This is a genomic window from Nocardia sp. NPDC004582 (genome assembly GCF_053602115.1).
Genome location: NZ_JBSGCY010000030.1, coordinates 1 through 56,382, shown reverse-complemented (window position 1 = coordinate 56,382; position 56,382 = coordinate 1). Strand labels below are relative to the sequence as shown.

The window sequence follows — 56,382 nt, the reverse complement described above, 5'->3', positions numbered from 1 at the left end:
TGGGCCGGGAACATCCAGGCCGCCGCGCCCTCGGTGGTGAGCGCCGCGAGCGCCTGCTCGAGATTGTCGATGCCCTGGGGGAACTTGCCCTGCGCCACATCCACGGTGCCCTGCAGGATCTTGGCCAGGCCCCAGGCCAGGTATTGCCCGGCGGAGGAGAACGGGTAGGGCCGGTTGGCGCATCCCCGTGCGGCTTCGAGTTCGCCGGTGAAGGTGAGTGCCAGGACTTCCGCGTGCGTGAACATGAACCGGTTCAAGCCGTCGATGTGCGGTTCCACGGCGTGCCCGCGCGCGGCGTACTGCCGGGCCGCCTCGCCGCGCCCCATGAGCGCCAGCGCGAGCCCGCCGCCGAACGCGGCCCAGTACACCGCCCAGGGCGGCGCCTCGGGCGTGGACATGACCGATTCGGCGAGGGTGAACGCCTCCTCGATCCGGTTCTCGTTGACCGCGCACGCGGAGGCCAGGCCGTCCAGTGCCGCAATGATTTTCGGGTGGCTGACCCGTTTGCGCACCGAGGCCAGCACCTCGTCGGCGCGGTCGGCGTCGCCCATGGACCACAGCAGATTCGCGACCCGGGTGCTGCCCCAGCGTGCCAGCTGGACCTCGGTGAGCTGGTCGGGGTCGAAGCCGGCGAGGGTGCGTTCGGCTTCGATGCGATGGCCCTGCCAGAGCAGGGCGCGGGCGAGCAGATCGGCGGCTTCGACGCCGCCCTGTCGTTCCACCGCGGCACGCGCGAACCGTTCTCCCAGTGGCAGATTCGCCAGGCTGATGGCGTCGGCGGCCGCGGCCTGGAACAGTTCCAGGTCGGCTGATTTGTCGCTGTCCAAGGCCAATTCGGCGAGCCGTATGCGTTCGGAGGCCGAGTTGACGGGCCGGTCCTTGAGCGAGGAGTACAGCCGTCCGCGCAGCCGCCGCGCCGACGCGATGCCCAGTCGCCGCCGGATCACCTCGCCGAACAGCGGATGGTTGTAGCGCACCAGCAGCTGGTGCCCGTTCTCGACAATCCTGATGAGCCCACGGGTTTCGGCCGATTCGACGGCCTCCTCGCCCGCGATCTCCGATAACACGTCCAGGTCGATGGGCTCGCAGAAGGTGAGCAGTTCCAGCACCCGCAGCACCGATTCGGGCAGCTGTTCCACCCGATCCTCCAGCAGCGCGGCCAGTTCCGAGGTGACGGCGGCCCGCCCGCGCAGCTGCCACACCCCGTTGACCTGCCGCAGCGTGCCCGCCTCCAGCGCGCCGTCGACGAGGTGGCGCAGGAAAAGCGCGTTGCCGCCGGAGGATTCCCACATCAGGTTGGCGGTGAAGCCCTCGAGCTGCCCGCCCAGCATGGATTCCACGAGTTCGACGCTCTGCCGCTGGGTGAACGGTTTGAGGTCCAGGCGCAGCAGGTGCCCGTCCTTCCACAGCGAGGTGATCGCGTCGGGCACCTGCACTCCGCTGCGCACGGTGGCGACGATGTGTGCGGCCTTGTCGATGGCCAGTTGCAGCAGCAGGGTGGCGGAGAGCTGGTCGAGCAGATGGGCGTCGTCGACGCCGATGATGGTGTGCCCGTCGGCGAGCAGCGCTTCGCGGGCGGCGGCCATGAAGGTCACCGGGTCGTGGGCGGTGTACACCCCCACCATGTGCGCGAAGACCCCGAGCGGAATGCTGCGGGCGGATTCGGTGCCGGCCACCCAGCGGACGTTTCCCGCGGCGGCGGTGGCCATCCGCGCCAGCGTGGTTTTCCCGACCCCCGCGTCACCCGTGAGCACCACACCGACGAAGTCGCCGCCGGTGAGCGCCGACCTGATCGATTCGAGCTCGTTCTCCCGTTCGACCATCGGCCAATTCCGAGCCATGGATCAACTGTAGTTCGCCGGGTCCGCCCCGGCAGCCGGAACGCGGGCCTGCGAGCTGCGGTTTTTATTCGTTGACCAGCCGCAATCCAGGGGTTCGGGCGTGTCGCCGGTCGACCAGCCAGATCATGACAGTCTGGTCCGCCGCCGGATCCAGGGTCTCCACCTCGACCTCCACCTCGCCGCGCAGCGGGTGTCGCAGGCGCACCACGACGGAACGGAAGTCGGTGAGCCGGTGCTCACGCCAGCGCCGCTCGAATTCGGGATTGCGGCTCAGGTTCTCGATGGTCCGGGCGACCGAGGGGTCGTCGGGGAACCGGGTGACGGCGGCGCGCAGTGCGGAGGTGACCATGTCGGCGACGTCGGCCCAGTTCAGGAAGGTTTTCTGGGCGGCCGGGTGGTCGAAGACGTAGATGGCGAAGTTGTTGTGCGCCTCGGTGTCGAACATGCCGAGCGGTTCGGTGAAGTCGCGGAAGGACGGGTTCCAGGACAGCAGGTTCAGCCAGCGGCCGAGCACGAAGGCCGGGGTGGGCTGCAGGGCGTCGATGACGGCCTGGATGGTGTCGGAGACCTGTTCGCGGGCCTGTCCGGCGGCCGGGCAGGTGGTCTTCTGTTCCAGGCTCAGGGCCAGCTTGCCGAAGTGGTGTTTCTCGACTTCGTTGAGCCGCAGGGCATCCGCGAGCGCGGCGAGCACGGCGGTGGAGGGGTTGGTGTCGCGGCCCTGTTCGAGCCGGGCCAGGTAGTCTGCGCTGACTCCGGCGAGCGCGGCCACCTCCTCGCGGCGCAGGCCGGGTGTGCGCCGGCGGCGGCCGCTGGGCAGGCCGACGTCCTCGGGCTGCAGCTGGGCGCGTCGGGCGATCAGGAACTCGGCGAATTCGGAACGGGACACCCTTCCATACTGCCTGGTCCGTGTTCCGTTATCCCAGCCCTGCCAGTCCCCGGATAACCACGGTGTGGATAAACGGACCGGAGTCCACTTACGGTAGGTGACATGACGACTTCCGAGCAGACCACCCTCGCCGCCGGCTCCTGGACCCTGGACGCCGCCCACTCCTCGGTGAACTTCACCGTCAAGCACCTGGGCATCTCCAAGGTCCGCGGCCGCTTCAACCGCTTCGAGACCGGTTTCGTGGTCAACGAGGCCGGCGAGGCCGCCATCGAGGCCACCATCTACTTCGACTCCTTCGACACCGGCAACGAGATGCGCGACGGCCACGTCCGCAGCGCCGACATCCTCGATGTCGCCAACCGCCCGCACCTGACCTTCCGCGTGCCGGAGCCCGTCGCCCTGGCCGAGGAGTTCGAGGTCACCGGCGAGGCCACCATCGGCGGCATCACCAAGCCGGTCACCCTCGCGGTCGAGTGGGGCGGCGTGCAGGTCTTCCCGCAGGACAACAAGCAGCACGCCGGCTTCAACGCCACCGGCACCATCAAGCGCAGCGAATTCGAGGTCGCCCCGGGCATGCCGAACGCCATGCTGAGCGACAAGATCGCCATCGAGCTCGATATCCAGCTCGTCGCGCCGTAATTCCAGCACCACCAACCGCCGCATCGGAAAAGTCAACGCCCCCTGGGTAATTCCACAGGGGGCGTTCGGCTGTCCGGGAAAGGCTAGTCGGCCCAGACGGTTTCGATCGGGGTGCCCGCGGTCGGCGGCGGTGTCGGCACGCCGCCCGGGGTGCGCGAGAAGCGCGGGGCCGGGGCGTGCTGCACGACGCCGTCGATCTCGATGAGACCGGTGCGGGCCTGGATGTGCGGGTTCCGCTCGGCCTCGGTGAAGGTCAGCACCGGGGTGGTGCAGGCGTCGGTGTGCTCGAAGATCGCCCACCACTCGTCGCGGGTCTTGGTCTTGAACTTCTCGGTGAACAGCTTGCGCAGCTGGTCCTGGCCGTTGGGGTCGAGCTGGTTGGGCAGGCCCTCGGGCGAGATCTCCAGGCCGGCGAGCAGTTCGGCGTAGAACTGCGGCTCGATGCAGCCGACGGCCATGTACTTGCCGTCGGAGGTCTCGTAGGTGTCGTAGAACGCCATGCCGGTGTCGAGCAGGTTGGTGCCGCGCTCATCGGACCACAGGCCCACGCCCTTCATGCCCCAGATCATGTGCGAGAGCGCGAGCGCGCCGTCGATCATGGCGGCGTCGATGACCTGGCCCTGGCCGGAGTTCTGGCGTTCCACCAGCGCGGCCAGGATGCCGAAGACCAGGAACATGGAACCGCCGCCGAAGTCGCCGACCATGTTCAGCGGCGGGACCGGCCGTTCGCCCTTGCGGCCGATGGCGTTCAGCACACCGGTGAGCGAGATGTAGTTGATGTCGTGGCCGGCGCGGTCGGCCATCGGGCCGTACTGGCCCCAGCCGGTCATGCGGCCGTAGACCAGACGCGGGTTGCGTTCCAGGGCCGCGTCGGGGCCCAGGCCCATGCGCTCGGTGACGCCGGGGCGGAAGCCCTCGAGCAGCACGTCGGCCTTGTCGATGAGGCCGAGCACCTTCTCGATGTCGGCCGGATCCTTGAGGTTGGCCTCGACGATGGTGCGGCCGCGCCACTGCGGGCGTTCCATGAAGCCGGGCAGCATGCCGGGCCGCTGCACCCGGACCACGTCGGCGCCGAGGTCGGCGAGCAGCAGTGCCGCGTGCGGACCGGGGCCGATGCCGGCCAGTTCAACAACCCGGATGCCCGCGAGCGGGCCCTGCTTGGCGGTGGATGGAGTGCTCACGCCCTACCTCGGTTCGTCGTCGAATGCTGCGCACCGGCTCACCCGCCGGTGTTGACGCTATGACAATAACGCGAAGGTCTCCGGGCGCGGAGGGCGCGGCCTATCGATCGATACGCGGCAGCGGCAGCGTGTCCGGATGCTGGGGAGCGGGCAGTTCCGAGCGCGGCAACCGCAGTGTCGGCGGTTCCCCGGTCGAGCGGTGCGCGGCCGGGTCCTCGAAATCGCGGACCTTGGCGGGCAGGCCGTAGAAGGCGCGGGCATTGTCTTCCAGGACCTTGTGCAGATCCGAGCCCACCGAGTCGGCGATCAGGGAGATGTCGGCGTCGCGGAAGGGCCGCCCGGCCCGGGTGCCCGGCAGATCGGTGCCGAACATGAGGGCTTCGGGGTTGACGGTGTGGATCTTGCGCAGCGCCGAGCCGACATTCATGGCCACCCGCCCGAAGCCGGAGGCCTTCACCTTGGCTCCCCGGTCGACCAGGTTGAGCAGGTACGGCAGGCAGTCGTCGGACATGCCGAGGTGGTCGATGGACAGCTTGGGCAGTTTGGTGATGACCGGTTCCAGCGAGCCCAGCATGGATCCGTCGATGTAGAGCTCGACGTGCCAGCCGGCCAGCTCGTAGGCGCGCAGCGCCAGCATGGTCAGCCCCACGATGTCGCCGCCGGCGCGCTTGAGGTTGAACCGGATCGCGCGGACCCCGGCCCTGCTCAGTTCGAGGATCTCGGCGTCGGTGGCGTCGACGTGCAGATTGGTGACGCCGACCCAGCCCTCGCCGAGTTCGGCGAGGGCGGCCAGCAGATAGCTCTGATCGGTGCCCTGGAAGGACCCGCTGACCACCGCGCCACCGTCGATATCGAAGCGGGACATGCGCTTGCGATAGTCGGCGATGGTGTACGGGTCGGGCAGGTAGCCCTCGTTCTCGACCAGCGGGAACCGCGGATCGAAGATGTGGAGATGGGCATCGAACACGTGATCAGCATGCCTCAGAACGGTGACAAGTGTGGACAACCTTGTCCGGCAGGCGGATTCACGCTGGTCACGACGTTGGGCCGGTGACCGCTCAGGAGGCCTTGTCGGGCTCGGAGGCGGCCAGCATCTCGTCGCGCTCGACGACCTTGACCCGCTCGCGGCCCTGCGGCTCGCCGAGGGCGCGCTCGTGCGCGTCCAGGCGGTACCAGCCGGCCCAGGTGGTGAACGGGATGCCCTTGCCCTCGAGGAACGCGGTGACCGCCTCCGGCTCCGGCTTGTCGGCCGGGACGAAGCCGGCGGCGTCGTCGAGCAGGCAGGCGATGGTCTCGTTGGCGTCGCCCTTGGTGTGGCCGATGAGGCCGACCGGGCCGCGCTTGATCCAGCCGGTCACGTAGGTAGCGGGCATGTAGCGAGCCGCGTCGTCGGCGTCCTCGTCGACGAGCACGCGCCCGGCCTCGTTGGGCACGGTGCCGGCCTGGTCGTCGAAGGGCAGGGCCGGGATGTTCTGCGACAGGTAGCCGACCGCGCGGTACACGGCCTGGATGTCCCAGTCCTTGAATTCGCCGGTGCCCTTGCAGTTTCCGGTGCCGTCGAGCTGGGTGCGCTCGGTGCGCAGGCCCACGACCTTGCCGTCCTCGCCGAGGATCTCCGAGGGGTTCTCGAAGAAGTGCAGGAACAGCTTGTGCGGGCGGTCGCCGACGTCGCGGATGGCCCACTGCTCGAGGGTGTTGCAGATCATGTCGACCTGCTTCGAATGACGGCGTGCCGCTTCCGAACCCTCGTCGTAGTCGATGTCCTCCGGATCGACGATGACCTCGATGGTCGGCGAGTGGTCGAGCTCGCGCAGCTCGAGCGGGGTGAACTTGGCCTGGGCGGGACCGCGGCGGCCGAACACGTGCACCTCGAGCGCCTTGTTGGCCTTGAGGCCCTCGTAGACGTTCGGCGGGATCTCGGTCGGCAGCAGCTCGTCGCCGGTCTTGGCGAGCACGCGGGCCACGTCCAGGGCGACGTTGCCGACGCCGAGGACCGCGACCTTCTCGGCCTCCAGCGGCCAGGTGCGGGCGACGTCGGGGTGGCCGTCGTACCAGGACACGAAGTCCGCGGCGCCGTAGGAGCCGTCCAGGTCGATGCCCGGCACGCCCAGCGCGCGGTCGGCGTTGGCGCCGGTGGAGAAGATGACCGCGTCGTAGAACTGGCGCAGGTCCTCGAGGGTGATGTCGACGCCGTAGTCGATATTGCCCAGCAGGCGGACCTGCGGCTTGTCGAGCACCTTGTGCAGCGCGGTGATGATGCCCTTGATGCGCGGGTGGTCGGGCGCGACGCCGTAGCGGATCAGGCCGAAGGGCGCGGGCATGCGCTCGTAGAGATCGATGCTCACGTCCGCGTCGGACTTCATCAACGCGTCGGCGGCGTAGATGCCGGCCGGTCCTGCGCCCACGATCGCAATGCGTAGCGGGCGGGTCGCTGCACTCTGTTCGGTCATTCTTCCGCGCACCCTTTGGGTCGAAACTAAATTGCCGTCAAAAACTCAGCCGTCGCTCTTAGCTTAGGCTAAGTTGACGCTCTGGCCTCGGCGACCTCCGTTGGCCCCCGACGCTGCAGCGTTGCTGCGTAGTCTTGCTATTCCCGCGCTGGGGCGGGAAATTCTGCTGATTCTATCGATGGCACGCGCCGGCCCTCACAAGGGGACCAGGCATGATCTACCCATGAGCGACGCCGAGGAGACCCCGGTCCGGATCGACCAGAACGAGACCCGCAGCATGTGGCCGTTCCTGGTGGCGGCGGGAATCATCGCGGTCGTGATCCTCGGGATCGTGGTCGCGTCGGTGGTGTCGCCGGTTGAGAAGAATGTCACAGATTCCGATCGGCTCTCGGCGGCTGCGGACGCGTTCATCCGGTCCCGGCAGGACACCGGGAAATACGATCCGCGCCTGCAGTGTCAGGCCTTCGACGACAAGCTCTCGCCCTTGCGAATCGCGGTCGAGACCGGCGGAACCATCGCCTACAGCAAGCTGACCGACGCGACTGTGCAGGGCGACGCGGCGACCGCGCAGGTCTCCTTCACCGTCGCGGGCGCGCCGACCACCGCGCCCTGGCACTTCGCCAAGGAGAATTCCCGCTGGTTGGTCTGTAATTCGTGACATCGGCCGAAAGCGCCGCCGGGGTTTGACAGTGGGGACGGTTCTTCGGCAATCTCAATCCCAGGTCATGAGTACCAGCGCCAAGCCCCGGCTGGCTGGTCGGCAACCCTCCTCCGCGGTGGGGTGCTCCGGGTGACGACCTGGCCTCGCATCGGACAGCGATGCGGCAAGTGCGGATTCTCAGGAGGTTCGAGTGAGCGCGGCGCATATGAAATACGAGGGTGACATCACGCCGAAGCAGGCGTGGGAGTTGTTGCGCGACAACCCCGATGCGGTTCTGGTGGACGTGCGCACCGAGGCCGAGTGGCGGTTCGTCGGCGTGCCCGACACCAGCGGCATCGGCCGCCCGACCGCGCTGATCGAGTGGGTCGACGTCACCGGCACCCCGAATGCCCGGTTCGCGGATCTGCTGAAGCAGTCGCTGGCCCACCGGACTTCGGATTCGGAGGCGCCGGTCATCTTCATCTGTCGCTCCGGCCAGCGTTCGATCGGCGCGGCCACCGCCGCCACCACGCTCGGCATCACCCCTTCGTTCAATGTGGTCGACGGCTTCGAGGGTGCGCTCGACGGCCAGGGCCACCGCGGCAGCACCGGCTGGCGCGCCGACGGACTTCCGTGGAGGCAGTCATGATCACCGGCGGCTCTTTCGAGAAACCGCTTCCCGAGGGCGTCGGCCCCGCCACCCAGGCGGTACGCGGCGGCACCCGGCGTTCCGGCTTCGACGAGACCTCCGAGGCGTTGTTCCTCAATTCGGGTTTCGTCTACGAGAGCGCCGAGGCGGCCGAGGCCTCCTTCACCGGCGATATCGAGCACTTCGTGTACTCGCGCTACGGCAACCCGACGGTCGCCATGTTCGAGGAGCGGCTGCGCCTGATCGACGGCGCGGAAGCCTGTTTCGCGACCGCGTCGGGCATGTCGGCGGTGTTCACCGCGCTGGGTGCGCTGTTGTCCGCCGGTGACCGGCTGGTCGCGGCGCGCAGCCTGTTCGGCTCCTGCTTCGTGGTGGCCAACGAGATCCTGCCGCGCTGGGGCGTGGAGACGGTGTTCGTCGACGGCGAGGACCTGAACCAGTGGGAGCAGGCGCTGTCCGTTCCCACCCAGGCCGTCTTCTTCGAGACCCCCTCGAACCCGATGCAGACCCTCACCGATGTGCGCGCGGTCTCGGATCTGGCGCATGCCGCGGGCGCGAAGGTGGTGCTGGACAACGTCTTCGCCACTCCGCTGCTGCAGCGCGGCTTCGACCTGGGCGCGGATATCACCGTCTACTCGGGCACCAAGCACATCGACGGCCAGGGCCGGGTGCTCGGCGGCGCGATCCTGGGCCCGCAGGACTACATCGACGGCCCGGTGAAGAACCTGATGCGCCACACCGGTCCGGCGCTGAGCCCGTTCAACGCCTGGACCCTGCTCAAGGGCCTGGAGACGATGCCGCTGCGGCTGCGCCAGTCGGTGGACTCGGCGCTGAGGATCGCCCAGTTCCTGGAGTCGCATCCGGCGGTGGCGTGGGTGAAGTACCCGTTCCTGTCCTCGCATCCGCAGTACGAGCTGGCCAAGCGCCAGATGTCGGGCGGCGGCACGGTGATCACCTTCGAGCTGAAGGCCGCCGACAACGAGGCCAAGAAGCGCGCCTTCGAGGTCTTGAACCGCCTGCGGATCGTCGACATCTCCAACAACCTCGGCGACGCCAAGACCCTGATCACTCACCCCGCCACCACCACCCACCGTGCCATGGGCCCGGAAGGCCGTGCGGCCGTGGGCATTACCGACGGCGTCCTGCGCATCTCCATCGGCCTGGAGGACGTGGAGGATCTCCTCAACGACCTGGACCACGCGCTGAGCTGATCCGACGATCTTTCCGAAGGGCCGGAACCCACTGGGTTCCGGCCCTTTTCGATGGGCCGATCGGGCGCTGCCGGCCCGGTGGATCAGTGCGCGGATCCGGATTCGAAGGTCACCGCGTTGCCGAGGTCCATGCGTAGGAATTCGGTGATGCGGAACAGCTTCGGCGGGCGGGCGGCATCCGCCGGCAGCGACTGGAAGGCCTCGGCTTCCCCGACGATGCGCGGGGCGGCGAGTTCCACGTCCCGGCCGCCGATCCGCAGGGATGCGCCGCCGGCCGCCAGGACATTGCGCACCCAGTCCGCGCGCGAGCCGTAGACCAGCACGAACACATACCCTCCCGGGACGGGATGGGCGTCGAGCGGGGTGCGGTAGATCGTGCCCGAGGTGCGGCCGATATGCGTCAGCACCGGCCATGTCCCGTTCGCGATCGCGCGCGGGTTGAACAGCCTCTTGTTGACGTGCCCCCACCATCTCGGCATCGGCATCGGAGTCTCCTTCTCTTACGAGTGTAAGGCTGGCTTACGACTGTAAGGTAGGCTTACGGGCGTAAGCCTGTCAATACCTTCGAACCGGGAGCCGCCGTGCCGCGCCGATCGCAACCACTCAGCAGGGAACGTGTGCTGGATGCCGCCATCCGGGTGGCGGATCGCGGTGGCGCGGAATCGATCTCGATGCGGCGGGTGGCCCAGGAACTCGGCGTGGAGGCGATGTCCCTGTATCACCACGTGCCCAACAAGGAGGCCATCCTCGACGGGGTGGTGGATGCGGTGTTCGCGGCGATCGACCTGCCGGATCCCGGCCGCGCGGACTGGCGGGACGCGATTCGGGTGCGCGCCCATTCCGCCCGGCGGGTGCTGTCGCGGCACCACTGGGCGCTGGGGCTGATGGACTCCCGCCGCGATCCCGGCCCCGCCACGCTCGGGCACCACGACGCGGTGCTCGGAGTCCTGAAAGCGGCCGGGTTCACGCTGGCCGACGCCGCGCACGCCATCTCGCTCATCGACAGCTATATCGGCGGTTACGTTCTGCAGGAAGCGAATCTGCCCGTCGCGACCCCCGCCGATGTCGAGGAAGTGGCGAGCGACATCCTCGAGCGCCTGCCCGCCGATCGGTACCCGCACCTGCGCGAGCTGATCACCGATCACGCCCTGCGGCCGGGCTACGACCACACGGGCGAGTTCACCTACGGCCTGGATCTGATCCTGGACGCGCTCGAGGCCCGCCGCGATCCGCTAGTCCCAATCGAACCAATCGAAGAAGTCGAACGGCAGTAGATGCTTGAGCCATCCCGGCGGGATGCCCCAGCCCGGAGGGAACAGGAAGTGCTTGGCGTCCCAGCCTTGGTTCACGTGCTGATCGACAGGGGTGGGGTTGTAGTTGGTGACCACATCGGCCTGGGTCGGGACGGTCACCGCGGTGACCGGAGCCACCGCAATAGCACCGGCGAGGATGGCCCGAGCCACCGTGTGCCTGGTCATTGCGAACATTGCTGAACCTTTCTGATGATCGAACGGTCGCGAGCCGGTCACCGCGTGGGGTTGCTGCCATGGCGCACCTCCGAATCTCCGGTCCGGCGCCGGTCGCACCGGGCGGGTTGGATTCGCGACTCGCGGCGGCGGTGTACGCCGAGGTCGACCGCGCGCGAGGGATGCCACGAAGGCCCAGGGGCAGTGCCGAGGGTTTGCGCCATCGCAGAGGGGGTCGACGTGCGCCATGGTAGGCACTCGAGGTCAACGGCGGGCCACGGTCGAGTCGATTCTTGGGACCTACCCGCATCCATTGACAGCATGCTGTCAAAAATGACAGCATGCTGTCATGATGAAAACAGTTCATATGGCCGTCTACGACACCTTTTCGGACTGGGAGGTCGGCCATGCGACCGCGCACATCAATCGAGAACTCTGGCACCGGGAGCCGGGAACATGGCAGGTCAGGACGGTTGGGAGTAGCGCCGAGCCGGTCACTTCGATGGGCGGCATGCGGGTTCTGCCCGATCTCGTGCTCGACGATCTGAAGCCCGCCGACAGCGCCATGCTGATCCTGCCTGGTCTGGATACCGAGCGGAATCCGGAGGCCTTGGCGGTCTTCGCGCGCAAGGCCCGGGAGTTCCTGACGGCCGGGGTGCCGGTCGCGGCGATCTGCGGCGCCACCTTCGGGCTCGCCCGGGAAGGGCTGCTCGACGATCGGCGGCACACCAGCAATGCCGCGGAATACCTTGCCTACTCGGGATATTCGGGTGGTGAGCGCTATGTCGAGCGGCCGGCCGTCACCGACGGCGACCTGATCACCGCGACCGGCACGCGCCCGGTCGACTTCGCCCACGAGATCCTCGCTCGCCTCGAGATTTTCGAGCCGCACGTGCTCGAGGCGTGGGACCGGCTGTACGGCGACAACGATCCGGCGGGCTTCTACGCCCTGTTCGAATACGAGCAGCAGCGCGCGGCCGCGGCGCGATGACGCGCACCGGGCAGGAACTGTTCGCGACCGCGGCGGTCACGTCGTTCAAGCTGAACGGCCAATTCCTCGGTATCGCCGAGGAATTGGCGAGGCCGTCCGGGATCACGGTGGCGTGGTGGCAGGTGCTCGGCGCGATCCTGCACGAGCCGCTGCCGGTGGCGGGGATCGCCCGCGAGATGGGCATCACCCGGCAGAGCGTGCAGCGCATCGCGGATGTGCTGGAGGGCAAGGGTTTCGTCGAGTACCGGCCGAATCCGGCGCATCGGCGGGCCAAGCTGGTGGCCATCACCGAGTCCGGTCACGACGCGGTCCGCGCGATCGACCCGCAGCATGCGGCGATGGCGAAACGCCTTGTCGCGCAACTGGGAAGGGACGAGTTGGAGCGGGTCGTGGACGCGCTGACCACCCTGTCGGCCGCCCTCGACGCGCTCGAGGGCGACGCGACCGGCTGACTACAGGGCGAACGGGTCCTTGGTCTTGCCGACCAGTGACGCGACCGACGGCAGGATGGCGGTCGGGCGGTACGGGAACTGCTCGACCAGGGCGGGCGTGGAGATGCCGGTGGTGACCAGGATGGTCCGCATGCCGGCCTCCAGGCCGGAGATGACGTCGGTGTCCATGCGGTCGCCGATCATGACGGTGGACTGCGAGTGCGCGCCCAGGCGGCGCAGCGCCGACCGCATCATCAGCGGGTTGGGTTTGCCCACGTAGTACGGCTTCTTGCCGGTGGCCTGGGTGATCAGGGCCGCGACCGAGCCGGTGGCCGGCAGGATGCCCTCGCGCGAGGGCCCGGTGGCGTCGGGGTTGGTGGCGATGAAGCGCGCGCCCGCCGCGATCAGGCGGATGGCGGTGGTGATCGCCTCGAACGAGTAGGTGCGGGTTTCGCCGAGCACCACGTAGTCGGGGTTGGAATCGGTGAGGACGTAACCGATCTCGTGCAGCGCGGTGGTGAGCCCGGATTCGCCGACCACGTAGGCGGTGCCGCCGGGCCGCTGGTCCGCCAGGAAGGTCGCGGTGGCCAGGGCGGAGGTCCAGATGGCTTCCACGGGAATGTCGAGGCCGGTGTGCTGGAGCCGGGCCTGCAGGTCGCGCGCGGTGTAGATGCTGTTGTTGGTGAGCACCAGAAACGGGATCTGGTTCTCGCGCAGTTCGGCGAGGAACTCGTCGGCTCCGGGCACCAGGTGGTTCTCGTGGACCAGGACGCCGTCCATGTCGGTGAGGTAGGAAAGGATCGGTTCTCGGCTCGCGTTGGTCACGCGCATATTCTCCGCTATCCGCGGATCGAAAGCTCATATATTCCTGCGGTGTGACCGCTGCCGCACCGTCTTCCGGCGCTGACTACTGTGCGAAGTAGGCCGTTCGCGCCGACCGGTGCGAGCGCAGCATGGCGACAGGAGTGCCCAGGTGAAGGACCTCAAGCTCGGCTACAAGGCGTCCGCCGAACAGTTCGGCCCGCGTGAGCTGGTGGAGCTCGCGGTGGCGGCGGAGGAGCACGGCCTCGACAGCGCCACGGTCTCCGACCATTTCCAGCCGTGGCGGCACAATGGCGGGCACGCCCCGTTCTCGCTGGCCTTCCTGGCCGCGGTGGGGGAGCGCACCAAGCGCATCCAGCTCGGCACCTCGGTGCTGACCCCGACCTTCCGCTACAACCCGGCGGTGATCGCGCAGGCGTTCGCCACCATGGGCTGCCTGTACCCGGATCGCATCATGCTGGGTGTCGGCTCGGGTGAGGCGCTCAATGAGATCGCGACCGGTTACCAGGGTGAGTGGCCGGAGTTCAAGGAGCGTTTCGCGCGGCTGCGCGAGTCGGTGGAGCTGATGCGCGCGCTGTGGACCGGCGAGCGCGTGGACTTCGACGGCCAGTACTACAAGACCGTCGGCGCCTCCATCTACGACGTCCCCAAGGGCGGCATCCCGGTGTACATCGCGGCGGGCGGCCCGCTGGTGGCCCGGTACGCGGGTCGCGCCGGTGACGGCTTCATCTGCACCTCGGGCAAGGGCATGGACCTCTACACCGAGAAGCTGATGCCCGCCGTCGCGGAGGGTGCGGCCAAGGCGGGCCGTGCGGTCGACGCTATCGACCGCATGATCGAGATCAAGATCTCCTACGACACCGATCCCGCTCTGGCGCTGGAGAACACGCGCTTCTGGGCTCCGCTCTCGCTGAGCGCGGAGCAGAAGCACTCCATCACCGACCCGATGGAGATGGAGGCCGCCGCCGACGCGCTGCCGATCGAGCAGATCGCCAAGCGCTGGATCGTGGCCTCCGACCCCGACCAGGCCGTCGAGCAGATCAAGCCGTACCTGGACGCGGGCCTGAACCACCTGGTCTTCCACGCCCCGGGCCACGACCAGCGCCGCTTCCTGGACCTGTTCGAACGCGATTTGGCTCCTCGCCTGCGCGCTCTCTGAGGGCCTTGCGGAGACCGTCCTCAACGACTTGCCGGGCGGTCTCCGAACCCGCCCCGGAGCGAAGCGGAGGGGCAAATAGATACAGCCATAACGGTCGGTAGGCTTTCGCCCATGGCTGCCGCACCGGTCTCCAGTGTGTACATCGCGTCCCCCGAGGGCGACACCGGCAAATCGACGGTCGCGCTCGGCGTGCTCCAGGCCCTGGCCGCCACCACCCCGCGGGTGGGCGTGTTCCGGCCGATCACCCGGTCCGCCACCGGGCGGGACTACATTCTCGAGCTGCTGCTCGAATACTCCACCGCCGACGTCGACTACGACCAGGCCATCGGCGTCACCTACGAGCAGGTGCACGCGGACCCGGACGCGGCGATCAGCGAGATCGTCATGCGGTATCACGATGTCGCCAAGCACTGCGACGCCGTGCTCATCCTCGGCTCGGACTACACGGATGTGGCCAGCCCCAGCGAGCTGCGCTACAACGCCCGCATCGCGGTCAACCTGGGCGCGCCGGTGCTGCTGGTGGTGCGCGGAATCGGCCGCACCCCAGCCGAACTGGGGCAACTGGTGGAGCTGTGCCGCAGTGAACTCGTCGCCGAGCACGCCAAGCTGGTGGCCGTGATCGCCAACCGCTGTGAGCCCGATCAGCTCGAGGCCGACGCCGAAGCCCTGTCCAAGGCCTGCGCGGTGCCGTCCTGGACGCTGCCGGAGGTGCCGCTGCTGCAGGCCCCCACCATGGAGGAGCTGCGCGAGGCCATCGACGGCGAGATCTACAGTGGCGACCCGGAACTCATGCACCGCGAAGCGCTGCACGTGATGGTGGGCGGCATGACGGCCGAGCACATTCTGGAACGCCTCACCGACGGTGTCGCCGTCATCGCCCCGGGCGACCGCTCCGACGTGCTGCTGGCCCTGGTGAACGCCCATGAGGCGGAAGGTTTTCCGTCACTGGCGGGCATCATCATGAACGGCGGCATCCGCCCGCAGCCGTCGATCGCGCGGCTGATGGCGGGTCTCAAGCCGCGGCTGCCGATCCTGTCCACCGATCTCGGCACCTACGAGACCGCCAAGGCCACGGCGCTGACCCGGGGCCGGGTGTCGCTGTCCAGTATGCGCAAGGTGGACACCGCGCTGGCCGTGATGGAGGAGCGGGTCGATCCGCGAGAACTGCTGCGGCAGATCGAGGTTCCCATCCCGAGCATCGTGACCCCGCAGATGTTCGAGTACCAGCTCATCGAGCGGGCCCGCAACGACCGCAAGCGGATCGTGCTGCCCGAGGGCGACGACGACCGCATCCTGCGCGCCGCGGGCCGGGTGCTGCAACGCAAGATCGCCGACCTCACCATTCTCGGCGACGAGACCACGGCGCGCGGCCGCGCCGCCGAACTGGGCGTGAATATCGACGCCGCCGAAGTGCTCGATCCCCAGACCTGCCCGCTGCGCGACGAATTCGCGGAGGAGTACGCCCGCCTGCGCGCCCACAAGGGCATGACGGTGGACCGCGCCCGCGAATACATGAGTGACATCTCGTATTTCGGCACCATGATGGTGCACATGGGCGTCGCCGATGGCATGGTGTCGGGCGCGGCGCACACCACCGCGCACACCATCCGCCCGTCCTTCGAGATCATCAAGACCGAGCCGGGCGTGTCCACGGTGTCCAGCGTGTTCCTGATGTGCCTGGCGGATCGGGTGCTGGTGTACGGCGACTGCGCGGTGGTGCCGGATCCGACCTCGGATCAGCTGGCCGATATCGCCATCTCGTCGTCTCGGACGGCCGCGCAGTTCGGCATCGATCCGCGCGTGGCCATGCTCTCGTACTCCACGGGCGAGTCGGGTACCGGCGCGGATGTCGACAAGGTGCGCGACGCCACCAAACTGGTGCACGATCGCGCACCGGAACTGCTGGTGGAGGGCCCGATCCAGTACGACGCGGCGATCGAGCCCGCGGTGGCCAAGACCAAGCTGCCCAATTCCGCGGTGGCGGGTCAGGCGACGGTGTTCATCTTCCCGGACCTCAATACCGGCAACAACACCTACAAGGCCGTGCAGCGCAGCGCGGGCGCGGTGGCGATCGGCCCGGTGTTGCAGGGTTTGAACAAGCCGGTCAACGACCTGTCGCGGGGTGCGCTGGTCGCCGATATCGTGAACACGGTCGCCATCACCGCCATTCAGGCGCAGCAGGAGGCGTAAATGAAGGTCCTGGTGATCAATTCCGGATCCTCGTCGATCAAGTACCAGCTGCTGGATCCGGCGACGGCCGACGTGTGCGCGCACGGCATGGTGCAGCGCATCGGCGAGGCGGTGGAGCCGGACGCGGTGACCGTCGAACACCATACGGGCGAGAAGACTTTCGAGTACCAGGGTTCGATCGCCGATCACGCGCAGGGCCTGCGGGTGGTGTTCGACCTGTTCATCGCGAGCGGCCAGGATCTGGCGCACGCCGATCTGGGCGCGGTCGGGCACCGGGTGGTGCACGGCGGTGAGGTGTTCTACGAGCCGACGCTCATCACCGACGAGGTGGTGCGGGCCATCACCGACCTGTCCGCGCTGGCGCCCCTGCACAATCCGCCGAACGTGATCGGCATCGAATCCGCGCGGGCGCTGTTGCCGCAGGTGCCGCAGGTCGCGGTGTTCGACACCGCCTTCTTCCACAATCTGCCCGCCGCCGCCAAGACCTACGCGATCGACGCGGAAACCGCCGCGGCGCACGGGGTTCGCAAGTACGGCTTCCACGGCACCTCGCACGATTACGTGTCCGGGCAGGCGGCGGAGTTCCTCGGCAAGGATCGCGCCGAGCTGAATCAGATCGTGCTGCACCTGGGCAACGGCGCGTCCGCCTCGGCGATTCGCGCGGGGCGGGCGGTGGACACCACCATGGGCCTGACTCCGCTGGAGGGTCTGGTCATGGGCACCCGGTCCGGGGATCTGGATCCGGGTATCATCTTCCATCTGATCCGCACCGCCGGCATGAATGTCGACGATGTGGACGCCCTGCTCAACCGGTATTCCGGGATCAAGGGCCTGTCCGGGGTCAATGACTTCCGCGAGCTGGGCCGCCTCATCGAAACCGGCCATCCCGCCGCGAAACTGGCATTCGACGTCTACATCCACCGGTTGCGGCGCTACCTCGGCGCGTACCTGATCGAGCTGGGCCGGGTGGACGCGATCACGTTCACCGCCGGGGTCGGCGAGAACGACGCGCGGGTGCGCGCGGCGGCGCTGGCCGGTCTGGAGCGCTACGGCATCCGGGTGGACGCCGACCGGAACACCGCGAAAGACCGCACCGCGCGCCGCATCTCGGCCGACGACTCCGAGATCTCGGTGCTGGTGGTGCCGACCAACGAGGAGCTCGCCATCGCCCGCGCGTCCGCACGGCTGGTCGGCTGAGGCATCCTCACGAAAACATCATGATGCGGTCGGCATAGTGGTGCCCGGACCGGTTCCCGCCGGTCCACCGGAACCCGTGTCGCACCACGCACAACCGCGGTCGTGGCCGAAAATCCCTCGCCGGTCACATGGTCCCAGGCTGCCCTCGGGACCGCCGCGGGCGACACGGGACTCCTCCGGATTCGCTGAGACCGGCTGTCAGAACCAGGATTTGGCGCGCACCGCGTTGGCCAGGTCCACCAGCGCGTACCGGTGATTGCGTTCGGGCGCGGACCGGGCCAGCCCGCGTAGCCCCGTCTCGATGCCGCGCCGCAGATCCCGTTCGGTGAACGGCGACCCGAACAGCGTGGAGCCGGCCGACTTCGGTTTGTTCCCGGCCTGCACCCAGCCCAGCGCGATGCCCAGCGACAGGATCCGCAGCTGCGCGGCGCGCCCCTCACCGGGCGGCAGGTCCTGCACGCGTGCCGCCGCCACCTGCAGGGTCGACTCGTCCAGTTCCGCGGCCGGCGCGCTGGTCAGCAGCATGAGGATCGCGGTCATCCGGGCTTCCGCGTAATGCCGGGAGGCGGGCGGCACCTGGTCGAGGGCGTGCACGGCGGCGGTGATGTTCCCGGCCGCCGCGAGCTGCCGGGCCAGGCCGAACGCGGCGCTCACCACGCCCCGGTCGGTGCGCCAGACGGTGGCGTAGTAGTTCTCGGCGTAGGAACGCCATTCCTCGGGGTCCGGCGAATCCCAGTGCTGGAGAATGAGTTCCGCGGTGGCGGCGAGCGCCAGCTTGGGCGCGATCTCGCCGGGCAGCGCTTCCAGCACGGCGTCGAAGCGGGCGAAGGCGCGCTCGTATTCGAGTTCCAGCAGTTCGGTGAGTCCGAGATACCAGTCGATGCGCCAGTCCCAGGCGGGCGGCTCGGGTTCGTCGGTGAGCCGGGCCAGCAGCATGCGCGCGGCGGCGGGCTCGTTCAGGTCCAGGTGGGCGCGGGCCTCGGCGAGGGTGACCTCGAGTTCGAGGGTCTCGGGCGCGCCGCCCGGTTCGGCGGCCCCGCGCTGGCGGGCGTGCCGCAGCTCCTCGAGCGAATGCCGGGGTTCGGGGTGGGCCGCGCCGGCCAGCAGCGGCGCGGACGGGTCGCCCGGATCGATGATGGGCACCGGCAGCGCGGCCACCACGTCACCGGGCTGCAGCAGGGTGTCGCGGGGGACGCCGTCGATGATGCCGTCGGTCTGGGCGATGATCTCGCCGGTGCCGAAGCTGGTGCGCGGCGGGCTGAACAGGGTCGACAGCTGCGGATGCTCGTTGCCGGTCTCCGCGGCCAGGATCTCGCGCAGCACGCCGGTGAGCTGGGCGGCCAGCACCCGCGCGGACGGGAAGCGGTGGTCCGGATCGGGATCGGTGGCGCGCAGCAGCAGCCGGTAGAGGAACTGGTGCTGGGCCAGCAGTGGCTCGTCCGCGGGATCGGGGATACCGTCGACGTAGGCGCCGCGCTCCATCGGCAGGTGCAGGGTGAGCACGGCGAGCGCGCGCCCGACGGTGTAGATGTCCGAGGCCACGGTGGGCCCGGTGTGCGCGATCTCGGGGGCCTGGAATCCCCTGGTGCCGTACAGGTTTCCGTACGCCTCGAACTGGCTGACCGCGCCCAGGTCGATGAGCTCCACCCGATCGGTGGTGATCATGATGTTGTCCGGCTTGAGGTCGTTGTAGGCCAGCCCCACCGAATGCAGATAGTCCAGGGCCGGAAGGATTTCCAGCAGGTAGGCGATGGCCACCGAGACCGGCATGCGGGCGGGCGCGTAATGGTCGAGCAGGTGGCGCAGCGAATGGCCGCCCACGTACTCCATCACGATGTAGCCGATCGGCGTCCCGTCCGGGCCCGGGTGCTCCACGAAATTGTGGATCTTCACGATGCTCGGGTGCACCACCTCGGCGAGGAACTGCCGTTCGGCCAGCGCCACCGCCTGCGCTTCGGCGTCACCGGCGTGCAACAGGCCCTTGAGCACCACCCAGCGGTCGCTCACATTGCGGTCGATGGCGAGGTAGATCCAGCCCAGGCCGCCGTGCGCGATACAGCCCTGGATCTCGTACTGGCCCGCCACCCGGTCGCCCGGATGCAGGGAGGGCCGGAAATCGTAGGGGGCGCCGCAGGTTTGGCAGTCGCCGGCGGTGGTGGACGGCAGCGTCGGGGTGGCCCGACCGACCGGTTTGCCGCAGCGCCAGCAGAATCGGCGGCCCTCGGCGACCACGGGATCGTCGAGCACCGCCTGCTCCGGATCCACCGGCTCCACCGTCGGGATCGGCACCAGGCCCGCTCCGAGTCGCCGCACCACCGGGCGCGGGCGGGCCATGCGGGCGGTGCGCTGGGAGGGCCGGGTGGGGGTGCGCGGTTCGCCCTCGGAGACCGGAACCTCGTCCGCCGGTGGAAGTTCCGGTTCCTCGTCGTCGATACGCGGTGCGCGCTGGGTCATCTCGGTACGCGGGGTGGCCTGGGTCGCGGCGGGCTCGGCGGCGTCACGCGCGGGTTCGGCGTGGCTTCGCTCGGGCACCTGCCGGGTGGTGACCTCGGTGCGGGCGGGCCAGTGCGGTCCGACGCTGGTCGCGTGGGTCGGGACGCCGTCGGCGTCGCCGCGGTCGGGGTGCTGCGGATCGGACGGAGTGCTCATCGTCAGTCCTGATACCTCGGGGGCGGCGGGATGGCGGCGTCGCCGAGTTCGGCGCTGAGCCAGTGGCGGTAGAGCCGGTTCCAGGTGCCGTCGGAGCGAATCCGCTCCAGCGTGCCGTTCACGAAGCGCACCAGATCATCGGAGCCCTGCGAGATTCCGATGCCGTACTGCTCGGTGCTCAGGTTGGGCCCGACCACCTCGATGGCCGGATCCTGCTGGGCCAGCCCGGCCAGCACGGTGTCGTCGGTGCTGATCGCGTCGACCTGCCGCTGCTGCAGCACCACCAGGCAGTCGGCCCAGCTGGGGACGGTGAGGATGGAGACGGCGGGTTGGGTGCGCCGCACCAGGTCCAGGGAGGTGGTGCCGCTGACCACGCACAGCCGCTTCCCGGCCAGATCGGCGAGCCCGGTGATCCCGGAATTGCGCACCGCCAGCACCCGCTGATGCGCCTGCAGGTACGAGGTGGAGAAGGTGACCCGTTGCCGCCGTGCGCAATTGATGGTCATCGTCTTGACCACGACGTCGACGGTGTGTTCCTGCAACGCCTTCTCACGGTCCGCGGAGCCGAGGATGCGGTATTCGATGGCGCCCGGATCGCCGAGCAGGTCGCGGGCCAGTTCGCGGGCGATCTCCACGTCGAAGCCCGCCAGCGCCCCGGTGGTGGGGTCGCGGAAGCTGAACAGATTGCTGCCCGGATCCAGGCCGACCAACAGCCGGCCCCGGGCCCGGATGGCGTCGAGCGCGGGCCCGCTGCGGACGCCGGTGGGGCGCAGGCTGGCGGTGGGGTCGCCGCAGTCGGTCACCTCGGGCGGCGGGGTGGCTTGCGGCTGGGCCGTGACGGCTCCCGACGGCAGCGGCGGTTCGACGTAGCTGGGTACCCGGGTGGAGGGCGCGGGCGGCGGGGGACTGTCGTCCCCGCAGGCGGCGGTACAGGCCACGGCCGCGGTGAGGGCGGCGACCACCAGGGAACGGACCGGTCGGCTGGTCATCGGTACTCCCGCAATCGCGGCCAGAGCCCGGCGGCGATCAGCACGGCCGCGGCGGTGCAGAGCACCAGCGCGCCGGGGCCGAGCAGATCCAGGGTGCGGGCGGCGTGGGAGGTGTCGGCGCGCAACTGATTCCGGGTGTCGGCGATGCCGTCGCCGAGCGCGCGGTCCAGGGCGTCGGTCTGGGCGGTGGCCTCGGCCGCACCGGGCCCGGTGGCCACCGCGGCCGCACCGATGAAGTCGCCCTTCGAGAGGGCGTCGTTCATCCGCTGGTGAGCGGCCCGCCAGCGGTCCAGGGCAGCCGCAGCGGTCTTCACATCACCGCTGCCCGGCGCGTCGGATCGATAGCCGGACAAGATGTTCCGCAGTTTCTCGATGGCCTGGTCGTAGGTGCGGTCGTAGTCGGCGCTGGTATCACGCCGCACCAGTTTCAGGGTTTCCGCGGTGCGGGCCTGCTGGGCCAGGATGCGGCTCTCGGTCAGCGCGGCGGTCGGCACACTGCCCTTGTCACGGGCGTGGGTGGTGTCGACCGCGGAGATGAAGCCCGCGATCACCGTCCAGGACAGCAGCACCACCATGGTCGCGGTGGCCAGCAGCAGCCCGAGGTTCAGCACCCGGTGCCAGCGCCGGAACAGGAACAGCTGGGCCGCGATCAGCGCCGCCACCGCCAGCAGCGGCAGCAGGATGGCGGGCCACGGCGGCCGCACGTGATTGCGCTGGGTTTCGGTGATGGCGGCGGCCCGGTGCTCCTGCAGTTCCTGCGCCATCGGCAGCACGGACTTCTGCATGACGTTGGAGGCCTCGCTCAGATAGGCCGCGCCGACCGGCTGTCCGCTGCGATTGTTGGCCCGCGCGGTCTCGATGATGCCGGTGTAGACGGGCAGCCCGGTCGCGATGCCGGTGCGCAGCTGCGCGTCGGTGTCGGCGTCGCCGCCGGTGGACTGCACCACCAGTTCGGCGGCGGCCTGGCCGACGGCCTGGTTGTAGCGGTCACGGACCGGTTTCGGTTCCAGTCCACCGGAAATGAAGGCGGTGCCCGCGGAGGCGTCGGCCACCGACAGCGAGGTGTAGAGCCGCTGCGCCGAGTAGGCGTCGGGTTCGGATTGGTCGAGCAGGATGTCCAGGGCGTGTTGCCGATCGGTCACCGCGGTGGCGGTGACGATGCCCGCGGACACGCACAGGGCGAGCAGGATCAGCCCCATCGCGATCAGCTTGGCCGGCGACGATTCGGCGAAGGCGCGCAGTTCAGTGGTAGCGAACCGTTCGCGCCACGCTGCCGCGGCGGCGCGCGGGGAGAGCTCGTCCAGTCTCAATTCCTCAGCTCGAGCCATCCTCACCTCCCACTGACCGAAATCGAACGACCGACTTGTTCCTGCCGGATGAGCTTATTGTGGACGTACCGCCGCCGTGACGCGGGAATCCCCGCGGTAGTTCTCGGCGCGGTCGGACGATGGGATTGCGAAGATGCGTGGTGACGGCGACGGGTGGGCGGAGAGCGCGGACGGCACCCGCCAATGGGGTCGTTTCGGGGCTGCTGGGTTGTTGCTGCGCGCCCCGCTGGCCGATGGCGGTTCCGCAGTGCTGCTGCATCACCGGGCGGCCTGGACCCATCAGGGCGGCACCTGGGCGCTGCCCGGCGGCGCCCGCGACTCGCACGAGACCAGTGTCCACGCCGCGGTCCGCGAGGCCGAGGAGGAGGCGGGCATCGCGTCCGGATCGATCCGGGTGCGCGGTTCCCGGGTGACCGCGACCGCGCCCAGCGGCTGGACCTACACCACGGTCATCGCCGACGCCGCCGACCGGCTGCGCACCCGCGGCAATCTGGAGAGCCAGGACCTGGTGTGGGTGCCCGAGGACGAGGTCGAGGACCGGCCCCTGCACCCCGGATTCGCCGCCGCCTGGCCGACGCTGCGCGCCACCCCCACCCTCGTCAGCCTGGCCGGGGTCAGCGACTCCGGCGCGGTGGCGGCCGCGTTGCCGCGCACCCTGGATCTGGCCGAGCGCGGCTTCCTGTGGCTGCGCGCGTCGGGTGACGGCGCCGGCCGCACGGCCCGCATCGGCACGCTGGAATCTGGCCCGGAACAGACCGATTTGGCCGGAAATGTGTTGTTCCTCACTCTGGATCAGGTGTTGTCTTGAGGGCGTGAGCGCGCGCGAGGTCCCCACGTACTGCCGTATCTGTGAGCCGCTCTGCGGCCTGATCGCCACCGTCGAGGACGGGCGGCTGGTGCGGTTGCGCGCCGACAAGGACCATCCGCTGTCCCGCGGCAACGCCTGCCCGAAGGGCATCGCGTTCACCGAGATCCAGAACGACCCGGATCGGGTGCTGCACCCGTTGCGCCGCACGGCTTCGGGCGAGTTCGAGCGGGTCTCCTGGGACACCGCGCTCGACGAGATCGGCGCGCGGCTGCGCGCCCTGATCGGCGAGCACGGAATCGGCAGTCTCGGATGGTATTTCGGCAATCCGTCCACGTTCTCCTATTCACACACCCTGTGGATGGTGGGTTTCCAGCTCGCCGCCGGTTTGAAACACGTGTATTCGGCTGGTTCGCAGGACATCAACAACCGGTTCGTGGCCAGCGAACTGCTCTACGGTTCGTCCACCTCGGTCCCGGTGCCCGACCTGGACCGCACCGACTTCCTGCTCATGCTGGGCGCGAATCCGCTGGTCTCGCACGGCAGTGCGATGAGCGTCCCGCGCGTGCGCGACAAGCTCACCGCGATCACCAAGCGCGGGGGCCGCGTCGTCGTGGTCGATCCGCGCCGCACCGAGACGGCCAAACTGTTCGAGCACGTCGGCATCCGCCCCGACGGCGACGCCTGGCTGCTGGCCGCCCTCCTGCAGGTCATCTTCGAGGAGGACCTGCAGGACGCGCAGGCGCTGCGCCGCCAGGCTTCCGGGGTTCGCGAACTGCGTTCCGCCGTCAGCCGTTTCACCCCCGAGGCGACGGCCGAGGTCACCGGCCTGGACCCCGACCGCGTCCGCGGTCTCGCCCGCGATCTGGCCCGCGCCGATTCCGCCGCCGTCTACGGCCGCACCGGCACCTGCCTGGGCCGCCACGCCACCCTCGTCGCCTTCCTCGTCGACGCGCTGGCCTTGGTCACCGGCAATCTCGACCGGCCCGGCGGCAGCGTGTTCGGCAAGGAATTGGTGGCGATCTCCGAGCTGAACGCCCGCCTCGGCTTCATCGAATACGGCAAGAATCACTCCCGCGTCGGCGGATTCCCGGATGTGCTGGGCACTTTCCCCGCCGCCATCATGGCCAAGGAGATCACCACTCCCGGGCCGGGCCGCCTGCGCGCCCTGTTCACCTCCGCCGGCAACCCGGTCTCCTCGGTCCCGAACGGTCGCGAACTAGCCGCCGCCCTGCCGGAACTGGACCTGTTCGTCTCCATCGACCTCTATGTCAACGACACCAACCGGATCGCCGACTACATCCTCCCGGCGACCACTTTCCTCGAACGCGACGACATCCCACTCCCGTTCACGGCCCTCTCGCCGACCCCGTACACCCAGTACACCGAGCGAGTCGTCGAACCGTACGGCGAGGCCCGCGAGGAATGGCAGATCATCGACGCCATCGCGACCCGTATCGGCGTGCAGCCCTTCGCTGTCGGCCCCGCCCGCCCGCTCGGCCGCCTGCTCGGTTCCCTCCGCCGCCGCGTCCCCGCCCTGGCGTCCGCGCGCCCGACCCCGCCGCTGCTCGCCGACCTGGCCCTGCGCACCGGCCCCTACGGCGACCGCTTCGGCCTCCGCCGCAACGGGCTCAGCCTGTCCATGCTCCGCCGCCACCCGCACGGCGTGGTGCTGGCCGACGGCATCGCCACCGGCGTCCTGCGAAACATCGTGCGCCACAAGGGCGGCCGGGTACGCCTGGACCCCGACGAGATCATCATCGAACTCCGCACCCTCACCGCCCGCCGCGCAGACCCCACCTACCCCCTGCGCGTGATCGGCCTCCGAGAACTCAAGTCCCACAACTCCTGGATGCACAACGTCGAACCCCTCATGCGAGGCGACCGCGAACACACCGCCCGCATCAACCCCAAAGACGCCGCGGTAGCAGGCATCTCCGACGGCGCCCGCTGCCGCGTAACCTCCCCCCACGGCTCCATCGAGATACCAGCCCGCCTCACCGAAGACCTGACCCCCGGCACCATCGCCATCCCCCACGGCTGGGGCCACACCGGCGGCTGGCACCGAGCCAACGCCGCCGGCGGCGCCAACGTAAACGACCTGATGTCAACAGATCTCACCGACATAGAACGCCTGGCCGGCATGTCCAACCTCAACGGCATCCCGGTCCGCCTGGACCCGCTGACCTGATGGCGCTGGTTACCGGTCGTTGTCGAGGAGGCGTTGTTTGAGGGTGCGGGCGGCGGCTTCGGGGTGGTCTGCCGCGGTGATGGCGCGGACGACGACGATGCGGGTGGCGCCGGCGGCGAGGACTTCGGGGAGGGTGTGGTCGTCGATGCCGCCGATGGCGAACCAGGGGCGGGTGGGGTGGGAGTCCGTCGTGGAGCGGACGAAGTCGAGGCCGGCGGGGGTGCGGCCGGGTTTGGTGGGGGTGGCGTAGACGGGGCCGGTGCAGAAGTAGTCGATGTGTTCGTCGATGGCGGCCAGGCCGGCTTGGGCGCGGTTGTGGGTGGAGCGGCCGAGGACCACGTCGGGGCCCAGGATCTGGCGGGCGTACCAGGGCGGGAGGTCGCCTTGGCCGAGGTGGAGGACGTCGACTCCGGCGGCGAGGGCGATGTCGGCGCGGTCGTTGCAGGCGACCAGGGCGCCGTGGCGGCGGGCGACCGCTTTCAGTTCGGCCAGGGCGGCGAGTTCGGCCTTCGCCTCGAGCGGGCCGAACTGCTTCTCGCCGAGGGAACCCTTGTCGCGGAGCTGGATGATGTCGACGCCGCCGGCCAGGGCCGCTTCGGCGAAGTCCGCCAGGTCGCCCCGGTCGCGGCGGGCGTCGGTGCACAGGTAGAGCCGCGCGGTGGCGAGGCGCTCCCGTGGGGTGGCGGGCCGGTTCGGGTGGGAGGGTTGCACAGGGGTGACGGTAGTCGCGCTACGGTTGTCGGGTCGAAACGACCCGAGGGAAAACGCCCGGTGCGGCGGCTCGCGGCTTTTCCTCGAGGCCGATGTTTCGCATCGGATATATGCGGGTCCCCGGGAACGCGGGGACGAGTTAGGTGGATTCACATGCGGACTCTGGCCGTCGTCGGCGGCGGTGTGATCGGACTGTCGGTGGCCTGGCGGGCCGCCGGAGCGGGCTGGACCGTCACCCTCTTCGACCCGGCTTCGGGTACCGGATCCTCGTGGGTCGCGGGCGGGATGCTCGCGCCGCTGTCGGAGGGCTGGCCGGGGGAGGACGCGGCCCTCGCGTTCGGCGCCGCCTCGCTCGACCGCTGGCCGGGTTTCGCCGGTGATCTGAAGGCCGTCACCGGGACCGATGTCTTCGTCGCCGACGCCACCCTCACCGTCGCCCTGGACGCGGCCGACGCCGCTGACCTGCGCACCATCGCCGACTGGGTGAACGCCCGCGGCCACCAGCTGACCCTGCTGGATCGCGCGGGCGTCCGCGCGGCTGAACCGAGCCTGGGCCGCGGCGTCCGCGCCGGACTGCTCGCCGCCGCCGAACCCGCCGTCGACAATCGCGCCCTGGTGAACGCGCTGAAATTCGCCTGCCTCGAGGCCGGGGTCGAGTTCCGCCGGGAGCCGGTCGAGGACCTGACGGCGCTGCGGCACGATCGGGTCGTGCTGTCCGCGGGCGCCGCCTCCGCCCAGCTCTGGCCGGGCCTGCCGGTGCGTCCGGTGAAGGGCGAGATCCTGCGGCTGCGCCGCCGCCCGAGCGCCCCGCCCCCGCCTGCCCGGGTGATCCGGGCCCGCGTGCACGGCCGCCCTATATATCTTGTGCCGAGGGCTGACGGATTGGTGCTGGGTGCAACACAATACGAAGTCGGGTTCGACAACGCCGTCACCGTCGCCGGTGTCCGTGACCTGATCACCGATGCCGAGGCCGTCCTGCCGGGCCTGGGCGAATACGAGTTCGCCGAGGCCATCGCGGGTTCGCGTCCCGGCTCGCCGGACAATCTGCCGTTGATCGGATACCTCGACGACAAGGTGATCGTGGCCGCGGGCCACGGCCGCAACGGCATTCTGGACACCCCGGTCACGGCGGACGCCGTACTGGCCCTGCTCGCCGATACCGAGCTGCCCGAGGCGCGAGCCGCGGACCCGCACCGTTTCATCTCAGGAGGAGTTCGATGACCGCAATTCCGGTCGGCGTCACCGTCAACGGTGAGGACCACGTGTTCCCGGAGGAGCTCACCGTCCGCGAGCTGCTGGAGCGCCTGAACCTGCCGTGTCAGGGCGTGGCGCTGGCGATCGACGGCGCGGTCTTCCCGAAGTCCCGCTGGGACGAGCCGGTGGGCCGCGGCTGGGAGATCGAGGTGCTGACGGCGGTGCAGGGTGGCTAGCCCGGTCGAGCCGCTGGTCATCGCGGGCCGCGAGTTCGGGTCACGCCTGATCATGGGTACCGGCGGCGCGGAGAACCTGGCCGTGCTGGAGGAGGCGCTGCTGGCGTCGGGCACCGAGCTGACCACGGTCGCCATGCGCCGGGTGGACGCCGCGGGCGGCACCGGCGTGCTGGACCTGCTCAAGCGCCTGGAGATCGCCCCGCTGCCGAACACCGCGGGCTGCCGCACCGCCGCCGAGGCCGTGCTCACCGCGCGGCTGGGCCGCGAGGCCCTCGAAACCGATTGGGTGAAGCTGGAAGTCATCGCCGACGAGCGCACCCTGCTCCCGGATGCCATCGAATTGGTTTCCGCCGCAGAGCAATTGGTGGACGACGGCTTCACGGTGCTGCCCTACACCACCGACGACCCGGTGCTGGCCAAGCGCCTCGAGGATGTCGGTTGCGCCGCGGTCATGCCGCTGGGCTCGCCGATCGGCACCGGCCTGGGCATCGGCAATCCGCACAATATCGAGATGATCGTGGCCGCCGCGGGCGTCCCGGTGATCCTGGACGCGGGCATCGGCACCGCCAGCGATGCCGCCTTGGCCATGGAACTGGGCTGTTCGGCGGTCCTTTTGGCGACCGCGGTCACTCGCGCCCGTCAGCCCGCGGTGATGGCGGCGGCCATGGCCCGTGCGGTGGAGGGCGGTTGGCTGGCCCGGCGGGCGGGCCGCATCCCGAAACGCTTCTGGGCGCAGGCTTCCTCGCCCGGTTTCTGATTTCCCGGTCGGCGGCCTGAACCCGGAGCCGGGTCCGGGCCGTAATCATCCCCGAGGATGAGCGACGCGCGACCTTTTAGCGATAGTGCGCGCTCACTACATGGGGAAGACTGGGCAGCATGATCGAACTGAGAGGCCTGACCAAACACTACGGCCAGACCGTCGCGGTGTCGGATCTGTCGTTCACGGTCCGTCCGGGGCAGGTGACCGGCTTTCTCGGCCCGAACGGGGCGGGCAAGTCGACCACCATGCGCATGATCCTGGGGTTGGACACCCCGACCGCCGGGACCGCGCTCATCGACGGCAAGCCGTACCACGACCTGAAACGTCCCCTCGACACCGTCGGCGCGCTGCTGGACGCGAAGTGGGTGCACCCCAATCGTTCCGCGCGCTCGCATCTGCGCTGGATGGCCGCGTCCAATGACATTCCGCAGTCCCGGGTGGAGGAGGTGCTGCGCCTGGTCGGCCTCAACGAGGTGGCCGGGAAGAACGCGGGCGGCTTCTCGCTGGGCATGTCGCAGCGGCTCGGTCTGGCGGGCGCGTTGCTCGGCGACCCGCAGGTGCTGCTGTTCGACGAGCCGGTGAACGGCCTGGACCCGGAGGGCATCCTCTGGATCCGCCGTTTCATGCAGCGGCTGGCGGCGGAGGGCCGCACCGTGCTGGTGTCGAGTCACCTGCTCTCCGAGATGGCGCAGACCGCTGAGCATCTCATCGTGATCGGCCGCGGGCGGCTGATCTCCGACACCTCCACCAAGGATTTCATCGAGAAGGCGTCGGAACAGTCTGTGCGCGTGCGCAGTCCGCAGCTGGATCAGCTGCGCAGCCTGCTCACCTCGAACGGTATGACGGTGCGGGAGGACGGTGCGGAGGCCGATGGACCGGCGCTGATGGTGGCGGGCGTGACCAGCGACGCGGTCGGAAAGCTGGCCGGGGCCAATGACATCACGCTCTACGAGCTGTCCCCGCAGCGCGCGTCGCTGGAGGAGGCGTTCATGCGGATGACCGGTGGCGCGGTGCAGTACCACGGTGAAGGTTTCGATCAGGTGATGGGAGGTGGCCTCTGATGGGAGTGCTCACCGCGGAACGAATCAAACTGACCTCGACCAAGTCGCCGGTGTGGTGCACGGTGCTGCTGGCGGTGTTCGCGCTGGGGATCGCTGCTCTGTTCAGCCTGGCGTTGAACGCATCGTGGCGGGTGTTCCAGGACCAGCTGGCCGAGGGCAAGATGAATCCCTCGGACGCGCCGTACGCGGAGAACTCGATCGCGGGCCTGGGCATCACGGGTCTGGCGCAGGGGATGCCGGGCTTCGGCTACCTGATGGTGATGATCCTGGCGGCGCTGGCGGTCACCAGTGAGTACCGTTTCGGCACCATCAAGACGACCTTCCTGGCGACTCCGAGCCGGACCACCGTGCTGCTCACCAAGGCGGGCCTGATTGGTGTTGCTATGAGTTTGCTGAGCCTGGTGCTGACCTTCCTCGGATTCTTCATCTTCAAGGCCATGGTGACCCACGACGCGGGCGCCCATCTCAGCCTCACCAAGGGCGACCTGCGGGTCTTCTACGCCGTACCGCTCTTCATTCTGCTCATCGTCTTCCTGGCGATCGGCGTGGGCACGCTGATCCGGCAATCGGCGGGCGCGCTCTCGCTGCTGATCGTGTGGCCGGTGATCCTGGAGCCGATGGTGGGCGCGTTCGGCAAGGTCGGCCGGGAAATCCAGGTGCTGCTGCCGTTCCAGAACGCGGGCCTGTTCCTCGGGACCGTGGACGAGAAATCCGAGTATTGGCATTGGGGTCCTTGGGGTGGTCTCATCTACTTTGCGGCCTTCGTCGCGATCGTGTTCGGAGCCGCGCTCTTCGTGGTGAACAAACGCGATGCCTGACTCGTTTTACGAGTGATATGGACCCTGCCCGGGGAGCCGCCGGCCACTGCCCGGCACGGCGGCGCGCATCGGCCCGATACGGTTTCCGTATCGGGCCGATGTCATTCGGCCAGGTGGTTCCTACCGGACCGGCAGTGTGGTCCAGCTAACGTTTGATTCGGCCCGTGGTGGTGTAGCGCGTTGTGCTGGACGGTCGGTAGCATCGGCTCAGCAACCAAAACACTCAAACCTTCGGCGGGTCCAATGATGTGGCCGCTAGCACCGATCGGGAGGTGTCCGGTGGCAATCATTAATCCATCTCATGGCGGAACGCTGGGATACGCTCTGGGCGTGAGCGAACGACCCTCCGACGGCGGAGACCGCGCCAAAGACGCGAACCGCACGGACGGACTGGGGACCGATCGCAACCGCTCGCGTGACGCGGGCGGGAACCGGGGGCGCGACCAACCGCGTATCGACCCGGATGTGGTCATCCCGCTGATCCCCGCAGAGCTTTCCGAGGACCCGGAGGACCCGGACGACCTCGATGGGCAGCCGCGTCGCCGCGGCCGCTTCCCGGGCCAGCTCTCGGCCCTGGTCACCGCCGCCAATCAGCGCGGCGACATCATCGGCGTGATCCGCAAGGCGCGCGAGAACCTGCCCGGCGACCCGGGTTTCGGCGATCCGCTCTCGGTCTCCGGGCCGGGCGGGGTGCGCGCGGTGGCTCGTGCGGCGGACAAGCTGGTCGGCGATTCGCCCAGCGCCGCACGCGAATTGGGGCTGGGCGCGCTGCAGGTGTGGCAGGCCATGCTGGAGCGGGTCGGCAAGGGCCGCGGCTCCGACGAGATCACCATCATGTTCACCGATCTGGTGGCCTTCTCCAGCTGGTCGCTGGCGGCGGGCGACGAGGTGACCCTGGACCTGCTGCGCCGGGTGGCCAAGGCCATCGAGCCGCCGATCGTGGATCGGGGTGGTCAGGTGGTCAAGCGCATGGGTGATGGCGTGATGGCCGTCTTCCCGTCCGCGGACCGGGCCGTGCGGGCCGCCGTCGCCGCCAAGGAGAACCTGTCGGCCGTGTCGGTGGACGGCTACCGCCCGCAGATGCGCCTGGGCCTGCACACCGGCAGCCCCCGCGAGATCGGCGGCGACTGGCTCGGCATCGACGTGAACATCGCGGCTCGCGTCATGGAGGCCGGCGGAAACGGCAACACCATGCTCTCGGGTGTCACCCTGGACGCTTTGAAGCCGGAGACCCTGGAAGAACTCGGCCTGGGCGTGAAGCCCTACCGCCGCAGCTTCTTCGCGGCCCCGCTCAGCGGCGTCCCCGAAGACCTGCGCATCTTCCGCCTCGAAGCCGAGTGAAGTCCCGAAGCGTCCGAGGGTTCAGTTACTCATCCACAGGATCGCGCCCACTGCTGCCAGCACGCCACAGACGGCGAGCGCCACGGCCAGTGGGCGCGAGGTCTTGAACAGCGAGTACGCGCCGCCGAAGAGGAATCCGGCGAGCGCTAGCAGGATGAGCGCGCTGACGTCTGTGGACACCCGTTCAGTCTGCCTGACGGTTGCCGCCACCCCGGTACCCGGCCCTGACCTGGCGTTTCCGTAAATAACAAGCACGCGGGCTTGATTTTTTCCGCCCCTGATGTGACCCTGTAACCGACCGCAGCATCGAGGCTGCGCCGGCTTCGGGCGCACACAGGGAGGCCCTCCATGAGTCAGCTCGCCGACACTCCGGATCTCATCCGTATCGGCAACTGTTCCGGGTTCTACGGCGATCGCATGAGCGCCATGCGGGAGATGCTCGAGGGTGGGCAGCTCGACGTGCTCACCGGTGACTATCTGGCCGAGCTCACCATGCTGATCCTGGGTCGTGACCGCATGAAGGACGCGAACCTGGGCTACGCCAAAACCTTTGTGCGGCAACTGGAGGACAGCCTGGGCCTGGCCCTGGAGTCCGGGGTCAAGATCGTCACCAACGCGGGCGGCCTGAATCCGGCCGGTCTCGCGCAGCGGGTCCGCGAAGTGGCCGAAAAGCTCGGTCTCGCACCGAAGGTCGCGTATGTGACGGGTGACGACCTGCTGGCCCGCGCCGGTGAACTGGGCCTGGGCGCGCCGCTCACCGCGAACGCCTACCTCGGCGCATGGGGCATCGCCGAGTGCCTGACCGCGGGCGCGGACATCGTGGTGACCGGCCGGGTCACCGACGCCTCGGTGGTGGTCGGCCCGGCCGCCGCCCATTTCGGCTGGGGCCGAGCCGATTACGACGCGCTGGCCGGTGCGGTGGTGGCGGGTCACGTCATCGAGTGCAGCACCCAGGCCACCGGCGGCAACTTCGCGTTCTTCACCGAACTCGCGGATCTGGGTCGTCCCGGCTTCCCGATCGCGGAGGTCCGCCGCGACGGCAGCAGCGTCATCACCAAGCACGAGGGCACCGGCGGGGCGGTCACCGTGGACACCGTCAAGGCCCAGCTCATGTACGAAATCCAGAGCGCGCGCTACGCGGGCCCGGACGTCACCACCCGCCTCGACAGCATCCAGGTCAGCCAGGAGGGCCCGGATCGCGTGCTGATCAGCGGCGTGACCGGTGAGGCCCCGCCGCCGCAGACCAAGGTGTCCACCAACACCATCGGCGGCTTCCGCAACGAGATGCAGTTCATCCTCACCGGTCTGGACATCGAGGCCAAGGCGGCCCTGGCGCAGCGGCAATTGGAGTCGTGGCTGACCGTCCGCCCGGCGGAACTGGACTGGACCCTGGCCCGGCTGGACCGCCCCGACGCCGACACCGAGGAGCAGGCCAGCGCGCTGTTGCGCTGCGTGGTCCGCGACCCGGATCCGAACAAGGTGGGCCGCTCCTTCTCCAGTGTCGCAGTGGAATTGGCGCTGGCCAGCTTCCCCGGCTTCTCGCTGACGGCCCCGCCCGGGAACGGCGGCCCGTACGCGGTGTTCACGCCCGGATACGTGGATGCCAAGGAGGTTCCGCACACCGCGGTCCTGCCCGACGGCTCCGAGGTGGCGATCGCCCCGGCGGGAGAGACCCTCGAACTGGACGCGGTCGCGGAACCGGAACTGCCGCAGCCGCTTCCGGCCGGATCCACCGCCCGCGCCCCGTTGGGCCGCATCGCTCTGGCGCGCAGTGGCGACAAGGGCGGCAATGCCAATATCGGCGTCTGGGTGCGCACCGAGGAGCAGTGGCGCTGGCTGGCGAACACGCTGACCGTCGAGGAACTGCGCCGCCTGCTACCCGAAACCGCCGACCTGCCCGTAACCCGGCACGTGCTGCCGAATCTGCGGGCGCTGAACTTCATCGTCGAGGGCTTGCTGGGCCAGGGCGTGGCCTATCAGGCCCGCTTCGACCCGCAGGCCAAGGGCCTGGGCGAGTGGCTGCGCGCCCGGTTCCTGGATATCCCCGTGGAGTTGCTGCCGTGACCCGCCAGGCGGGGTCCGTGGCGCCGCGGTCGGTCGCGGTCCGGGAGACGGCTGGGCCTCGGCTCGGTCGGTGCGATGGGGTTCGAGCAGGCGGAAATACGGTGCCGCGGTGGATGAACCGGCGCGGCGGGCGAGGGTTCGGCCTCGCGGAAGGGAATGGGGCGATATGAGCGCCGAATATGTGAGCCCGTGGCAGACGCCCGAGCGCCGCGAATTGCGCGCCACCGTGCGCGGTTTCGCGGAGCGGGAGGTGCTGCCCTACCTGGACGAGTGGGAGCGGGAGGGGCTGCTGCCGCGCGAGCTGCACAAGAAGGCGGGCGCGCTGGGGCTGCTGGGCATCCAGTTCCCCGAATCCGCGGGCGGTTCCGGCGGTGACGCCATCGACGCGGCCATCGTGGCCGAGGAGATGCACTACGCGGGTTGTTCGGGTGGTCTGTTCGCATCCCTGTTCACCTGCGGTATCGCGGTGCCGCACATCATCGCCTCCGGAAATTCCGAGCACATCGAGCGGTGGGTGAAGCCGACGCTGGCGGGGGAGAAGATCGGCTCGCTGGCCATCACCGAGCCGGGCGGCGGTTCGGATGTCGGGCACCTGCGCACCGCCGCGGTGCGTGACGGCGACGACTTCATCGTGAACGGCGCCAAGACCTTCATCACCTCCGGTGTGCGCGCCGACTACGTGGTGACCGCGGTCCGCACCGGCGGGCCCGGCGCCGCCGGCGTCTCGCTGCTGGCGGTGGAGAAGGGCACGCCCGGTTTCACGGTCAGCCGCAAGCTGGAGAAGATGGGCTGGCTCTGCTCGGACACCGCCGAGCTCTCGTATGTCGATGTGCGGGTGCCGGTCTCGAACCTGGTGGGTCCGGAGAACAGTGGATTCGCCCAGATCGCACAGGCTTTCGTGAGCGAGCGGGTGGGTCTGGCCGTGCAGGCGTACGGGCACGCGCAGCGCTGCCTGGACCTGACCCTGCAATGGACCCGGGATCGGGAGACCTTCGGCCGTCCGCTGATCAGCCGCCAGGCCGTGCAGAACACGCTGTCGGAGATGGCCCGCCGCATCGACGTGGCCCGCGTCTACACCCATGTGCTGGCCGAGCGCTCGGCGCGGGGGGAGACCGATCTGATCGCCGAGGTCTGCTTCGCCAAGAACACCGCGGTGGAGACCGCCGAATGGGTTGCCCACCAGGCGGTTCAGCTGTTCGGCGGCCTCGGCTACATGCGCGAGTCCGAGGTCGAGCGGCATTACCGCGATGTCCGCATCCTCGGTATCGGCGGCGGCACCAACGAGATTCTGACCAGCCTCGCGGCCAAGCGATTGGGGTTCCAGTCTTGAGCATTCTGCGCACAACCATCGATCCGGCGTCGGCGGACTACCGATCCGCCGCCGAGGCCATGACCACCAAGCTGGCCGAGGTGGAGGCCGAGTACGCCAAGAACATCGCGGGCGGCGGCCCGGACAAGATGGCCCGGCACCGCAAGCGTGGCAAGCTGACCGCGCGCGAGCGCATCGAGCTGCTCATCGACGAGGATTCGCCGTTCCTGGAGCTGGCCCCGCTGGCCGCCTGGGGCAGTGACTTCCACGTGGGCGCGAGCGTGATCGCGGGCATCGGCATCGTCGAGGGCGTCGAGTGCATGATCGTCGCGCCGGATCCGACCGTGCGCGGCGGTACCTCGAATCCGTGGACCCTGCGCAAGAACCTGCGTATGAACGACATCGCGCTGGAGAACCGGCTCCCGGTCATCGGCCTGGTCGAGTCGGGCGGCGCGGATCTGCCGACGCAGAAAGAGGTCTTCGTCCCCGGCGGGCGCATGTTCCGGGACCTGACCCGACTCTCGGCGGCCGGAATCCCCACCATCGCACTGGTTTTCGGCAACTCGACGGCCGGTGGCGCGTACGTCCCGGGCATGTCCGACTACACGGTCATGATCAAGGAGCGCTCCAAGGTGTTCCTGGGCGGCCCGCCGCTGGTGAAGATGGCCACCGGTGAGGAGTCCGACGACGAGTCGCTCGGCGGTGCGGAAATGCACGCGCGGGTCTCGGGTCTGGCCGACTACCTGGCCGTGGACGAACAGGACGCGATTCGCCTGGGCCGCTCCATCGTCAAGCGCCTGAACTGGCGGAAGCAGGGCCCGGCCCCGCGCACCGAGGTGATCGAGCCGCTGTTCGATGCCGAGGAACTGCTCGGCATCGTGCCCTCCGACCTCAAGATCCCGTTCGATCCGCGCGAGGTCATCGCCCGCGTGGTCGACGGCTCGGATTTCGACGAGTTCAAGCCGCTCTACGGATCCAGTCTGGTGACCGGCTGGGCGGAGCTGCACGGCTACCCGGTCGGCATTCTCGCCAACGCGCGCGGCGTGCTGTTCTCCGAGGAGTCGCAGAAGGCCACCCAGTTCATCCAGCTGGCCAATCAGAAGAACACCCCGCTGCTGTTCCTGCACAACACCACCGGCTACATGGTCGGCAAGGAGTACGAGCAGAAGGGCATCATCAAGCACGGCGCGATGATGATCAACGCGGTCTCGAACTCGAAGGTGCCGCACATCTCGGTGCTGATGGGCGCGTCCTACGGCGCGGGCCACTACGGCATGTGTGGTCGCGCCTACGACCCGCGTTTCGTGTTCGCCTGGCCCAGTGCGAAATCCGCCGTCATGGGCGGTGCGCAGCTGGCGGGCGTCATCTCCATCGTGGGCCGGGCCGCCAACGAGGCGCGAGGCATCCCGTTCAACGAGGAGCAGGATGCCGGGCTGCGCGCCATGATCGAGGCGCAGATCGAGGCCGAATCGCTGCCCATGTTCATGTCGGGCCGCCTCTACGACGACGGCGTCATCGACCCCCGTGACACCCGCACGGTGTTGGGAATGGCGTTGTCCGCCATTCACAATGCCCCGATCAAGGGCGCCGAGGGCTTCGGCGTCTTCCGGATGTGAGGCCGAAAGTGACTGTATCGCGAAGCGATTCCCACAGGGGTGGCGGCGGGGCGACGGGTGGGCTTACGAACGTTCTGGTCGCCAATCGTGGCGAGATCGCGCGGCGCGTCTTCGCGACCTGCCGTCGGATGGGTATCTCGACGACCGCCGTCTACTCCGACGCGGACGCCAACTCGCCGCACGTCGCCGAGGCCGACGCGGCAATCCGGCTGCCGGGCAACACTCCCGGCGAGACCTATCTGCGCGGTGAGCTGATCATCGAGGCGGCGCTGGCCGCCGGCGCCGACGCCATCCACCCCGGCTACGGATTCCTCTCCGAGAACGCCGAATTCGCGAAGGCCGTGCAGGCCGCCGGACTCATCTGGGTCGGCCCGCCGGTCGCGGCCATCGAGCAGATGGGCTCCAAGGTCGAGTCCAAGAAGATGATGGACGCCGCCGGCGTCCCGGTCCTGAAGCAGCTGGATCCGGCCGAGGTCACCGCGGACCTGCTGCCCGTGCTGATCAAGGCGTCCGCCGGTGGCGGCGGTCGCGGTATGCGCGTGGTGCGGGAGCTGTCCGAGCTGAACGATCAGATCGAGGCGGCGCAGCGGGAAGCCCAGTCCGCCTTCGGTGATCCGACCGTCTTCTGCGAGCGCTACCTGGAGACCGGCCGCCATATCGAGGTGCAGGTCATGGCCGACACCCACGGCACCGTGTGGGCGGTCGGCGAGCGCGAGTGCTCGATCCAGCGCCGGCACCAGAAGGTGGTGGAGGAGGCCCCGTCGCCGCTCGTCGAGAAGATCGACGGGATGCGGGCGCGCCTGTTCGAGGCGGCCCGGCTGGCGTCGGAGGCCATCGGCTACGAGGGCGCAGGCACCGTCGAATTCCTCGCCGACGAGAAGGGCGACTTCTTCTTCCTGGAGATGAACACCCGTCTCCAGGTGGAGCATCCGGTCACCGAGCAGGTCACCGGCCTGGACCTGGTGCGTCTCCAATTGCAGGTGGCCGCCGGCCGCCCGCTGCCCGCCCGGCAGCCGGAGAAGCGCGGCCACTCCATCGAGGTGCGCCTCTACGCGGAGGACCCGGCCCACGACTGGCAGCCGCAGTCGGGCACCGTGCACCGCCTCGACATCCCCGGCACCCTGGGCGAATTCACCGTGCTGACCGAGCCTGGCGTACGCCTGGACACCGGCATCGTGGACGGCTCGGTGGTGGGCGTGCACTACGACCCCATGCTGTCGAAGGTCATCTCCTTCGCCGAGACCCGCGACGAGGCCGCCCACCTGCTGGCTTCCGCCTTGCAGCGGGCCAAGATCCACGGCCTGGTCACCAACCGTGATCTGCTGGTGCGGGTGCTGCGGCATCCGGCGTTCCTGTCGGGCGACACCGACACGGCCTTCTTCGCCACCCACGATCTGGAGAAGCTGTCCGCGCCACTGGTTTCCGAGGCGGACGAGCAGCTGTCCATCGTGGCCGCCGCGCTCGCCGACGCCGCCGCCAACCGGCGCGCGGCCCGCATCGGCGGCGGTCTGCCCAGCGGCTGGCGCAACCTGCCGTCGCAGGCGCAGTCCAAGTCCTACGAGTCCCGCCTGACCGGCCGCCACGACGTGCGGTACCGAATCACGCGCGCGGGCCTCGAGGTCGAGGGTCATGCGGGTCTCGAATTGCTGGAGGCCACACCGGATCTGGTGATTCTGCAGGTGCCCGGCGCGCGCGGTCCGGTGCGCCGCCGCTTCGAGGTCGCCCGCTACGGCGATCTGGTGACGGTGGATTCCCCGCTCGGCCCGGTGGCGGTGCGCCGCCTGCCGCGCTTCGAGGATCCGGCCGACCAGGTGGCCGAGGGGTCGCTGCTGGCCCCCATGCCCGGTGCGGTCATCCGCCTGGGCGCGGCCGCCGGGGACCGGGTCGAGAAGGGTCAGCCGATTCTCTGGCTGGAGGCGATGAAGATGGAGCACACCATCGCCGCCCCCGCCGCGGGCGTGCTCACCGAATTGAACGTTTCCGCCGGCCAGCAGGTCGAAGTCGGCACCGTGCTGGCCGTCGTCCACAGCGAAGATCAGGAGTAGGCAATGGGTTTCATCGAGACCGACGAACAGAAGGCGCTGCGGGAGGCGGTGGCCAAGCTGGCCGCCAAGTACAACTTCCGCGACTACGCCGGGCCCAAGGCCCGCAAGGGCGAGCCGTTCGACGAGCTGTGGGACGAGGCCGGCAAGCTCGGCTTCCTGGGCGTGAACCTGCCCGAGGAGTACGGCGGCGGTGGCGCGGGCATCTACGAACTCGCGCTGGTCCAGGAGGAATTGGCGGCACAGGGCTGCGGCCTGCTGCTCATGGTGGTCTCGCCCGCCATCTGCGGCACCATCATCACCAAGTACGGCACCGAGGCGCAGAAGCAGTACTGGCTGACCAAGCTGGCGGACGGCTCCGGCAAGATGGTCTTCGGCATCACCGAGCCGGACGCGGGCTCCAACTCGCACAAGATCACCACCACGGCCCGCCGCGACGGCGAGGACTGGATCCTCAACGGCCGCAAGATCTTCATCTCCGGCGTGGACCAGGCCGAGGCCGTGCTCATCGTGGCGCGCACCGAGAACGCCAAGACCGGCAACCTGCAGCCCGCCCTGTTCATCGTCCCCACCGACGCTCCCGGCTTCGTGAAGACGAAGCAGGAGATGGACATCATCGAGCCGGACAACCAGTTCACCCTGTTCCTCGACGACGTCCGGCTGCCGGCGACCGCGCTGGTCGGCCAGGAGGACGCGGCCATCGCGCAGCTGTTCGCGGGCCTGAACCCGGAGCGGATCATGGGCGCGGCCATGGCGGTCGGCATGGGCCGCTACGCCATCGACCGGGCGGTCTCCTACGCCAAGGAGCGCGCGGTGTGGAAGGGCGTGCCGATCGGTGCGCACCAGGGCATCTCGCATCCGCTGGCCCAGGTCAAGATCGAGCTCGAGCTGGCCAAGGTGATGATGCAGAAGGCCGCGTTCCTCTACGACGCCGGTGACGACTTCGGCGCCGCCGAGGCCGCCAATATGGCGAAATACGCTGCGGCCGAAGCCAGTATCAAGGCGCTCGACCAGGCCATCCAGACCCACGGCGGCTCCGGCCTGACCTCCGATGTGGGCCTGGCGGGCATGCTCGCCGCCTCCCGGATCGCGCGCGTGGCCCCGGTCAGCCGCGAGATGATCCTCAACTTCGTGTCCCAGCACTCGCTGGGTCTGCCGCGGTCGTACTGACCGCGGTGACGGGTGGCGGTGTGCGCGCGGCCATCGCCACCCGTCTTCCAGCCTTCGAAAGCCTTCCAGCAGCAGGAGTATTCGATGACCGACACAGCCAGCGCGGATGCGCCGTTCGTCCGCTACGAGGTGAGCGACGGATTCACGGTGCTGACCCTGGACTCCCCGCACAATCGCAATGCCCTGTCCTCGCGGCTGGTCACCGAACTGCTGGCGGGCCTGGAGCGGGCGGCCGCCGATGACGCGGTGCGCGGTGTCGTGCTCACCCACACCGGCAACACCTTCTGCGCCGGCGCGGATCTCAAGGAGGCCGTGGACGCCGATCCGGCGGCCGCCGCCGAGATCCGCACCCGCTGGATGATCTCGGTGCTGCGCGACATCCTGGCCATGCCGAAACCGGTGCTGGCGCAGGTGAACGGCAATGTCCGCGCGGGCGGCATGGGCATCATCGCCGCCTGCGACCTGGTCGTCGCGGGCCGCGACAGCAGCTTCGGCCTCACCGAGGTCCGGATCGGCCTGGCGCCGTTCATGATCTCGCTGACCCTGCTGCCCCGCATGTCCGCCCGCGCCGCCGCCCGCTATTTCTCCACCGGCGAGACCTTCGACGCCGCCGAGGCCGAACGCAACGGCCTCATCACCGTGGCCGCCGACGACCCCGCCGCCGAGGTGGCCCGGCTGCGCGCCGAACTCCGCAAGGGCTCCCCGCAGGGTCTGGCCGAGGCCAAGCGTCTGGTCAACACCGACCTGCTCGAGGTCTTCGACCAGCGGGCCGAGGAGCTGGCCAAACGCTCCGCGAGCTACTTCGGCACCCCCGAGGTGATCGAGGGCATGACGGCCTTCCTGCAGCGCCGCCCGCCGAGCTGGGCACAATAGGTCACCATGGCGACACCCCACGAACCCAAGCAGGACCGCAGCCGGGCCACCCGGCAGCGGCTGCTGGAGGCGACCATCGACTGCCTGTCCCAGATGGGCTGGGCGGCCGCCACGGTCGCCGTGGTCGCCGAACGCGCCGGGGTGTCGCGTGGCGCGGCGCAGCATCATTTCCCCACCCGTGAGGATCTGATCACCGCCGCCCTCGAGTACATGTTCGAGACCCGCATGGCCCAGGCCAAGGCCGACGCCCTGGCGGTCGCCGAGGTCGCGCGGGGTGTCGCCCGCACCGAGGCCGTGGTCGCGGGCCTGGTCGAGTCCTACACCGCCCCCATCTTCAAAGCGGCACTCCAGGTCTGGACACATGCCGCCGCCGACCCGGTCCTCCGCGAACGCATCGTTCCCATGGAAGCGCGCTTCGGCCGCATCTCCCATCGCATGGCCATCGAGGCCCTGGGTGTGGACGACACCGATCCGGTGACCCACCACCTGGTGCAGGCCACCCTGGACCTGGCCCGGGGCCTGGGCCTCGCCGACGTCCTGACCGATGACTCCTTGCGTCGCAAGGAGATCGTCCAGCAGTGGGCCGCCACCCTCCACACCGCCCTCGAAGCAGCCCGCTGACCCCTCGCCGGCGGGTGCCGAGGTGGCGGGTTCAGCCGGCGATCAGGTAGTTGTGCACCGGTTCGAACGAGATGCGGGGCTCGTTGGCGATCCCCGCCTTCTGCAGGGCCGGGGCCAATCGTTCGTTGGCGAAGCGCTGGAATTCTTCGGCGGAGTTCCAGACGTCGGTGACTCGCAGTCCCCGGTCCGTGGTGGTCGCCCAGTGGAAGAGGCCGCCCGTAGCCATGGGGCCGCCCGGCGCGAAGCCCAAGATCTCGAGAATAGCGTCGTACTCCTCAACCGTTGTGTCGTCCAATTCGACGATGACGGCGACGGCCATGATGATCTCCTTTCGCTGTAGCGGCCCGACGCGGATGCTGGGCCCTCGGTCGAGAGTAGATCCGTCCTCAGCTGGAGTTTTGGTGAATGACCGATGACTTTCGAGCGGAGCCGTCGTCGATACCTCCGGGTGAATCGACAGACGGGAGTCCGGGCATGACGGGACCGAATCGAATGGGCACGACCTCGGTGCGGGCGAATGGTGTGGAGCTGGGGATCGAGAGCTTCGGACGGGCGGACGATCCGCTCGTCCTGCTGGCCGGCGGCCCGACAATGCTGTCCTGGCCCGACGAGCTGTGCGAGCGGCTGGCGTCCGGCGGGCGGCACGTGGTCCGCTACGACCTGCGCGACTCCGGCGCGTCGACGACCATCGACCCCGAAAATCTGGGCTACGACCTGCGGGATCTTGTCGCTGATGCGGCCGCGTTGGTTCCGGCGCTCGGCGCCGGGACCGCCCATCTCGGTGGGGTGGGCGTCGGCGGGATGGTCGCTCAGGTCGCCGCCCTGGACCATCCGGACGTATTCACCGCACTGACCCTGGCCAACACCCGGCCGGTCGCACCCGGCCCGGTCGACGACGACCTGCCGGACCATGACCCCGCCGTGATGGGCGAGCTGTTCGCCCACCCGCAGCCGGACTGGACCGACCGGGCCGCCGTCGCGAACTTCGCCGCCGCGGGGGCCGAACTGCTGGGCGACGATCCCGAGGACGCGCGGGTGACCGCCGCCCGAATCTGGGATCGCACGCCGTCGGCCGATCCCGCGGTACACCAGGCGAACCAGCTCGGAATGACCTTCGCCCGCATCGACTGCACCCCGCGCTGGCGGGCCCGGCTCGCCCGCCTCGCCGTACCCACGCTCGTGGTGCACGGCCGCGCCAACCCGTTCTTCCCGCTCGGCAACGCCGAGGCCCTGGCCGCCGAAATCCCCGGGGCGCGACTGCTCGTCCTCGACGGCGTGGGTACCGCCTTGTCCCGCACCGTGGCCGACCGAACCGCCGCCGCCATGCTCGCCCTGTAGCCGCCCGATCGCGGCTACCCGGCCGCGGGTGCGGGGTGCGGTGGGCGGGACGGCTCGGTGCCGACCGGCTGTGCGGCAGAAGACTTCTCGGTGCGGGATGACTTCTAAGCTGATCGCGGCCGAGAGCACATATGGACATCAGGAGTCAGAGCATGGCTACACCTCGCGACGCCCTGCTGGAGCTGCGGCGGGCCGCTGCGGCTGGACTGGTCGAGCTCGATGGGGCGGGCCCGGCCTCCAGTGAGGTGGTGCGGGGGCGAGAAGCCTCGCTGGAGCCGCATTTCGGTGCCGGCACGTGGTCGGTTCCGCCGAGTTATCGGGCGCTGCTGGCGGAGCACAATCGGCTGCGGTGCTCGAGGGAGGAGGGCGAGCGTGAGTTCGTGCTCGTAGACGAGGAGGAGCTCGTCGAGTTGAATGCCGAGCGGGTGCATCTGCCCGAGGGGGTCTGTCGGGAGCCGGGGCGGTATCTGTCGACCAATCATCTGGTCGGATTTGCCGAAGCCGGGTACGAGGCGGTGTGGTGTTTCGATGTCGCGCAGCCGGGCGCTGACGGCGAGTATCCGGTCTATTACCACCATCAAGATGAGCCGCGGGCACGGTATCTCGCGGATGGTGTGTGGGAGGAAGCGGCCGACGCCGTGCCTGACTTCCCGTCGTTCGCGGCCTGGTTCGAGGCGATGGCCGCGGCATTCACCGCCGCGGAGCCACCTGCTTGGTTCGACGAGATGGGCACCCCGGCGCTGGTGTGGCTCGCCCGCGACGGGATCTTCCGGATCGGCCGGGACTGATCAGAAGCCGAAGATCTCGGCTATTTCTATGGATTCGTCGTCCCAGCGGTGTTCGATGCGTTCGCGGTCGGCGTCGGGGAGGGTGGGGTGCCAGCCGGCTCTGCGCCAGAAGGCTTCTCGGTGCTCATCGTTGAGGGGGTGCGGCGTGCTCATGGCGAGATCCCTGAATTGTGATGGCCGTCACAGGGATTCTAGCGAGGAGGGCTGAGCGCTCGTGCCCGAATGGGTGCGAGCGCTCAGCCCTCGGGGCGGGGGCAAGCCCGCTCCGGTCAGTTGATCTTCGGGGCGGTCAGGTCGTAGAGGGTGATGCCGTCGACTTCCTCGGCGGTGAAATGGTCCTTCACCCAGGCGGTGATCTGCGAGCTGGTGCCGTTGCCGCCGCGTTCGCCGCCCATCTGGCTGCCCGCGATGAAGTAGTGGATGCGGCCGACCTGGACGTACTCCTGGAACTGGGCCAGTGTGGGGGACGGATCGCTGCCGTTGAAGCCGCCGACGGGCATGACCGGGAGCTCCGTCGCCAGCTGGAAGCCGGCCGCCGAGTTCGAGCTGACGGTGGCCGCCACCCAGGTGTAGTCGGAGCCGTCGGCCTTCAGGAGGGCGGTGACCTTGGCGCTGGGGCGGCTCGCCATCATCATGTTGCCCGCCGCGCCGCCGAATCCCTCAGGGCCGCCGGGGATTCCGCCCGGGCCGCTGTTCGTGGACTCGCCGTGATTCGTGCCCGAGCCGTGCTGGCTACCGCCAGGAGCGCCGCTGCGCGGGCCGCCATTGCCGCCGTTGCCGGGCGCGAATCCGTTCCCTTCGCCGAACACGTTGCCGGGGAACCCGTTGGGACGGTCGCCGCCGCGCGGTCCACCCGGACCCCAGCCGCCGCGCACCGCCGGACCGGCCGAGGGCATCGGCCCCTGGTGCGCGGCGGCGATCCCGTCCACGGCGTACGCGGTGGGAGCCGCCATCCCGACGATCACCGCGGCCGCCGCGACGGACAGACCGGCCTTACGGGGCAGGCGGAGGAGCAGCAGCACGGTGACCGCGATGCCGCCGGCCGGCACCACCCAGCGCAGCCACGGCAGGAAGGAAGTGCTGCGGGACAGGATGATCCACGCGGTGGCGGTGGTCAGGCCCATGGCCGCGACCAGGGCGAGCCGCGCCCACACCAGGTCGCGGTGCCGCCAGGCGAGCACCGCACCCGCGCCGATCAGCGCGGCCACGCCGGGCGCCAGCGCCACCGTGTAGTACGGGTGGAAGATGCCCTTCATGAAGCTGAACACCAGCCCGGTGCCGACCAGCCAGCCGCCGAACAGGATGAGCGTGGCACGCTGCGGATCGGTCCGGGTCAGCGTGCCGCGCAGCACGATTCCGGTCACGAGCAGGACCAGCGCCGCCGGGATGAGCCAGGCGATCTGACCCGCCTGCTGCGGTTCGAACAGTCGCCCGATGCCGGGCGTGCCCCACATGCCGCCCCCGCCGGTCGGCATGTCGCCGCCGAAACCGCCGACGCTGCCGCGCTCCTCACCGTTCAACCGGCCCAGGCCGTTGTAGCCGAGGGTCAGTTCGATGATCGAATTGTGCTGCGAGCCACCGAAGTACGGCCGGTCGGCGGCGGGCCACAGCTCGGCGAGCAGCACCCACCAGCCGGCGCCGGCGACCATGGCCGCGCCCGCCGCGAACAGCTGTGCGATCCGCTTGCCCAGCGCGGGCGGCCCCGCGATCAGATAGGTCAGCGCCAGCGCGGGCACGACCAGCAGCACCTGCAATTGCTTGGCCAGGAAGCCCAATCCGATGAACGCGCCGGTGAGCACGAGCCAGCGCCACCGCCCGTCGGCCACCGCCCGGGTCATGGCCCAGGCCGCGGCCAGCATGAGGAACACCAGCATCGCGTCGGGGTTGTTGAATCGGAACATGACGGCCGCGATGGGAGTCAGCGCGAGCACCAGCCCCGCCAGCAGTCCGGCGGTCGCGCCGAAGTTCCGCCGCACGATCGCCCACAGCAGCGCCACCGACGCCACCCCGAGCAGCGCCTGCGGCAGCAGCATGCTCCAGCTATGCAGCCCGAAGATCCGCACCGAGATCTCCATGGGCCACAGCGACAGCGGCGTCTTGTCCACGGTGATCGAGTTGGCGGCGTCGGAGGAGCCGAAGAAGAACGCCTTCCACGACACCGAACCCGCCTGCACCGCGGCCGCGTAGAACGAGTTGGCCCAGCCGTTGGCGGACAGGTTCCACAGGTAGGCGATGGCCGTGCCGACCAGCAGGGCCGCCAGCGCCAGGTACTCCCGGCGATCGGCGCGGGCCGCGGGCGGCTCGGCCGGGGGTGGGGCGACCCGCTTCTCGGTCAGTGTCGCGGTCATCGGTCGCCTCCTCGGCTGGGTCGATCGGTCGGGGAATCGCTGGGGACGGTCCAGAACGGCAGTTGGCCGTGTTCCGGCCGGTGCCGGGGCGGGAAGTCGACCGCCGCGAGCCGGAAGCCGTCGCCCGGAAGTGCTTGCCGCGCATCGGAGAACGAGCTCAACGCGTCACCTCGGGCGCGGTGTGCTTGCCGGCGTTCCGGAACACCCAGCGCAGTCCGACGAACCGCAGCAGGGTGGCGACCAGATTGGCCACGACCAGCACCGCCAGTTCGAGATGGACCGCCGCGTCGGGAGCCCAATGGTGCAGGGCGAAGAGTGAGCCGGAGGTCAGAGCCAGTCCGACGCCGAAGATGACCAGCCCCTGGAAGTGGTGCGACACAGCCTGATTGGACCCGCGCACCCCGAACGTGAAGGCCCGGTTGGCGGCGGTATTGCCGACCGCGGTGATCAGCAGGGCCAGGAAGTTGGCGGCCTGCGCCCCCGTGATCCCTTGCAGCAGCACGTAGAGCAGCAGGTAGGCCAGCGTCGAAGTGACGCCCACGATGCCGAACCGCACCAGCTGTCCGACCATGCCCAGTGGCACGCCCTCGACCAGCGGCTCGCGCCCGATGGCGGCCCGCAGTTCGTTGATCGGCAGCCGCCCGGTGGTGAGGGCGCGCCCGACCCGCCAGATGCCGAGCAGGTCCTTGCGGGCGGTGTCGACGATGTCCACCCGGGAGTCCGGGTCGTCGATCCAGTCCACCGGCACCTCGTGGATGCGCAGCCCGATCTTCTCGGCCAGCACCAGCAGCTCGGTGTCGAAGAACCATTCGCCGTCCTCCACCAGCGGCAGCACCAGCTTGGCCACCTGGGAGCGCATGGCCTTGAACCCGCATTGCGCGTCGGAGAACTTGGCCTGCAGGGAGGTGCGCAGGATGAGGTTGTAGCAGCGGGAGATGATCTCGCGTTTGGGGCCGCGGACGACCCGGGACTGGGAGGCCAGCCGGGTGCCGATGGCCACGTCGGAGTGCCCGGACACCAGCGGCGCGACCAGCGGCAGCAGCGCGTTCAGATCGGTGGAGAGGTCCACGTCCATGTAGGCGACGACCTGTGCGTCGGAGGCCTGCCACACCTCCCGCAGCGCGCGCCCGCGGCCCTTGCGGTCCAGGTGCACCACGTGCACGCCGTCCAGCTGGGCGGCCAGCTGCCGAGCCACGGTGAGGGTGGAGTCGGTGGAGGCGTTGTCGGCGATGGTGATTCGCGCCGTGAACGGGAAGCTCAGGGTCAGGAAGGCGTGCAGCCGGCGAACGCAGGGGGCGAGGTCGACCTCTTCGTTGTAGACGGGAACGACCACGTCCACGACGGGCGCGGTCACTGCTGCAGTGGGTTCCGCCGCCCGGACGGCGGTCACGGTGTCGTTCATGGTGACCAATCTCGATCACCAGACTCACATCAGTCTGCGCCCCGCCTGGGAGGTTCCTGGGAGCCGTGACCGCCGCTAGCTCGGGCCGAGACGCAGCCGCCACAGCGGGGAGACCGGTCCGTGTCCCGCGCCCAGGTCGTAGGAGGCTTCCAGGCAACGGAAGGTCCATTCCTTGGCGAAGGCGACCGCGTCCGGCACCGAATAGCCGTGCGCGAGCGCGCAGCAGATGGCCGCGGCCAGGGTGTCGCCGCCGCCGTGGTCATTGCCGGTGGCCAGCCGCCGGGCCGGGAGTTCGTGGAAGGTGTCGCCGTCGAAGAGCAGGTCGGTGGACTGCTCGGAGGTGCGCAGATGCCCGCCCTTGACGATGGCCCACCGCGGACCCAATCCGATCAGCGCTTCGGCGGCCTTGCGGGCGGAGCCGTCGTCCACCACGTCGATGCCGGTGATGAGCCGGACCTCGTCCAGGTTGGGGGTGACCACGGTGGCCAGGGGGATCAGGGTGTGGCGCACCGCGTCCAGCGCTTCGGCGTGCAGCAGGGCGTCGCCGTGCATGGATGCGGCCACGGGATCCACGACCAGGGGAATCGTGCCCTGATGTCCGATGCCGACCTCGCGGCACACCTCGGCTACGGCCTCGATGATGGCGGTCGAGGCCAGCATGCCGGTCTTGGCCGCGCCGATGCCGATGTCGCCCACCACGGTTCGCACCTGGTCGGCCACGATCTGCGGCGGGATCTCGTGGAAACCGCTGACGCCCATGGTGTTCTGCACCGTCACCGCGGCCACCGCGACGCACGCGTGCACGCCGCACATCGCCATGGTGCGGGAGTCGGCCTGGATGCCCGCGCCGCCGCCGGAGTCGGTGCCCGCGATGGTGAGGGCGCGGACCGGGGTGGAGCCATTCGGGGCAAGCGGTAGGAACTGCACGTCACAGACCCTACCGACCGCGGTGTGGACCGATCGTCCTGTCCTCCCCGGCGGCTCGGGCGACGCCCGAAATTTCCTTCCGGATGAAAAGACCAAAACTAAAACATGTTCTAGTCACACCATGCATACTGGCGGCGATTCGTTTGATTTGTCCGGTTTCAACGATGTAGCCGGGCGTAAGGAGTCCCTGTGAACCAATCGACCAAGCGGCTCGCCGTCGCACCGGTCACCGGCGCGGCCATGCTCGCCGGGATACTGCTCACCCCCGGCCAGGCGAGCGCCGGCGACACCAGCTTCACCAGCTCGTGCCAGGCGAAATCGATCATCACGGTCGACAAGTCGGTCGCCGCCACCATGAGCGTCACCGCACCGGCCTCGGTCGCGGCGGGGGAGACCTTCACCTACCGCATCCAGCCGAACGCGTCCTCGTATCCGGACAAGGACTCCGGCGCCACCACCACCAACCTCTCGCGCATCAAGTACGACTACGCGATCCCCGACAACTCGGTCTTCGTGAGCGCGGCGGTCGTGCCGGGCACCGCCGTCAATATCGACAATGTCGCCCCGAACGTGCTGCGCGTCAACGACTCCGGCAATGTCGACAACGCCGGTGGGATCCTGCGCCTGTCGGGCAATAACGAGGTCGTCGGCAACAGCCCGACCAGCAGCACCAACTCCGAGGGCGGCATCCGCGCGCCGAAGCTGAAGAAGAACCTCGACGGCACCGCCAACGCCGCGGGCGACTCCTGGTACCGGCTGCCCGCCGTCGACGTCACCGTCACCGCGGTGGCGGCCGGCGTGATCACGCCGAAGCTGCGGACCGCGGGCAGCGCCGCCAGCTACGGCAACGACCAGAACTTCAGCACCTCGCTGGCCAAGGCCTCGCTGCTGGGCACCCAGTGGGCCCCGACCCGCTGCATTCCCAGTGACAACAAGAGCACCCTCAATGCGGGTGCGGGCCCGCTGGCCACGATCACGGTCGGCGGAACGGTCAACAACACCACCACGACCACGCTCAGCGCTCCCGCGACCGCGACCACCGGCCAGGCGGTCACGCTGACCGCCACGGTGGCCCCGGCCGCCGCGACCGGAACCGTCCAGTTCAAGGATGGCGACGCCAATCTCGGTGCGGCCGTACCGGTGAACAACGGCACCGCGACCCTCTCGCAGGCGTTCGGCACCGCCGGCGCGCACTCCATCACCGCCGTCTACAGCGGTGACTCCACGAACCAGCCGTCGACCTCGGCCGCCTCGGTCGTCACCGTCACGGCCGCGATCGTCGACACCACCACCACGATGAACATCCCGAGCACCGCGACGACCGGTCAGTCGGTGGATCTGTGGGCGACGGTGAACGGTCCGGGCAATGTCCCCGCGACCGCCGGCACCGTGCAGTTCAAGGACGGCGGCGCCGATATCGGCGGCCCGATCGCCCTCGCCGCCGGCGGCGCGAAGCTGACCTACACCTTCAATGCCGCGGGCGCGCACGCGATTTCGGCGGTGTACTCGGGCGCGGACGGCTTCAATCCGTCGACCGGTGGCCCCACCACCGTGACGGTCAGCGATCCGGCTCCGGTCGAGCTGAACACGGTGACCACCCTGACCGTTCCGGCCACGGCCACCAAGGGCGACGCGGTGGCTTTCACCGCCGAGGTCAAGACCGACGCCGGCGCGGCCGTCACCACCGGCACCGTCCGATTCATGGACGGCGGCACGCCGATCGGTGACGCGGTGACCGTCGTCAACGGCAAGGCGACCCTGCAGTACACCGTCGGCCAGACCGGCAACCGGGTGATCACCGCGGTCTACACCGGCGGCACCGGCTACAAGGGCTCGACCTCCGCGGCGTCGACCTTGAACGTCAAGGACGCGACCACGCCCGGCGGAGGTGGCGGTTCCTTCGGCCTCCCGGGTCTGGGGACGGGTTCCCTGGGTAAGTGATCGAAGGCTGAAACGCCCGGTCGGACTTGTTCCGGCCGGGCGTTTCGCATTCCCCGGGCGCCGAACGTCTGCTGCAAATGAAAACCGTTATCATTAGTGTCATGACTTCGGATCCACAGACCCCGCCACTGCCCGTGACCGTGCTGTCCGGTTTCCTCGGCGCGGGCAAGACCACCCTGCTCAACCACATCCTCGCCAATCGGGAGGGTCGCCGGGTGGCTGTCATCGTCAATGACATGAGCGAGGTGAACATCGACGCGGCCCTGGTCGCGGGCCAGGGCCACCTGGACCGGACCGAGGAGAAGCTGGTCGAACTCACCAACGGCTGCATCTGCTGCACGCTGCGCGAGGACCTCATCGAATCGGTGGGCAGGCTGGCTCGGGAGGGCCGTTTCGACCAGCTGGTCATCGAATCCACCGGTATCTCCGAACCCATGCCGGTGGCGGCGACCTTCGAGTGGGAGTTCGAGGACGGCTTCCGGCTCGGCGACCTCGCGCGGCTGGACACCATGGTGACCGTCGTCGACTGCTCCACCTTCCTCGCCGAAGTGGTCAAGGGGCAGGCGCTGGCCGAACGGAATCTGCAGGCGGGGCAGGGCGACCAGCGCACCATCGCCGACCTGCTCATCGAACAGGTCGAGTTCGCGAATGTGCTGGTGCTCAACAAGACCGATCTGGTGAGCGCGAACGCGGTGGGCACGGTGGAGGCCACGGTCCGGCGGCTGAACCCGGCCGCGCGGATCGTGCGGTCCGCGCACGGGGTGGTCGACCTCGCCGAGGTGCTCGGCACCGGCCGCTACAACCCGGACCTCGCGGCCCAATTCGACGGCTGGGACGAGGAATTGGCGGGCGGCCACACTCCCGAGACCGAGGAGTACGGCATCGGCAGCCTCACCTTCACCGCCGACCGCCCGTTCCATCCGCAACGCCTCGACACCGCCCTGTCCCAGCTGGAGCGGCTGCTGCGCAGCAAGGGCTTCTTCTGGCTGGCCAGCCGCCCGGAGCTGGCCGCCATCTGGTCCCAGGCCGGGCCGAATCTGACCTTCGAGGCCGGCGCCTATTGGGACGCACTGGATCTGACGCCGGGCCAGGAGATCGTCTTCATCGGCGTGAAACTGGACCGTCCCCACGTGCGGGACCTGCTGACCGCCGCGTTGCTCACCGACGCGGAGTTGGAGGCCGGGCCGCGGGCATGGCTGCGGTACCCGGATCCCTTCCCGTCCTGGGGTGGCCCGCACGAGCACGCCTGACCTCGTCAGTGCGAAATGCCCGGCGTGCGGCGCACATACGCGGTGTCGGTGATCTGCTCGACCAGGAATCCCGCCACATCGGCCCGCGAGATCTTCAGCGCCAGACCGGTTTCCGTGCCCGGGAAGTCCCGGCGGTAATCGCCCGTGGCCGGGCCGTCGGTGAAGGCGCTGGGCCGCACGATGGTCCAGTCCAGGTCGCTGGCCAGCACGTACTCCTCCTGCCGCACGTGATCGGCGAACGCCGGGCGCAGCAGCAGGCCGAACATGACATATTTCCAGACGAAGTTCAGGTTGCCGCGGCTGTCGCCGACGCCGAGGGAGGACTGGCAGATCAGCCGCTTCACGCCGGTGCGCCGCATGGCCTCGATGATCAGCCGGGTGCCCTCGGCGCGGACCACGCCCTTGCGTCCCGCGCCCAGCGCCACGATGATCGCGTCCTGCCCGATGACCGCGCGTTCCACGGCGGCCGGGTCCAGGACATCGCCGGTAATGACCCGCAGCCGCTCATGTGTGACGGTCAGTGCGGCGGGATCGCGGACCAGGGCGGTGACCTGATGCCCGGCCGCGAGGGCCTGCGTGACGACCTGGCGGCCGATGGTGCCGGTGGCTCCGAAGATGGCGACGTTCATGGCTCTCACCTCGTGTTTTTCGTTGTTGCGAAGGTGAATTCAGTACATCAACGGAAGCCGCCCGGGAACATCGCCGCGCGTCTCGCGAACATGCGGGAGGGTCCAGACATACGCCGGGCCCGCAACCCGATGGGGTGCGGGCCCGGCGGGGCGAATCAGCGCAAACCGGCGAAGAACTCGCGGATATCGGCGACCAGGACGTCGGTCGCCTCGTGCGCGGCATAGTGCCCGGCGGCGTCGTTCGCGCTGGTCGAGGTGGACGAATTCACGTCGTAGGCATGCCAGCTCACGATGTTCTGGTGGTCCCGCTCGGCGAAGCGGCGGATGGACTGGAAGTCGCCCTTGAACATGGCCAGCCCGGTCGGCACCGTGGTCGGGCCCTGCGGCTGCTCGGCGTGCGCGTCCTCGTAGTAGAAGCGCAGCGACGACCCGGTGGTGCCGGTCAGCCAGTAGATGGCGGTGTTGCCGATGACGAACTCGTCGTCCAGGCCCTCGCTGAACAGCTGCGCGTTCCAGCCCAGCAGACCCACCGGCGAATCCGCGAGCGCGAAGGCGATGGTCTGCGGCTGCTGGCTGTGCAGGGTGTTGAAGGCCATCTTGTTCTCGTAGAACCACTGCAGATGCGCCAGGCCCGCCATGTCCTCCTCGGACAGGCCGGCCATCTCGGCCGGATCGCCGGACGGGAACGAGAACAGCTGCGTCACATGGACTCCGAGCACCTGATCGGGGGCGATGCGGCCGATCTCGGGGGAGACCATCGAGCCGCCGTCATTGCCGATCGCGCCGAAACGCTCGTACCCGAGCCGGTTCATCAGCTCCAGCCAGGCGCGGGCGGTGCGGTAGCGGCTCCAGCCGGTCGACCGGGTCGGGCCGGAGAAGCCGAAGCCCGGCAGCGAGGGGATGACCACGTGGAAGGCCGGCGCCGCGGGATCCTCGGGATCGGTGAGCGGGGCGATCACGTCCAGGTACTCCAGGACCGAGCCGGGCCAGCCGTGGGTGAGGATGACCGGGGTGGCGTCCGCCCGTGCGGACCGCACGTGCAGGAAGTGGATGTCCTCGCCGTCGATCTCGGTGGTGAACTGCGGGTAGGCGTTGAGCTTGGCCTCCAGCGCCCGCCAGTCGAATTCCTCCAGCCAGTACTTCGCGAGCCCGAGCACCCGGTCATTGGCGACGCCGTAGGCGTCGGCGACGCCGGGGAGCTCGTTCGGCCACAGGGTCTTGCGCAGGCGGTCGGCCAGATCGTCGAGCTGGGCCTGGGGGACGTCGATGCGGAACGGGCGGATGGCGGTGGCGGTGGCGGTCGGCTGGGCGTTCATCATTCTCTCCTTTGTGGAACGGAATGCTTCGTTCTGTTCTAACCATAACGGAACGGATCGTTCCGTTCAAGTGCTATTCTCGATTCATGTCGAAAACAGCCGAAACCACAGCTCAGCGGGCACTGCCCGGGCGCAAGGCGCAGGCCGCGCGCAATGACGAACTCATCCTGGCCGCCGCCCGCGACGTGTTCCTCGCCGAACCCAAGGCCCCGATCTCGGCCGTCGCCGAGCGCGCGGGCGTCGGCATCAGCGCGCTGTACCGTCGCTATCCGAGCAAGGAGGACCTGCTGCGCACCCTCTGCTACAGCGGGTTGCGCCGCTACAACGCGGAAGCCGAAGCGGCCCTGGCGAATCCCGACGGCTGGGCGGCGCTGGTGGAGTTCCTGCGCAATGTCGTCGACGCCGACGTCCACTCGCTGGCGGTGCACCTGGCCGGCACCTTCACCGCCGACGACTCGATCCTGCCCGACGTCATGCGCAGTGCCGAACTCAATGACGAACTCCTGCGCCGCGCACGGGAATCCGGCACCTTGCGCCCGGAGGTCACCGTCGCCGATCTGGGCCTGATCCTCGAGGCGTGCGCCGCCGTCTCGCTCCCGGATCCGGAGCGCACCGCCCAGCTGCGCCGCCGCGTGCTGGCCCTGCTCGTCGACGGCCTCACCGCCACCGGCGACCTGCCCGGCCCGCCACCGGTTCCGGGCGAGTTCGTACACCGCTGGCAGCGCCGTGACCAGTGAACGGTAGCGTTCGCCGCGTTCTCACCGACATTCGTTTGTCCCCGTAATCAATTCGAGGAGTCGCGATGCGCTGGATCCGCCCCCTGCTCGCCCTGCCGCTCGCCGCGGCCGCGCTGTTCGCGGTCACCGGCACCGCCGCCGCCGACCCGGTCACCACCTTCACCCCCGCCTACACCGCCGGCTCGGGGGCCTTCCCCTGCTTCGGCCAGATCCAGGCGTTCCACGACCCCCAGAACACCTACTACGGCAAGCAAACCGTCTGGGTGCGGGCCGAATTCACGTTCCTGCCCATTCCGAATCCGGGCTGCGGCGCGACCGCGACCCTGAGCTGGCGCAATCTGGATACCGGGGCGAGCGGCAGCTTCCCGCCGGTTCCGCTGGGCGACGGCACGCCGTTCGGGCCGTCCAACGCGCTGTGGGTGCCGGAGACGCTGCCGACCGGCCCCGGCCGGGTGGAGGTCACCATCGACACCGACCTTCCGCACATCGCGGGCAAGGGCACCTTCTACTCCCCGGAGTGACCGCCGCGGGCGATACCCTGAGTGCCTAGGCCGGAGCCGCGATCGAAATCGATTGCGGCACTGGCGGAACGCGCGTGGGGAGAGTGATGACAGCGTCCGGCGACCGGATACCGCCACCACGAGAGCTGTTCACCCGGCGGCTGGCGCTGTTGTGGGAGCACGCCGGGAACCCGACCCTCGAACGCGTCACCCGGGCCGCTAATCAGCGGATGAAGGCGGCCCGTGGTTCCGACGCGCGCGGGAGCGCGGTGCGGGTGCAGCGGATCAGCGCCTGGCGGCGCGGCCAGAACGTGCCCGCTCAGTTCGATTCGCTGCGGCCGGTACTGCTGACCCTGCTCGATATGGCGCGCGGGCACGCCGAGCCGGTGCCCGCGGAACTGTCGAGCCTGCGGGAGTGGCAGCGGCTGTGGCGCGAATGCGATTCGTGGACACCGGATCTCGACTCCGAATGTCCGTATCCGGGCCTGGAGCCCTATCGCGGCGCGGACGCCGACCGCTTCTTCGGGCGTGAACGGGTGACCGGGGAGCTCGCCGCGCTGGTGCGCGCCACGGCCGAGGCCGGGGGCGGGATCATCGTGCTGGTGGGGGCCTCCGGCGCGGGCAAGTCCTCGCTGCTGGCGGCGGGCCTGGTTCCGGCGCTGGGAGCGGACTGGTCGGTCAGCACCGGCACGCCCGGCGGTCCGCCCGCCGAACCGGCCGCGACCGGGTCCCGGCGCTTGATGATCGTCGACCAGTTCGAGGAGTTGTTCGTCGGGGCCGGCGCCGATCCGGCCGAGCGCGAACTGCCGAATCGCCTGCGGGACTGGGCGCAAGCGGGAATCACCGTCATCCTGGGCGTGCGCGCCGACTTCTTCGCCCGCTGTCTCGAACACCCCGCGCTGGGGGAGGCGTGCGCGCGCCGCAGCTTCATCCTCGGGCCGATGCGGGCCGACGAGCTGACCGCGGCCATCACCGAACCGGTCCAGCGGGCCGGGCTCAAACTGGAAGCCGGACTGCCGGAGATCATCCGCACCGACCTCGCGGGCCTCGGCGGGAACACCCTCGAAGAACCCGCGGGCGTGCTCCCACTGCTTTCCCATGTGATGCAGGCGATCTGGCAGCGCCGCGACGGCACCCGCCTCACCCTCGCGGGCTACCGGGCGGCGGGTGGCGTCGTGGGCTCGGTGGCCGCCACCGCCGACGACGCCTGGGCCAAGCTCGACGAGACCGAGCAGGCCGCCGCCCGGGAACTGGTGCCGCACCTGGTGCATGTCGGCTCGGGCACCCGCGACACCCGCCGCCGCCCCGCCCGCGACGAGCTGATCGCCCGCGCCACCGATCCCGAAGCAGCCGCCACCGCCCTGGAAACCCTGGTCCGGGCCAGGCTGGTCACCCTCGACCGCGACACCGCGACCCTGGCGCACGAGATCGTGCTCGACGCCTGGCCGCGGCTGCGCGGCTGGATCGACGACGATCGCGAGGGCCATCTGGTGCGTCAGCGGCTCGCCGCGGACGCCGCCGAATGGGAAGCGGCCCAGCGCAACCGGGCCCTGCTGTACCGCGGCACCCGGTTGGCGAGCGCGCGCGAGCATGACGTCGCGGGCCAGCGGACGCACCGACCAGCCGTCGCCGGAGATGTGGTGGACCACGAAAACCAGGACGTGCGTGGGCGCGA

52 protein-coding genes and 1 riboswitch (1 of these 53 only partly in view) are annotated in these 56,382 nt (G+C 69.4%); of the genes, 32 read left to right on the top strand and 20 right to left on the bottom strand.

Annotated features, from left to right (window positions below):
- Both ACWELJ_RS11895 and ACWELJ_RS11890 read right to left on the bottom strand, forming a co-directional pair.
- On the bottom strand, window positions 1–1,841 hold part of the coding region annotated (locus ACWELJ_RS11895; protein ID WP_452366155.1) for a helix-turn-helix transcriptional regulator (this coding region is incomplete at its 3' end). Its footprint begins 535 nt before the window's first position; 1,841 of 2,376 annotated nt are visible.
- 64 nt (window positions 1,842–1,905) lie between these two features.
- Window positions 1,906–2,727, bottom strand: a complete 822-nt coding sequence (locus tag ACWELJ_RS11890) for an MmyB family transcriptional regulator (protein ID WP_452366154.1) — start codon at window positions 2,725–2,727, stop codon at window positions 1,906–1,908.
- A gap of 102 nt (window positions 2,728–2,829) precedes the next feature.
- On the opposite strand from ACWELJ_RS11890, the gene ACWELJ_RS11885 reads away from it, so the two are divergent.
- Window positions 2,830–3,366, top strand: coding sequence for a YceI family protein (locus ACWELJ_RS11885; RefSeq protein WP_452366153.1), 537 nt, complete (start codon window positions 2,830–2,832; stop codon window positions 3,364–3,366).
- 83 nt (window positions 3,367–3,449) lie between these two features.
- On the opposite strand, the gene ACWELJ_RS11880 is transcribed toward ACWELJ_RS11885, so the two are convergent.
- The 3 genes from ACWELJ_RS11880 to ACWELJ_RS11870 form a co-directional block, all read right to left on the bottom strand.
- On the bottom strand, window positions 3,450–4,547 hold the full coding sequence (locus tag ACWELJ_RS11880; RefSeq protein ID WP_452366152.1) for a CaiB/BaiF CoA transferase family protein: 1,098 nt from the start codon (window positions 4,545–4,547) through the stop codon (window positions 3,450–3,452).
- Between the two features lie 100 nt (window positions 4,548–4,647).
- Window positions 4,648–5,514, bottom strand: a complete 867-nt coding sequence (locus ACWELJ_RS11875) for an amidohydrolase family protein (RefSeq protein WP_452366151.1) — start codon at window positions 5,512–5,514, stop codon at window positions 4,648–4,650.
- Window positions 5,515–5,605: 91 nt separating this feature from the next.
- Window positions 5,606–6,997, bottom strand: coding sequence for an FAD-dependent oxidoreductase (locus ACWELJ_RS11870; protein WP_452366150.1), 1,392 nt, complete (start codon window positions 6,995–6,997; stop codon window positions 5,606–5,608).
- Between the two features lie 223 nt (window positions 6,998–7,220).
- Here ACWELJ_RS11870 and ACWELJ_RS11865 point away from each other — a divergent pair, with 223 nt between their 5' ends.
- The 3 genes from ACWELJ_RS11865 to ACWELJ_RS11855 all read left to right on the top strand — a co-directional run bounded on the left by ACWELJ_RS11865 (window position 7,221) and on the right by ACWELJ_RS11855 (window position 9,497).
- Window positions 7,221–7,655 carry an Rv0361 family membrane protein gene (locus ACWELJ_RS11865; protein ID WP_452366149.1) on the top strand — a complete coding sequence of 145 codons (435 nt, stop codon included), beginning with the start codon at window positions 7,221–7,223 and terminating at the stop codon, window positions 7,653–7,655.
- Between the two features lie 63 nt (window positions 7,656–7,718).
- A riboswitch (SAM riboswitch) is annotated at window positions 7,719–7,834 on the top strand.
- Window positions 7,835–7,863: 29 nt separating this feature from the next.
- On the top strand, window positions 7,864–8,286 hold the full coding sequence (locus ACWELJ_RS11860) for a rhodanese-like domain-containing protein (RefSeq protein WP_452366159.1): 423 nt from the start codon (window positions 7,864–7,866) through the stop codon (window positions 8,284–8,286).
- Window positions 8,283–9,497, top strand: coding sequence for an O-succinylhomoserine sulfhydrylase (locus tag ACWELJ_RS11855; protein ID WP_452366148.1), 1,215 nt, complete (start codon window positions 8,283–8,285; stop codon window positions 9,495–9,497). The genes ACWELJ_RS11860 and ACWELJ_RS11855 overlap by 4 nt, the downstream gene beginning before the upstream one ends.
- Window positions 9,498–9,580: 83 nt before the next feature.
- On the opposite strand, the gene ACWELJ_RS11850 is transcribed toward ACWELJ_RS11855, so the two are convergent.
- Window positions 9,581–9,982, bottom strand: coding sequence for a nitroreductase family deazaflavin-dependent oxidoreductase (locus ACWELJ_RS11850; RefSeq protein ID WP_452366147.1), 402 nt, complete (start codon window positions 9,980–9,982; stop codon window positions 9,581–9,583).
- A 132-nt stretch (window positions 9,983–10,114) separates the two neighbouring features.
- Here ACWELJ_RS11850 and ACWELJ_RS11845 point away from each other — a divergent pair, with 132 nt between their 5' ends.
- Window positions 10,115–10,771 carry a TetR/AcrR family transcriptional regulator gene (locus ACWELJ_RS11845; RefSeq protein ID WP_452366146.1) on the top strand — a complete coding sequence of 219 codons (657 nt, stop codon included), beginning with the start codon at window positions 10,115–10,117 and terminating at the stop codon, window positions 10,769–10,771.
- Here ACWELJ_RS11845 and ACWELJ_RS11840 read toward each other — a convergent pair.
- Window positions 10,730–10,975 carry a hypothetical protein gene (locus ACWELJ_RS11840; RefSeq protein WP_452366145.1) on the bottom strand — a complete coding sequence of 82 codons (246 nt, stop codon included), beginning with the start codon at window positions 10,973–10,975 and terminating at the stop codon, window positions 10,730–10,732. The genes ACWELJ_RS11845 and ACWELJ_RS11840 overlap by 42 nt on opposite strands.
- 337 nt (window positions 10,976–11,312) lie before the next feature.
- Between ACWELJ_RS11840 and ACWELJ_RS11835 the strand changes: the two genes are divergently transcribed.
- Window positions 11,313–11,954: a type 1 glutamine amidotransferase family protein gene (locus ACWELJ_RS11835; protein ID WP_452366144.1), complete on the top strand. Its 642-nt coding sequence runs from the start codon at window positions 11,313–11,315 to the stop codon at window positions 11,952–11,954.
- Window positions 11,951–12,406: a MarR family winged helix-turn-helix transcriptional regulator gene (locus ACWELJ_RS11830; RefSeq protein ID WP_452366143.1), complete on the top strand. Its 456-nt coding sequence runs from the start codon at window positions 11,951–11,953 to the stop codon at window positions 12,404–12,406. Before ACWELJ_RS11835 ends, ACWELJ_RS11830 begins: the two co-directional genes overlap by 4 nt.
- Here the strand turns inward: ACWELJ_RS11830 and ACWELJ_RS11825 are convergent, their stop codons facing one another.
- On the bottom strand, window positions 12,407–13,165 hold the full coding sequence (locus ACWELJ_RS11825) for an HAD-IIA family hydrolase (protein ID WP_452366158.1): 759 nt from the start codon (window positions 13,163–13,165) through the stop codon (window positions 12,407–12,409).
- 193 nt (window positions 13,166–13,358) lie between these two features.
- On the opposite strand from ACWELJ_RS11825, the gene fgd reads away from it, so the two are divergent.
- The 3 genes from fgd (at window position 13,359) to ACWELJ_RS11810 (ending at window position 17,753) form a co-directional block, all read left to right on the top strand.
- Window positions 13,359–14,366 (top strand): glucose-6-phosphate dehydrogenase (coenzyme-F420), encoded by a 1,008-nt coding sequence (gene fgd, locus ACWELJ_RS11820; RefSeq protein WP_452366142.1) that lies wholly within the window; start codon window positions 13,359–13,361, stop codon window positions 14,364–14,366.
- Between the two features lie 111 nt (window positions 14,367–14,477).
- Window positions 14,478–16,556, top strand: a complete 2,079-nt coding sequence (pta, locus tag ACWELJ_RS11815) for a phosphate acetyltransferase (RefSeq protein WP_452366141.1) — start codon at window positions 14,478–14,480, stop codon at window positions 16,554–16,556.
- Window positions 16,557–17,753, top strand: a complete 1,197-nt coding sequence (locus tag ACWELJ_RS11810) for an acetate kinase (protein WP_452366140.1) — start codon at window positions 16,557–16,559, stop codon at window positions 17,751–17,753.
- A 198-nt stretch (window positions 17,754–17,951) separates the two neighbouring features.
- On the opposite strand, the gene ACWELJ_RS11805 is transcribed toward ACWELJ_RS11810, so the two are convergent.
- From ACWELJ_RS11805 to ACWELJ_RS11795, 3 genes are read right to left on the bottom strand one after another with little or no spacing between them, the layout of a single operon-like run.
- Window positions 17,952–20,402 (bottom strand): serine/threonine-protein kinase PknG, encoded by a 2,451-nt coding sequence (locus tag ACWELJ_RS11805; RefSeq protein ID WP_452366139.1) that lies wholly within the window; start codon window positions 20,400–20,402, stop codon window positions 17,952–17,954.
- A 2-nt stretch (window positions 20,403–20,404) separates the two neighbouring features.
- On the bottom strand, window positions 20,405–21,391 hold the full coding sequence (locus ACWELJ_RS11800; protein ID WP_452366138.1) for a glutamate ABC transporter substrate-binding protein: 987 nt from the start codon (window positions 21,389–21,391) through the stop codon (window positions 20,405–20,407).
- Window positions 21,388–22,719 carry a hypothetical protein gene (locus tag ACWELJ_RS11795; RefSeq protein WP_452366137.1) on the bottom strand — a complete coding sequence of 444 codons (1,332 nt, stop codon included), beginning with the start codon at window positions 22,717–22,719 and terminating at the stop codon, window positions 21,388–21,390. Before ACWELJ_RS11795 ends, ACWELJ_RS11800 begins: the two co-directional genes overlap by 4 nt.
- 133 nt (window positions 22,720–22,852) lie before the next feature.
- On the opposite strand from ACWELJ_RS11795, the gene ACWELJ_RS11790 reads away from it, so the two are divergent.
- Both ACWELJ_RS11790 and ACWELJ_RS11785 read left to right on the top strand, forming a co-directional pair.
- Window positions 22,853–23,527 carry an NUDIX domain-containing protein gene (locus ACWELJ_RS11790; RefSeq protein WP_452366136.1) on the top strand — a complete coding sequence of 225 codons (675 nt, stop codon included), beginning with the start codon at window positions 22,853–22,855 and terminating at the stop codon, window positions 23,525–23,527.
- A 4-nt stretch (window positions 23,528–23,531) separates the two neighbouring features.
- A complete protein-coding gene (locus ACWELJ_RS11785) occupies window positions 23,532–25,715 on the top strand; it encodes a molybdopterin-containing oxidoreductase family protein (RefSeq protein ID WP_452366135.1) in 2,184 nt (727 codons plus the stop codon).
- Between the two features lie 9 nt (window positions 25,716–25,724).
- Here ACWELJ_RS11785 and thiE read toward each other — a convergent pair whose 3' ends face one another.
- A complete protein-coding gene (gene thiE, locus ACWELJ_RS11780) occupies window positions 25,725–26,426 on the bottom strand; it encodes a thiamine phosphate synthase (RefSeq protein ID WP_452366134.1) in 702 nt (233 codons plus the stop codon).
- Window positions 26,427–26,579: 153 nt separating this feature from the next.
- Between thiE and thiO the strand changes: the two genes are divergently transcribed.
- The 6 genes from thiO to ACWELJ_RS11750 all read left to right on the top strand — a co-directional run bounded on the left by thiO (window position 26,580) and on the right by ACWELJ_RS11750 (window position 31,836).
- Complete coding sequence (gene thiO / locus ACWELJ_RS11775; protein WP_452366133.1) at window positions 26,580–27,647, top strand: glycine oxidase ThiO; 1,068 nt, start codon at window positions 26,580–26,582, stop codon at window positions 27,645–27,647.
- Window positions 27,644–27,856: a sulfur carrier protein ThiS gene (gene thiS / locus ACWELJ_RS11770; protein WP_357284752.1), complete on the top strand. Its 213-nt coding sequence runs from the start codon at window positions 27,644–27,646 to the stop codon at window positions 27,854–27,856. The genes thiO and thiS overlap by 4 nt, the downstream gene beginning before the upstream one ends.
- Window positions 27,849–28,613, top strand: a complete 765-nt coding sequence (gene thiG, locus ACWELJ_RS11765; protein ID WP_452366132.1) for a thiazole synthase — start codon at window positions 27,849–27,851, stop codon at window positions 28,611–28,613. The genes thiS and thiG overlap by 8 nt, the downstream gene beginning before the upstream one ends.
- 119 nt (window positions 28,614–28,732) lie before the next feature.
- Window positions 28,733–29,677: an ATP-binding cassette domain-containing protein gene (locus ACWELJ_RS11760; RefSeq protein ID WP_452366131.1), complete on the top strand. Its 945-nt coding sequence runs from the start codon at window positions 28,733–28,735 to the stop codon at window positions 29,675–29,677.
- Window positions 29,677–30,495, top strand: coding sequence for an ABC transporter permease (locus tag ACWELJ_RS11755; protein WP_452366130.1), 819 nt, complete (start codon window positions 29,677–29,679; stop codon window positions 30,493–30,495). The genes ACWELJ_RS11760 and ACWELJ_RS11755 overlap by 1 nt, the downstream gene beginning before the upstream one ends.
- Before the next feature lie 573 nt (window positions 30,496–31,068).
- Window positions 31,069–31,836: an adenylate/guanylate cyclase domain-containing protein gene (locus tag ACWELJ_RS11750; RefSeq protein WP_452366157.1), complete on the top strand. Its 768-nt coding sequence runs from the start codon at window positions 31,069–31,071 to the stop codon at window positions 31,834–31,836.
- Window positions 31,837–31,857: 21 nt separating this feature from the next.
- Here ACWELJ_RS11750 and ACWELJ_RS11745 read toward each other — a convergent pair whose 3' ends face one another.
- Window positions 31,858–32,016, bottom strand: coding sequence for a hypothetical protein (locus tag ACWELJ_RS11745; protein WP_357284743.1), 159 nt, complete (start codon window positions 32,014–32,016; stop codon window positions 31,858–31,860).
- Window positions 32,017–32,184: 168 nt separating this feature from the next.
- On the opposite strand from ACWELJ_RS11745, the gene ACWELJ_RS11740 reads away from it, so the two are divergent.
- From ACWELJ_RS11740 to ACWELJ_RS11710, 7 genes are all read left to right on the top strand, one after another.
- Entirely contained in the window at window positions 32,185–33,900 is a 1,716-nt protein-coding gene (locus ACWELJ_RS11740; protein ID WP_452366129.1) for an acyclic terpene utilization AtuA family protein, read from the top strand.
- A gap of 181 nt (window positions 33,901–34,081) precedes the next feature.
- A complete protein-coding gene (locus ACWELJ_RS11735) occupies window positions 34,082–35,230 on the top strand; it encodes an acyl-CoA dehydrogenase family protein (protein ID WP_452366156.1) in 1,149 nt (382 codons plus the stop codon).
- Window positions 35,227–36,825, top strand: coding sequence for an acyl-CoA carboxylase subunit beta (locus ACWELJ_RS11730; protein ID WP_452366128.1), 1,599 nt, complete (start codon window positions 35,227–35,229; stop codon window positions 36,823–36,825). The genes ACWELJ_RS11735 and ACWELJ_RS11730 overlap by 4 nt, the downstream gene beginning before the upstream one ends.
- 8 nt (window positions 36,826–36,833) lie before the next feature.
- The gene (locus ACWELJ_RS11725; RefSeq protein ID WP_452366127.1) at window positions 36,834–38,870 is read left to right on the top strand and encodes an acetyl/propionyl/methylcrotonyl-CoA carboxylase subunit alpha; all 2,037 of its coding nucleotides are present in this window, start codon (window positions 36,834–36,836) and stop codon (window positions 38,868–38,870) included.
- A 3-nt stretch (window positions 38,871–38,873) separates the two neighbouring features.
- On the top strand, window positions 38,874–40,037 hold the full coding sequence (locus tag ACWELJ_RS11720) for an acyl-CoA dehydrogenase family protein (RefSeq protein ID WP_452366126.1): 1,164 nt from the start codon (window positions 38,874–38,876) through the stop codon (window positions 40,035–40,037).
- An 84-nt stretch (window positions 40,038–40,121) separates the two neighbouring features.
- On the top strand, window positions 40,122–40,910 hold the full coding sequence (locus ACWELJ_RS11715) for an enoyl-CoA hydratase family protein (protein ID WP_452366125.1): 789 nt from the start codon (window positions 40,122–40,124) through the stop codon (window positions 40,908–40,910).
- Window positions 40,911–40,916: 6 nt separating this feature from the next.
- Entirely contained in the window at window positions 40,917–41,531 is a 615-nt protein-coding gene (locus tag ACWELJ_RS11710) for a TetR family transcriptional regulator (protein WP_433592063.1), read from the top strand.
- A 31-nt stretch (window positions 41,532–41,562) separates the two neighbouring features.
- Here ACWELJ_RS11710 and ACWELJ_RS11705 read toward each other — a convergent pair whose 3' ends face one another.
- Window positions 41,563–41,850 (bottom strand): hypothetical protein, encoded by a 288-nt coding sequence (locus tag ACWELJ_RS11705; RefSeq protein WP_452366124.1) that lies wholly within the window; start codon window positions 41,848–41,850, stop codon window positions 41,563–41,565.
- A 155-nt stretch (window positions 41,851–42,005) separates the two neighbouring features.
- Between ACWELJ_RS11705 and ACWELJ_RS11700 the strand changes: the two genes are divergently transcribed.
- Both ACWELJ_RS11700 and ACWELJ_RS11695 read left to right on the top strand, forming a co-directional pair.
- A complete protein-coding gene (locus ACWELJ_RS11700; RefSeq protein ID WP_452366123.1) occupies window positions 42,006–42,869 on the top strand; it encodes an alpha/beta fold hydrolase in 864 nt (287 codons plus the stop codon).
- Between the two features lie 152 nt (window positions 42,870–43,021).
- Entirely contained in the window at window positions 43,022–43,657 is a 636-nt protein-coding gene (locus ACWELJ_RS11695; protein ID WP_452366122.1) for a hypothetical protein, read from the top strand.
- On the opposite strand, the gene ACWELJ_RS11690 is transcribed toward ACWELJ_RS11695, so the two are convergent.
- The 4 genes from ACWELJ_RS11690 to thiD form a co-directional block, all read right to left on the bottom strand.
- The gene (locus ACWELJ_RS11690; RefSeq protein ID WP_452366121.1) at window positions 43,658–43,810 is read right to left on the bottom strand and encodes a hypothetical protein; all 153 of its coding nucleotides are present in this window, start codon (window positions 43,808–43,810) and stop codon (window positions 43,658–43,660) included. It abuts the gene before it with no gap.
- 116 nt (window positions 43,811–43,926) lie between these two features.
- Complete coding sequence (locus ACWELJ_RS11685) at window positions 43,927–46,005, bottom strand: glycosyltransferase family 39 protein (protein ID WP_452366120.1); 2,079 nt, start codon at window positions 46,003–46,005, stop codon at window positions 43,927–43,929.
- 157 nt (window positions 46,006–46,162) lie between these two features.
- Window positions 46,163–47,407 carry a glycosyltransferase gene (locus tag ACWELJ_RS11680; protein ID WP_452366119.1) on the bottom strand — a complete coding sequence of 415 codons (1,245 nt, stop codon included), beginning with the start codon at window positions 47,405–47,407 and terminating at the stop codon, window positions 46,163–46,165.
- 75 nt (window positions 47,408–47,482) lie between these two features.
- Window positions 47,483–48,334, bottom strand: a complete 852-nt coding sequence (gene thiD / locus ACWELJ_RS11675) for a bifunctional hydroxymethylpyrimidine kinase/phosphomethylpyrimidine kinase (protein WP_452366118.1) — start codon at window positions 48,332–48,334, stop codon at window positions 47,483–47,485.
- A gap of 189 nt (window positions 48,335–48,523) precedes the next feature.
- Between thiD and ACWELJ_RS11670 the strand changes: the two genes are divergently transcribed.
- Together ACWELJ_RS11670 and ACWELJ_RS11665 are read left to right on the top strand one after the other, a co-directional pair.
- On the top strand, window positions 48,524–50,275 hold the full coding sequence (locus ACWELJ_RS11670; protein WP_452366117.1) for an Ig-like domain repeat protein: 1,752 nt from the start codon (window positions 48,524–48,526) through the stop codon (window positions 50,273–50,275).
- 101 nt (window positions 50,276–50,376) lie between these two features.
- Window positions 50,377–51,525, top strand: coding sequence for a GTP-binding protein (locus ACWELJ_RS11665; protein ID WP_452366116.1), 1,149 nt, complete (start codon window positions 50,377–50,379; stop codon window positions 51,523–51,525).
- A 5-nt stretch (window positions 51,526–51,530) separates the two neighbouring features.
- Here the strand turns inward: ACWELJ_RS11665 and ACWELJ_RS11660 are convergent, their stop codons facing one another.
- Window positions 51,531–52,154, bottom strand: coding sequence for an NAD(P)-dependent oxidoreductase (locus ACWELJ_RS11660; RefSeq protein WP_452366115.1), 624 nt, complete (start codon window positions 52,152–52,154; stop codon window positions 51,531–51,533).
- Between the two features lie 155 nt (window positions 52,155–52,309).
- Entirely contained in the window at window positions 52,310–53,470 is a 1,161-nt protein-coding gene (locus ACWELJ_RS11655) for an epoxide hydrolase family protein (RefSeq protein WP_452366114.1), read from the bottom strand.
- 86 nt (window positions 53,471–53,556) lie between these two features.
- Between ACWELJ_RS11655 and ACWELJ_RS11650 the strand changes: the two genes are divergently transcribed.
- The 3 genes from ACWELJ_RS11650 to ACWELJ_RS11640 form a co-directional block, all read left to right on the top strand.
- Window positions 53,557–54,207: a TetR/AcrR family transcriptional regulator gene (locus tag ACWELJ_RS11650; RefSeq protein WP_452366113.1), complete on the top strand. Its 651-nt coding sequence runs from the start codon at window positions 53,557–53,559 to the stop codon at window positions 54,205–54,207.
- A gap of 65 nt (window positions 54,208–54,272) precedes the next feature.
- Window positions 54,273–54,728 carry a hypothetical protein gene (locus tag ACWELJ_RS11645; RefSeq protein WP_452366112.1) on the top strand — a complete coding sequence of 152 codons (456 nt, stop codon included), beginning with the start codon at window positions 54,273–54,275 and terminating at the stop codon, window positions 54,726–54,728.
- Between the two features lie 86 nt (window positions 54,729–54,814).
- A partial coding sequence (locus ACWELJ_RS11640) for an nSTAND1 domain-containing NTPase (RefSeq protein ID WP_452366111.1) occupies window positions 54,815–56,382 on the top strand: 1,568 nt, incomplete at its 3' end.

Excerpts from the sequence above, each read along its gene's own strand:
- ACWELJ_RS11885 (WP_452366153.1), top strand. The coding sequence starts at position 2,830 with ATGACGACTTCCGAGCAGACCACCCTCGCCGCCGGCTCCTGGACCCTG.
- ACWELJ_RS11870 (WP_452366150.1), bottom strand. The coding sequence starts at position 6,997 with ATGACCGAACAGAGTGCAGCGACCCGCCCGCTACGCATTGCGATCGTG.
- ACWELJ_RS11865 (WP_452366149.1), top strand. The coding sequence starts at position 7,221 with ATGAGCGACGCCGAGGAGACCCCGGTCCGGATCGACCAGAACGAGACC.
- ACWELJ_RS11860 (WP_452366159.1), top strand. The coding sequence starts at position 7,864 with ATGAAATACGAGGGTGACATCACGCCGAAGCAGGCGTGGGAGTTGTTG.
- ACWELJ_RS11855 (WP_452366148.1), top strand. The coding sequence starts at position 8,283 with ATGATCACCGGCGGCTCTTTCGAGAAACCGCTTCCCGAGGGCGTCGGC.
- ACWELJ_RS11850 (WP_452366147.1), bottom strand. The coding sequence starts at position 9,982 with ATGCCGATGCCGAGATGGTGGGGGCACGTCAACAAGAGGCTGTTCAAC.
- ACWELJ_RS11840 (WP_452366145.1), bottom strand. The coding sequence starts at position 10,975 with ATGACCAGGCACACGGTGGCTCGGGCCATCCTCGCCGGTGCTATTGCG.
- ACWELJ_RS11835 (WP_452366144.1), top strand. The coding sequence starts at position 11,313 with ATGATGAAAACAGTTCATATGGCCGTCTACGACACCTTTTCGGACTGG.
- ACWELJ_RS11830 (WP_452366143.1), top strand. The coding sequence starts at position 11,951 with ATGACGCGCACCGGGCAGGAACTGTTCGCGACCGCGGCGGTCACGTCG.
- ACWELJ_RS11825 (WP_452366158.1), bottom strand. The coding sequence starts at position 13,165 with ATGGACGGCGTCCTGGTCCACGAGAACCACCTGGTGCCCGGAGCCGAC.
- pta (WP_452366141.1), top strand. The coding sequence starts at position 14,478 with ATGGCTGCCGCACCGGTCTCCAGTGTGTACATCGCGTCCCCCGAGGGC.
- ACWELJ_RS11810 (WP_452366140.1), top strand. The coding sequence starts at position 16,557 with ATGAAGGTCCTGGTGATCAATTCCGGATCCTCGTCGATCAAGTACCAG.
- ACWELJ_RS11805 (WP_452366139.1), bottom strand. The coding sequence starts at position 20,402 with ATGAGCACTCCGTCCGATCCGCAGCACCCCGACCGCGGCGACGCCGAC.
- ACWELJ_RS11800 (WP_452366138.1), bottom strand. The coding sequence starts at position 21,391 with ATGACCAGCCGACCGGTCCGTTCCCTGGTGGTCGCCGCCCTCACCGCG.
- ACWELJ_RS11795 (WP_452366137.1), bottom strand. The coding sequence starts at position 22,719 with ATGGCTCGAGCTGAGGAATTGAGACTGGACGAGCTCTCCCCGCGCGCC.
- ACWELJ_RS11790 (WP_452366136.1), top strand. The coding sequence starts at position 22,853 with ATGCGTGGTGACGGCGACGGGTGGGCGGAGAGCGCGGACGGCACCCGC.
- thiO (WP_452366133.1), top strand. The coding sequence starts at position 26,580 with ATGCGGACTCTGGCCGTCGTCGGCGGCGGTGTGATCGGACTGTCGGTG.
- thiS (WP_357284752.1), top strand. The coding sequence starts at position 27,644 with ATGACCGCAATTCCGGTCGGCGTCACCGTCAACGGTGAGGACCACGTG.
- ACWELJ_RS11760 (WP_452366131.1), top strand. The coding sequence starts at position 28,733 with ATGATCGAACTGAGAGGCCTGACCAAACACTACGGCCAGACCGTCGCG.
- ACWELJ_RS11755 (WP_452366130.1), top strand. The coding sequence starts at position 29,677 with ATGGGAGTGCTCACCGCGGAACGAATCAAACTGACCTCGACCAAGTCG.
- ACWELJ_RS11740 (WP_452366129.1), top strand. The coding sequence starts at position 32,185 with ATGAGTCAGCTCGCCGACACTCCGGATCTCATCCGTATCGGCAACTGT.
- ACWELJ_RS11720 (WP_452366126.1), top strand. The coding sequence starts at position 38,874 with ATGGGTTTCATCGAGACCGACGAACAGAAGGCGCTGCGGGAGGCGGTG.
- ACWELJ_RS11715 (WP_452366125.1), top strand. The coding sequence starts at position 40,122 with ATGACCGACACAGCCAGCGCGGATGCGCCGTTCGTCCGCTACGAGGTG.
- ACWELJ_RS11710 (WP_433592063.1), top strand. The coding sequence starts at position 40,917 with ATGGCGACACCCCACGAACCCAAGCAGGACCGCAGCCGGGCCACCCGG.
- ACWELJ_RS11705 (WP_452366124.1), bottom strand. The coding sequence starts at position 41,850 with ATGGCCGTCGCCGTCATCGTCGAATTGGACGACACAACGGTTGAGGAG.
- ACWELJ_RS11700 (WP_452366123.1), top strand. The coding sequence starts at position 42,006 with ATGACGGGACCGAATCGAATGGGCACGACCTCGGTGCGGGCGAATGGT.
- ACWELJ_RS11695 (WP_452366122.1), top strand. The coding sequence starts at position 43,022 with ATGGCTACACCTCGCGACGCCCTGCTGGAGCTGCGGCGGGCCGCTGCG.
- ACWELJ_RS11690 (WP_452366121.1), bottom strand. The coding sequence starts at position 43,810 with ATGAGCACGCCGCACCCCCTCAACGATGAGCACCGAGAAGCCTTCTGG.
- ACWELJ_RS11685 (WP_452366120.1), bottom strand. The coding sequence starts at position 46,005 with ATGACCGCGACACTGACCGAGAAGCGGGTCGCCCCACCCCCGGCCGAG.
- ACWELJ_RS11680 (WP_452366119.1), bottom strand. The coding sequence starts at position 47,407 with ATGAACGACACCGTGACCGCCGTCCGGGCGGCGGAACCCACTGCAGCA.
- ACWELJ_RS11665 (WP_452366116.1), top strand. The coding sequence starts at position 50,377 with ATGACTTCGGATCCACAGACCCCGCCACTGCCCGTGACCGTGCTGTCC.
- ACWELJ_RS11660 (WP_452366115.1), bottom strand. The coding sequence starts at position 52,154 with ATGAACGTCGCCATCTTCGGAGCCACCGGCACCATCGGCCGCCAGGTC.
- ACWELJ_RS11655 (WP_452366114.1), bottom strand. The coding sequence starts at position 53,470 with ATGAACGCCCAGCCGACCGCCACCGCCACCGCCATCCGCCCGTTCCGC.
- ACWELJ_RS11650 (WP_452366113.1), top strand. The coding sequence starts at position 53,557 with ATGTCGAAAACAGCCGAAACCACAGCTCAGCGGGCACTGCCCGGGCGC.
- ACWELJ_RS11645 (WP_452366112.1), top strand. The coding sequence starts at position 54,273 with ATGCGCTGGATCCGCCCCCTGCTCGCCCTGCCGCTCGCCGCGGCCGCG.